At 67.2% G+C, this 56,467-nt stretch carries 53 protein-coding genes, 6 tRNA genes and 1 riboswitch (2 of these 60 only partly in view); of the genes, 36 read left to right on the top strand and 23 right to left on the bottom strand.

Going from position 1 to position 56,467, the window contains the following annotated elements; translation table 11 throughout:
* A protein-coding gene (locus tag AC6CHP_RS16635) for a potassium channel family protein (RefSeq protein WP_188730069.1) crosses the window boundary here: on the bottom strand, positions 1-287 show its 5' portion. The gene continues 454 nt to the left of window position 1, outside the view; 287 of the gene's 741 nt are visible here — the first part of the coding sequence; the start codon lies at positions 285-287; the stop codon falls past the left edge of the window.
* Entirely contained in the window at positions 284-958 is a 675-nt protein-coding gene (locus AC6CHP_RS16630) for a potassium channel family protein (RefSeq protein WP_188730067.1), read from the bottom strand. The genes AC6CHP_RS16635 and AC6CHP_RS16630 overlap by 4 nt, the downstream gene beginning before the upstream one ends.
* A gap of 120 nt (positions 959-1,078) precedes the next feature.
* Between AC6CHP_RS16630 and AC6CHP_RS16625 the strand changes: the two genes are divergently transcribed.
* The 8 genes from AC6CHP_RS16625 (at position 1,079) to AC6CHP_RS16590 (ending at position 12,746) form a co-directional block, all read left to right on the top strand.
* Positions 1,079-3,055 (top strand): APC family permease, encoded by a 1,977-nt coding sequence (locus AC6CHP_RS16625; protein ID WP_498231100.1) that lies wholly within the window; start codon positions 1,079-1,081, stop codon positions 3,053-3,055.
* On the top strand, positions 3,052-4,437 hold the full coding sequence (locus tag AC6CHP_RS16620) for a class I SAM-dependent RNA methyltransferase (protein ID WP_377195667.1): 1,386 nt from the start codon (positions 3,052-3,054) through the stop codon (positions 4,435-4,437). Before AC6CHP_RS16625 ends, AC6CHP_RS16620 begins: the two co-directional genes overlap by 4 nt.
* 179 nt (positions 4,438-4,616) lie before the next feature.
* Positions 4,617-7,442, top strand: a complete 2,826-nt coding sequence (locus AC6CHP_RS16615; protein WP_188730062.1) for an aconitate hydratase — start codon at positions 4,617-4,619, stop codon at positions 7,440-7,442.
* 141 nt (positions 7,443-7,583) lie between these two features.
* Positions 7,584-9,557 (top strand): 1-deoxy-D-xylulose-5-phosphate synthase, encoded by a 1,974-nt coding sequence (gene dxs, locus AC6CHP_RS16610; RefSeq protein WP_498231098.1) that lies wholly within the window; start codon positions 7,584-7,586, stop codon positions 9,555-9,557.
* Complete coding sequence (locus AC6CHP_RS16605) at positions 9,554-10,171, top strand: DUF402 domain-containing protein (RefSeq protein ID WP_427117316.1); 618 nt, start codon at positions 9,554-9,556, stop codon at positions 10,169-10,171. The genes dxs and AC6CHP_RS16605 overlap by 4 nt, the downstream gene beginning before the upstream one ends.
* The gene (locus tag AC6CHP_RS16600) at positions 10,168-10,728 is read left to right on the top strand and encodes a hypothetical protein (RefSeq protein WP_377195666.1); all 561 of its coding nucleotides are present in this window, start codon (positions 10,168-10,170) and stop codon (positions 10,726-10,728) included. The genes AC6CHP_RS16605 and AC6CHP_RS16600 overlap by 4 nt, the downstream gene beginning before the upstream one ends.
* Positions 10,729-10,735: 7 nt before the next feature.
* Complete coding sequence (locus AC6CHP_RS16595) at positions 10,736-11,713, top strand: aldo/keto reductase (RefSeq protein ID WP_498231095.1); 978 nt, start codon at positions 10,736-10,738, stop codon at positions 11,711-11,713.
* 7 nt (positions 11,714-11,720) lie between these two features.
* Positions 11,721-12,746, top strand: coding sequence for a nucleoside hydrolase (locus AC6CHP_RS16590; RefSeq protein WP_498231093.1), 1,026 nt, complete (start codon positions 11,721-11,723; stop codon positions 12,744-12,746).
* Positions 12,747-12,767: 21 nt separating this feature from the next.
* Here the strand turns inward: AC6CHP_RS16590 and AC6CHP_RS16585 are convergent, their stop codons facing one another.
* On the bottom strand, positions 12,768-14,192 hold the full coding sequence (locus tag AC6CHP_RS16585) for a mycothione reductase (protein WP_498231091.1): 1,425 nt from the start codon (positions 14,190-14,192) through the stop codon (positions 12,768-12,770).
* 213 nt (positions 14,193-14,405) lie between these two features.
* Here AC6CHP_RS16585 and AC6CHP_RS16580 point away from each other — a divergent pair, with 213 nt between their 5' ends.
* From AC6CHP_RS16580 to AC6CHP_RS16570, 3 genes are read left to right on the top strand one after another with little or no spacing between them, the layout of a single operon-like run.
* Positions 14,406-15,221: an ECF transporter S component gene (locus tag AC6CHP_RS16580; RefSeq protein WP_498231089.1), complete on the top strand. Its 816-nt coding sequence runs from the start codon at positions 14,406-14,408 to the stop codon at positions 15,219-15,221.
* 11 nt (positions 15,222-15,232) lie between these two features.
* Positions 15,233-15,976: an energy-coupling factor transporter transmembrane component T gene (locus AC6CHP_RS16575; protein ID WP_498231087.1), complete on the top strand. Its 744-nt coding sequence runs from the start codon at positions 15,233-15,235 to the stop codon at positions 15,974-15,976.
* Between the two features lie 3 nt (positions 15,977-15,979).
* Positions 15,980-17,566, top strand: coding sequence for an ABC transporter ATP-binding protein (locus AC6CHP_RS16570; protein WP_498231085.1), 1,587 nt, complete (start codon positions 15,980-15,982; stop codon positions 17,564-17,566).
* Here the strand turns inward: AC6CHP_RS16570 and AC6CHP_RS16565 are convergent, their stop codons facing one another.
* The 9 genes from AC6CHP_RS16565 to AC6CHP_RS16525 form a co-directional block, all read right to left on the bottom strand.
* Positions 17,567-19,726, bottom strand: coding sequence for a 3-hydroxyacyl-CoA dehydrogenase NAD-binding domain-containing protein (locus AC6CHP_RS16565; protein WP_498231083.1), 2,160 nt, complete (start codon positions 19,724-19,726; stop codon positions 17,567-17,569).
* The gene (locus AC6CHP_RS16560) at positions 19,723-21,000 is read right to left on the bottom strand and encodes a thiolase family protein (protein WP_498231081.1); all 1,278 of its coding nucleotides are present in this window, start codon (positions 20,998-21,000) and stop codon (positions 19,723-19,725) included. The genes AC6CHP_RS16565 and AC6CHP_RS16560 overlap by 4 nt, the downstream gene beginning before the upstream one ends.
* Before the next feature lie 375 nt (positions 21,001-21,375).
* Positions 21,376-22,710, bottom strand: coding sequence for an HRDC domain-containing protein (locus AC6CHP_RS16555; protein ID WP_377195658.1), 1,335 nt, complete (start codon positions 22,708-22,710; stop codon positions 21,376-21,378).
* Between the two features lie 114 nt (positions 22,711-22,824).
* The gene (locus AC6CHP_RS16550; protein WP_188730037.1) at positions 22,825-23,475 is read right to left on the bottom strand and encodes a DUF3000 domain-containing protein; all 651 of its coding nucleotides are present in this window, start codon (positions 23,473-23,475) and stop codon (positions 22,825-22,827) included.
* A gap of 76 nt (positions 23,476-23,551) precedes the next feature.
* Positions 23,552-24,637, bottom strand: a complete 1,086-nt coding sequence (locus AC6CHP_RS16545; RefSeq protein ID WP_188730162.1) for a threonine aldolase family protein — start codon at positions 24,635-24,637, stop codon at positions 23,552-23,554.
* A 30-nt stretch (positions 24,638-24,667) separates the two neighbouring features.
* Complete coding sequence (locus tag AC6CHP_RS16540) at positions 24,668-25,387, bottom strand: SDR family oxidoreductase (protein ID WP_498231078.1); 720 nt, start codon at positions 25,385-25,387, stop codon at positions 24,668-24,670.
* Positions 25,384-26,751 carry a DUF6421 family protein gene (locus tag AC6CHP_RS16535; protein ID WP_498231076.1) on the bottom strand — a complete coding sequence of 456 codons (1,368 nt, stop codon included), beginning with the start codon at positions 26,749-26,751 and terminating at the stop codon, positions 25,384-25,386. Before AC6CHP_RS16535 ends, AC6CHP_RS16540 begins: the two co-directional genes overlap by 4 nt.
* 144 nt (positions 26,752-26,895) lie before the next feature.
* The gene (msrB, locus tag AC6CHP_RS16530) at positions 26,896-27,405 is read right to left on the bottom strand and encodes a peptide-methionine (R)-S-oxide reductase MsrB (protein WP_377191481.1); all 510 of its coding nucleotides are present in this window, start codon (positions 27,403-27,405) and stop codon (positions 26,896-26,898) included.
* Positions 27,406-27,419: 14 nt separating this feature from the next.
* Positions 27,420-27,911, bottom strand: coding sequence for a hypothetical protein (locus tag AC6CHP_RS16525; RefSeq protein ID WP_104187670.1), 492 nt, complete (start codon positions 27,909-27,911; stop codon positions 27,420-27,422).
* Between the two features lie 125 nt (positions 27,912-28,036).
* Between AC6CHP_RS16525 and AC6CHP_RS16520 the strand changes: the two genes are divergently transcribed.
* Positions 28,037-29,311: an alpha/beta hydrolase family protein gene (locus AC6CHP_RS16520; RefSeq protein WP_498231073.1), complete on the top strand. Its 1,275-nt coding sequence runs from the start codon at positions 28,037-28,039 to the stop codon at positions 29,309-29,311.
* Positions 29,312-29,317: 6 nt separating this feature from the next.
* Here AC6CHP_RS16520 and ybaK read toward each other — a convergent pair whose 3' ends face one another.
* Genes ybaK through AC6CHP_RS16505 form a run of 3 tightly spaced genes read right to left on the bottom strand, consistent with a single transcriptional unit; the run spans position 29,318 to position 31,256 of the window.
* On the bottom strand, positions 29,318-29,815 hold the full coding sequence (ybaK, locus tag AC6CHP_RS16515) for a Cys-tRNA(Pro) deacylase (protein WP_498231071.1): 498 nt from the start codon (positions 29,813-29,815) through the stop codon (positions 29,318-29,320).
* A gap of 20 nt (positions 29,816-29,835) precedes the next feature.
* Entirely contained in the window at positions 29,836-30,294 is a 459-nt protein-coding gene (locus AC6CHP_RS16510) for a SufE family protein (RefSeq protein WP_188812762.1), read from the bottom strand.
* Positions 30,295-30,332: 38 nt separating this feature from the next.
* A complete protein-coding gene (locus AC6CHP_RS16505) occupies positions 30,333-31,256 on the bottom strand; it encodes a sulfurtransferase (protein ID WP_174179279.1) in 924 nt (307 codons plus the stop codon).
* A gap of 261 nt (positions 31,257-31,517) precedes the next feature.
* Between AC6CHP_RS16505 and zapE the strand changes: the two genes are divergently transcribed.
* Complete coding sequence (gene zapE, locus AC6CHP_RS16500) at positions 31,518-32,555, top strand: cell division protein ZapE (protein WP_188730021.1); 1,038 nt, start codon at positions 31,518-31,520, stop codon at positions 32,553-32,555.
* A gap of 16 nt (positions 32,556-32,571) precedes the next feature.
* Here the strand turns inward: zapE and AC6CHP_RS16495 are convergent, their stop codons facing one another.
* The 7 genes from AC6CHP_RS16495 to AC6CHP_RS16465 all read right to left on the bottom strand — a co-directional run bounded on the left by AC6CHP_RS16495 (position 32,572) and on the right by AC6CHP_RS16465 (position 34,986).
* Positions 32,572-33,795, bottom strand: a complete 1,224-nt coding sequence (locus AC6CHP_RS16495; RefSeq protein WP_498231068.1) for a benzoate/H(+) symporter BenE family transporter — start codon at positions 33,793-33,795, stop codon at positions 32,572-32,574.
* Positions 33,796-33,946: 151 nt separating this feature from the next.
* A complete protein-coding gene (locus AC6CHP_RS16490; protein WP_174179273.1) occupies positions 33,947-34,210 on the bottom strand; it encodes an antitoxin in 264 nt (87 codons plus the stop codon).
* A gap of 224 nt (positions 34,211-34,434) precedes the next feature.
* Positions 34,435-34,506 (bottom strand) — tRNA-Val (locus AC6CHP_RS16485).
* Between the two features lie 41 nt (positions 34,507-34,547).
* Positions 34,548-34,620, bottom strand: a tRNA-Gly gene (locus AC6CHP_RS16480).
* A gap of 59 nt (positions 34,621-34,679) precedes the next feature.
* Positions 34,680-34,754, bottom strand: a tRNA-Val gene (locus tag AC6CHP_RS16475).
* Between the two features lie 41 nt (positions 34,755-34,795).
* Positions 34,796-34,866: transfer RNA gene (locus tag AC6CHP_RS16470), tRNA-Cys, on the bottom strand.
* A gap of 47 nt (positions 34,867-34,913) precedes the next feature.
* A tRNA-Gly gene (locus AC6CHP_RS16465) sits at positions 34,914-34,986 on the bottom strand.
* 307 nt (positions 34,987-35,293) lie between these two features.
* On the opposite strand from AC6CHP_RS16465, the gene AC6CHP_RS16460 reads away from it, so the two are divergent.
* The 14 genes from AC6CHP_RS16460 to hisF all read left to right on the top strand — a co-directional run bounded on the left by AC6CHP_RS16460 (position 35,294) and on the right by hisF (position 46,652).
* Positions 35,294-35,365: transfer RNA gene (locus tag AC6CHP_RS16460), tRNA-Val, on the top strand.
* A gap of 100 nt (positions 35,366-35,465) precedes the next feature.
* Positions 35,466-36,326 (top strand): cytochrome, encoded by an 861-nt coding sequence (locus AC6CHP_RS16455; protein WP_427117295.1) that lies wholly within the window; start codon positions 35,466-35,468, stop codon positions 36,324-36,326.
* A gap of 93 nt (positions 36,327-36,419) precedes the next feature.
* On the top strand, positions 36,420-37,019 hold the full coding sequence (gene def, locus AC6CHP_RS16450) for a peptide deformylase (RefSeq protein ID WP_498231066.1): 600 nt from the start codon (positions 36,420-36,422) through the stop codon (positions 37,017-37,019).
* Positions 37,016-37,936, top strand: coding sequence for a methionyl-tRNA formyltransferase (fmt, locus tag AC6CHP_RS16445; RefSeq protein ID WP_498231064.1), 921 nt, complete (start codon positions 37,016-37,018; stop codon positions 37,934-37,936). Before def ends, fmt begins: the two co-directional genes overlap by 4 nt.
* Positions 37,933-39,504 carry an RsmB/NOP family class I SAM-dependent RNA methyltransferase gene (locus AC6CHP_RS16440; protein ID WP_498231062.1) on the top strand — a complete coding sequence of 524 codons (1,572 nt, stop codon included), beginning with the start codon at positions 37,933-37,935 and terminating at the stop codon, positions 39,502-39,504. Before fmt ends, AC6CHP_RS16440 begins: the two co-directional genes overlap by 4 nt.
* A 37-nt stretch (positions 39,505-39,541) precedes the next feature.
* The gene (gene rpe, locus AC6CHP_RS16435; protein ID WP_188730161.1) at positions 39,542-40,222 is read left to right on the top strand and encodes a ribulose-phosphate 3-epimerase; all 681 of its coding nucleotides are present in this window, start codon (positions 39,542-39,544) and stop codon (positions 40,220-40,222) included.
* Positions 40,223-40,261: 39 nt separating this feature from the next.
* A riboswitch (FMN riboswitch) is annotated at positions 40,262-40,411 on the top strand.
* Between the two features lie 173 nt (positions 40,412-40,584).
* A complete protein-coding gene (gene ribD / locus AC6CHP_RS16430; protein ID WP_498231060.1) occupies positions 40,585-41,757 on the top strand; it encodes a bifunctional diaminohydroxyphosphoribosylaminopyrimidine deaminase/5-amino-6-(5-phosphoribosylamino)uracil reductase RibD in 1,173 nt (390 codons plus the stop codon).
* An 11-nt stretch (positions 41,758-41,768) separates the two neighbouring features.
* Complete coding sequence (locus AC6CHP_RS16425) at positions 41,769-42,413, top strand: riboflavin synthase (RefSeq protein WP_498231058.1); 645 nt, start codon at positions 41,769-41,771, stop codon at positions 42,411-42,413.
* Positions 42,410-43,141, top strand: coding sequence for a 3,4-dihydroxy-2-butanone-4-phosphate synthase (ribB, locus tag AC6CHP_RS16420; RefSeq protein WP_498231056.1), 732 nt, complete (start codon positions 42,410-42,412; stop codon positions 43,139-43,141). Before AC6CHP_RS16425 ends, ribB begins: the two co-directional genes overlap by 4 nt.
* Positions 43,138-43,926, top strand: a complete 789-nt coding sequence (gene ribA, locus AC6CHP_RS16415; protein WP_498231054.1) for a GTP cyclohydrolase II — start codon at positions 43,138-43,140, stop codon at positions 43,924-43,926. The genes ribB and ribA overlap by 4 nt, the downstream gene beginning before the upstream one ends.
* Before the next feature lie 70 nt (positions 43,927-43,996).
* Complete coding sequence (gene ribH / locus AC6CHP_RS16410) at positions 43,997-44,485, top strand: 6,7-dimethyl-8-ribityllumazine synthase (RefSeq protein WP_104187712.1); 489 nt, start codon at positions 43,997-43,999, stop codon at positions 44,483-44,485.
* Positions 44,486-44,588: 103 nt separating this feature from the next.
* Positions 44,589-44,852, top strand: a complete 264-nt coding sequence (locus AC6CHP_RS16405; protein ID WP_015936881.1) for a phosphoribosyl-ATP diphosphatase — start codon at positions 44,589-44,591, stop codon at positions 44,850-44,852.
* A 90-nt stretch (positions 44,853-44,942) separates the two neighbouring features.
* Entirely contained in the window at positions 44,943-45,803 is an 861-nt protein-coding gene (gene hisG / locus AC6CHP_RS16400) for an ATP phosphoribosyltransferase (RefSeq protein WP_188730002.1), read from the top strand.
* A 72-nt stretch (positions 45,804-45,875) separates the two neighbouring features.
* Positions 45,876-46,652 (top strand): imidazole glycerol phosphate synthase subunit HisF, encoded by a 777-nt coding sequence (gene hisF, locus AC6CHP_RS16395; RefSeq protein WP_498231051.1) that lies wholly within the window; start codon positions 45,876-45,878, stop codon positions 46,650-46,652.
* A gap of 79 nt (positions 46,653-46,731) precedes the next feature.
* Here the strand turns inward: hisF and AC6CHP_RS16390 are convergent, their stop codons facing one another.
* Positions 46,732-47,376 carry a TIGR03085 family metal-binding protein gene (locus AC6CHP_RS16390; protein WP_498231110.1) on the bottom strand — a complete coding sequence of 215 codons (645 nt, stop codon included), beginning with the start codon at positions 47,374-47,376 and terminating at the stop codon, positions 46,732-46,734.
* A 112-nt stretch (positions 47,377-47,488) separates the two neighbouring features.
* Between AC6CHP_RS16390 and hisI the strand changes: the two genes are divergently transcribed.
* The 9 genes from hisI to gltB all read left to right on the top strand — a co-directional run.
* A complete protein-coding gene (gene hisI, locus AC6CHP_RS16385; protein ID WP_188729999.1) occupies positions 47,489-47,932 on the top strand; it encodes a phosphoribosyl-AMP cyclohydrolase in 444 nt (147 codons plus the stop codon).
* 118 nt (positions 47,933-48,050) lie between these two features.
* Positions 48,051-49,613, top strand: a complete 1,563-nt coding sequence (locus AC6CHP_RS16380; RefSeq protein ID WP_188729997.1) for an anthranilate synthase component I — start codon at positions 48,051-48,053, stop codon at positions 49,611-49,613.
* Positions 49,613-50,299: a Trp biosynthesis-associated membrane protein gene (locus AC6CHP_RS16375; RefSeq protein ID WP_498231048.1), complete on the top strand. Its 687-nt coding sequence runs from the start codon at positions 49,613-49,615 to the stop codon at positions 50,297-50,299. Before AC6CHP_RS16380 ends, AC6CHP_RS16375 begins: the two co-directional genes overlap by 1 nt.
* 104 nt (positions 50,300-50,403) lie before the next feature.
* On the top strand, positions 50,404-50,691 hold the full coding sequence (locus AC6CHP_RS16370; RefSeq protein WP_188729993.1) for an HGxxPAAW family protein: 288 nt from the start codon (positions 50,404-50,406) through the stop codon (positions 50,689-50,691).
* Positions 50,691-51,512, top strand: coding sequence for an indole-3-glycerol phosphate synthase TrpC (gene trpC / locus AC6CHP_RS16365; protein ID WP_174179244.1), 822 nt, complete (start codon positions 50,691-50,693; stop codon positions 51,510-51,512). Before AC6CHP_RS16370 ends, trpC begins: the two co-directional genes overlap by 1 nt.
* A gap of 113 nt (positions 51,513-51,625) precedes the next feature.
* Positions 51,626-52,966 (top strand): tryptophan synthase subunit beta, encoded by a 1,341-nt coding sequence (trpB, locus tag AC6CHP_RS16360; protein WP_188729991.1) that lies wholly within the window; start codon positions 51,626-51,628, stop codon positions 52,964-52,966.
* Positions 52,963-53,787 (top strand): tryptophan synthase subunit alpha, encoded by an 825-nt coding sequence (gene trpA / locus AC6CHP_RS16355; protein WP_174179232.1) that lies wholly within the window; start codon positions 52,963-52,965, stop codon positions 53,785-53,787. Before trpB ends, trpA begins: the two co-directional genes overlap by 4 nt.
* A gap of 4 nt (positions 53,788-53,791) precedes the next feature.
* Positions 53,792-54,946: a prolipoprotein diacylglyceryl transferase gene (gene lgt / locus AC6CHP_RS16350; protein ID WP_498231045.1), complete on the top strand. Its 1,155-nt coding sequence runs from the start codon at positions 53,792-53,794 to the stop codon at positions 54,944-54,946.
* Between the two features lie 263 nt (positions 54,947-55,209).
* Positions 55,210-56,467, top strand: partial view of a glutamate synthase large subunit gene (gltB, locus tag AC6CHP_RS16345; RefSeq protein WP_188729985.1) — the 5' end (the start) only. 3,356 nt of this gene lie beyond the right edge of the window; the window shows 1,258 of its 4,614 coding nt (coding positions 1-1,258); it begins with the start codon at positions 55,210-55,212; the stop codon falls past the right edge of the window.

The following is a 56,467-nucleotide window of genomic DNA, read 5'->3' as shown; positions in this document are numbered from 1 at the left end:
CCTACAGTGCGGCCCACCCCGAACTCCGTCTTGGCCAGCAGCGAGACCACCAGGTTGACCTTGTCGTCACCGGTGGCAGACACCACCACGTCCGCGTCCTCAACCTTGGCTCCCTGGAGCGTGCTCAACTCGCAGGCGTCGCCCACCAGCCAGTGCGCCCCCCGCAGGCCGCTCCGTCCGATCACTTCCGGCTTGAGGTCGATCAGGAGGATCTCATGCTTGTGCGCCAGCAATTCCCTGGCAATGGACGATCCGACGCTTCCCGCGCCAACGATCACGACTTTCACTGGGACTCCTTGGCAGGGGCTTTGGCCAGGATCTGGGCGACCTGTGAGCTGCGGTCCACCGGGAGCATGGCGTGCACGGTGTCGCCGTCCTGGTACGCGGTACCCGCAGCCGGCAGGATCCCCTCACCGAAGCGGGTGAGGTACGCCACCCGGATATCGGCGGCTTTTTCGATGCTGCTGACCGAGTGTCCGATCCACCCGGCGTCGAGGTCCAGTTCGGCCAGCACCAGGCGGCCGGAGGGCTCCCGGAAATCACCGGCGAGATGCTGTTCGGGCAGGATGCGGCGGAGCACCTGGTCGGCGCTCCAGCGGACCGCCGCCACAGTGGGAATGCCCAGGCGCTGGTAGATCTCGGCACGGCCGGGATCGTAGATCCGGGCGACGACGTGGGGGACGTGGAACGTTTCCCGCGCCACGCGGGTGGCGAGGATATTGGAGTTGTCGCCGCTGGACACCGCCGCGAAGGCGTACGCTTCAGCGACCCCCGCCTGCTTCATGGTGTCCCGGTCGAAGCCCACACCGGTGACCTTGCGGCCTGTGAACCCCTGCCGGAGCCGGCGGAAGGCGCGGTCGTCCTGATCGATGATGGCCACAGAATGCCCGGCGTCCTCCAGCGTGTGAGCAAGCGTCGCCCCCACCCGGCCACATCCCATGATCACGAAATGCGCCACGGTGTTTCTCCTCTGTAATCCTGTCAAGGTCCTGCTGCTAGAACTCTACCGCCAGCGTCAGGGCTGCAGCCGCCCACCGCCCGTCATGACATAGTCCGGGAATCAGACTAGCTTTGTGGGGTGCTGACAATATTGAACGCCGCCAAGCGTGTGCTGGTGGGCCGGCCATTCCGAAATGACCGGCTGGCCCATACGCTGCTTCCCAAGCGGATTGCACTTCCCGTCTTCGCATCCGACGCCCTCTCATCCGTGGCGTACGCACCCGATGAGATCCTGCTCACCCTGGCGCTGGCGGGCGTCAGCGCCGTTGCGTTCTCACCCTGGGTGGGCCTGGCCGTCATGGTGGTCCTGCTCACCGTTGTGGCGTCCTACCGGCAAAACGTCCACGCGTACCCATCGGGCGGCGGCGACTACGAAATCGCCGGCGAAAACCTCGGCAAGTACGCCGGACTCACCGTAGCCTCGGCGCTGCTGGTGGACTACGTCCTGACCGTCGCGGTGTCCATCTCCTCGGCCGCCACGTACCTCACCACCGCCGTCCCGTCGCTGCACGGCAACCAGGCGGCCATTGCCGCCGTCGGCGTTGCGATCCTCGCCCTGGTGAACCTGCGCGGCGTGAAAGAGGCAGGCACCATGTTTGCCATTCCCACCTACCTCTTCATGGCAGCCATCCTGGGCATGACTGCTGTTGGCATATTCCAGGCCGCCACCGGACAGCTGGGGGAGGCGCCCTCCGCCGCGTTCACGATCGTCCCGGCCCCCGGGTTCGACGAAGGGCTGGTAGGGCTTGCCGGCGCCTTCCTGCTGCTGCGCGCCTTTTCGTCAGGAGCTGCGGCGCTGACCGGCGTCGAAGCCATCAGCAACGGCGTGCCCAACTTCCGTCCGCCGAAAAGCAAGAACGCGGCCACCACGCTGCTGCTGCTGGGCGTCATCGGCGCCACCATGCTGGCGGGCATCATGTACCTGGCCAACGCCACCAAGGTACACATCGTCCTCGACCCCGCAACGGAGTTCCTCCTCAACGGCAACCCGCTGCCCGAGGGGTACATCCAGACGCCGGCCATCAGCCAGATCGCCCACACCATCTTCGGGCCGGGATCCATACCGTTCTATATCGTGGTGGCCGCAACCGGCGTCATCCTGGTCTTCGCGGCCAACACGGCCTTCAACGGCTTCCCCGTGCTTGGTTCCATCCTCGCCCAGGACGGATACCTTCCCCGGCAGCTGCGGACCAGGGGCGACAGGCTGGCCTTCAGCAACGGCGTCCTTGCCCTCGCCGCCGGTGCACTGGTGCTGATCCTGGCGTTCAACGCGGACGTCACCAAACTCATCCATCTCTACATCGTGGGGGTCTTCATCTCCTTCACAGCCAGCCAGCTGGGAATGATCCGGCACTGGGGCAGGAAGCTCAAACTGGCCAGGGACAAAGCCGCCCGGCGCCGCATGGCCAAGTCACGCGTCATCAACAGCATCGGCTTCGGCATGACCGCCACGGTCCTCGTCATCGTGCTGGTCACCAAATTCGAGCAGGGCGCCTGGATTGCCCTGCTGGCCATGTTCATCCTGTTCCTGATCATGTGGAGCATCAAAGCCCACTACGACAACGTGGCCAGGGAACTGGCAGTGGACGAGGACGCCTCGCCGCGTGCCCTCCCCACCCGGGTGCACGCCGTGCTGCTGGTGTCCCACGTCCGCAAGCCCGTGCTGCGGGCCCTTGCCTATGCCAGGGCTTCCCGGCCCTCCCGGCTTGACGCCGTCACCGTGGACATCGATCCGGAGGAAACCGCGCAGACCGTGGCCGACTGGGACAAGCTGGAGATCCCCGTGCCGCTGACGGTACTGGCAAGCCCCTACCGCGAGACGGTTACGCCCATCATGGACTACGTCAAGCAGATGCGGCTTGACTCGCCCCGGGACCTGATCGTTGTGTACATCCCCGAATACGTGGTGGGCAAATGGTGGGAGCAGCTGGTCCACAACCAGACAGCCCTCCGCATCAAGACCCGGCTGCACTTTGAACCAGGCGTCATGGTGGCGAGCGTCCCCTGGCAGCTGAAATCATCCGAAGAAGCCAAGAACCTGCAGGACGTCCAATGATTGCGAAGGCCCCGTTGCACACGATTCACCAGCCACCCGCCGGAGCAGCCGGCACAGAAGTAGTGCTCGATGTCGGCCCGGTGGCCCATGGCGGCCACTGCGTCGCAAGGCACGAGGGGCGGGTAATTTTCGTCCGCCACGGCATTCCCGGCGAGAAGGTGCGGGTACGGCTGACGGACGCCGAAGAGAAGGCCAAATTCTGGCGGGCGGACGTCGTGGAGGTTCTTGACGCCTCCCCGGACCGCGTGGACCACTTCTGGCATGCTGCCGATTCTCTGCGGGCGTGGGGCCACGGGCATCCCCCGGTGGGGGGAGCGGAGTTTGGCCACATGACGCTGGCCCGGCAGCGCAGCCTCAAGGCAGAAGTCCTGGCTGAACAGCTCACGCGCCTTGCCGGCGTCGAAGAGTTGCCGGACGGAGCCGTTCACAGCGTCGAAGCAGTGGGCGGACAGGCCGACGGCGGTGACGGCCTCGGGTGGCGGACGCGCGCCAGCTTCTCGGTGACCCCCGGCGGGAAGCTCGGCATGCACGCGCACCGCTCCACGCACATCGTTCCCGTCCGGGAGATGCCCCTCGCCGTCGATGCCATCAACGCCCTGCGCCTCTGGGACCTCGACCTGCAGGGCATCGACCGGGTGGAAGTGGCGGCCCCGGCCAACGGCTCACGTCCGCTGGTGCTGCTGGCACCAAGCTCGGGAACCAAGCCCAAGCGGCTTAACGCCGTCGCAGCCCAACTGCCCGGCGAAGTGTCCGTAGCCACGTTCGACCCCGCTACCGACGCGGTGCACCAGTTGCGGGGCCGCACCTGGGTGCAGGAAACAGCGGCCGGCCATGACTACCGGGTGACCGGCGCCGGGTTCTGGCAGATCCACCGCGACGCGCCCGGGGCGCTTGTGGGGGGCGTCACAAAATTCCTCCAGGACGGCGGCTTCCTGCACCCCGGCGCGGTGGTGGCCGACCTCTATGCGGGCGCCGGACTGTTTACTGCCGTCCTGGCCGACGCCGTGGGGGAGACGGGGTCTGTCCTGTCCGTGGAGGGGGCCCCCGGAACCAGCCGGGACGCCCGCAAGAACCTGCACGCAGCGCCGCAGGTGGAGATCGTCCAGGGCCGGGTGGAGCGGGTCCTCCGCCAGAAACCGCGGAACTTTGACGCCCTGGTCCTTGATCCGCCGCGGGCAGGCGCGGGAAAGGCCGTGGTGGAGCAGCTGCTTGAGGCGCAGCCCCGCGCCATTGCCTACGTATCCTGCGATCCGGCGTCGTTCGCCCGGGACGTAGGGTACTTCCGCCAGGCCGGGTGGGACCTGTCAGGCCTCCGGGCCTTCGACCTGTACCCGCATACCCACCACCTGGAGACAGTGGCCCTCTTGACGCCGCGCGCCTGAGGAACGGTCCATGATGCCACCGCTGTTTTCGACTACGATGGCCGTAGTAGTCCCACGTCGCGCTCCGTAATCACGGCCGGCCGTGTGCAATTTTCGGGCCCGGATCTAATTAGGGCTTCCTAACTAGCAGGCGGTCAACCGCGCGACAAAGATGAAACTGTTGCGAGAGGAGTCCTGCGATGAGCACTGTGGACAGCTTCGGTTCAAAAGGCAAACTTAATGTAGCCGGAACCGAATACGAAATTTTCCGGTTGAACTCCGTTGAAGGTGCAGAAAACCTTCCGTTCAGCCTCAAGGTATTGCTTGAAAACCTGTTGAGGACCGAGGACGGCGCGAACATCACTGCCGATCACGTCCGCGCCCTGGCAGGCTGGGATCCCAATGCCCAGCCCGATACAGAAATCCAGTTCACGCCTGCACGCGTGATCATGCAGGACTTCACCGGCGTGCCCTGCGTGGTTGACCTGGCGACGATGCGTGAAGCGGTCAAGGAACTGGGCGGCGACCCCAAGCGGGTCAACCCGCTGGCGCCTGCCGAGATGGTCATTGACCACTCGGTCCAGATCGACGCCTTCGGTAACTCCGGCGCACTGGAGCGCAACATGGAGATCGAATACCAGCGCAATGGGGAGCGTTACCAGTTCCTGCGCTGGGGCCAGACCGCGTTCGACGACTTCAAGGTTGTCCCGCCGGGAACCGGCATCGTGCACCAGGTCAACATTGAATACCTGGCCCGCACGGTCATGACCCGCGAAGTTGACGGCGCGCTCCGTGCGTACCCGGACACCTGCGTCGGTACTGACTCCCACACCACCATGGTTAACGGCATGGGTGTCCTCGGATGGGGCGTCGGCGGCATCGAAGCCGAGGCTGCCATGCTGGGCCAGCCCGTTTCCATGCTGATCCCGCGTGTTGTGGGCTTCAAGCTGACCGGCTCCATCCCGGCCGGCGCCACCGCCACCGACGTGGTGCTCACCATCACCGAGCAGCTCCGCAAGCACGGCGTTGTGGGCAAGTTCGTGGAGTTCTACGGCGAAGGCGTTGCCGCTGTGCCGCTGGCCAACCGCGCCACCATCGGCAACATGAGCCCGGAATTCGGTTCCACGGCTGCCATGTTCCCCATCGACGACGTCACCCTGGACTACCTGCGCCTCACCGGCCGTTCAGACCAGAACGTGGCACTCGTGGAGGCTTACGCCAAGGAACAGGGCCTCTGGCACGATCCTTCCCGCGAGATCAAGTTCTCCGAGTACCTGGAACTGGACCTGTCCACGGTTGTTCCGTCCATCGCTGGCCCCAAGCGCCCGCAGGACCGCATTGAACTGACCGAGGCCAAGGACGAATTCCGCCACGACCTGAAGAACTACGTCGCCCACGATGCCGACGCCGGCACCCTGGACGAGTCGCTCGAGGAGTCCTTCCCGGCCTCCGACGCGCCTTCCTTCACGGCGGGATCGACCCACATCTCCGACACCGACCGCGAACCACCGAAGTACTCGGCAGGCCACGGCGGAGCGGGACGCATCTCCCAGCCGGTTCCGGTCAAGATGGCCGATGGTCGCGAGTTCGAGCTGGACCACGGTGCGGTCACCATCGCCTCCATCACCTCCTGCACCAACACGTCCAACCCCTCGGTCATGCTGGCCGCGGCGGTCCTGGCACGCAACGCCGTGGACAAGGGCCTGACGTCCAAGCCGTGGGTCAAGACCTCTGTTGCACCCGGCTCGAAGGTTGTCACCGACTACTACGAGAAGTCCGGCCTGACCCCCTACCTGGAGAAGCTGGGCTTCTACATCGTGGGCTATGGCTGCGCCACCTGCATCGGCAACTCCGGCCCCCTGGAAGCCGAAGTTTCCGAAGCTATCCAGGCCAACGACCTCGCCGTTGCGGCAGTCCTCTCGGGCAACCGCAACTTCGAAGGCCGCATCAACCCGGACGTCAAGATGAACTACCTGGCTTCCCCGCCGCTGGTCATCGCCTACGCCCTGGCCGGTTCCATGGACTTCGACTTCGAAACCGACGCCCTCGGCCAGGACAAGGACGGTAACGACGTCTTCCTGAAGGACATCTGGCCCAACCCGGTTGAGGTCCAGCAGGTCATCGATTCCTCGATCGACAAGGAAATGTTCGCCAAGGGCTACGAAGGCGTCTTCGAGGGTGACGACCGCTGGAAGGCGCTCGACACTCCTGCCGGCGACACCTTCGCCTGGGATCCGAACTCCACCTACGTCCGTAAGCCCCCGTACTTCGAGGGCATGCAGGCCAAGCCGGAGCCGGTCAAGGACATCACGGGCGCCCGCGTGCTCCTGAAGCTGGGCGATTCGGTTACCACCGACCACATCTCCCCGGCCGGTTCGTTCAAGTCCGACACCCCTGCCGGCCAGTACCTCCTGGCCAACGGCGTGGAGCGCAAGGACTTCAACTCCTACGGATCCCGCCGCGGCAACCACGAGGTGATGATCCGCGGAACGTTCGCGAACATCCGCATCAAGAACCAGATTCTGGACGGCGTCGAGGGTGGCTTCACCCGCGACTTCACCCAGGACGGTGGCCCGCAGGCCTACGTTTACGACGCGGCGCAGAACTACCAGGCAGCCGGCACCCCGCTGGTGGTCCTGGCCGGCAAGGAGTACGGTTCCGGTTCCTCCCGTGACTGGGCTGCCAAGGGTACCGCCCTGCTGGGCGTCAAGGCCGTTATCGCCGAGAGCTACGAGCGCATCCACCGCTCCAACCTCATCGGCATGGGCGTCCTGCCGCTGCAGTACCCGGCCGGAGAGTCCGCAGCCACCCTGGGCCTGTCCGGCACGGAGACGTTCTCGGTGGAGGGCGTCACCGCCCTGAACGAGGGCACCACGCCCAAGACCCTCAAGGTCACCGCTACTGCCGAGGACGGCAGCTCGACGACGTTCGACGCCGTCCTGCGCATCGACACCCCCGGTGAAGCGGATTACTACCGCAACGGCGGAATCCTGCAGTACGTCCTGCGCCAGATCTCCGCTAACTAGCGGTTCCTGGCAGCAGGCACCACCTCCCGAAGCCCCGGCCGGTCACCGACCAGCCGGGGCTTCGGCTGTGCAGGTGAGCCTTGTCCCGCGGGCCAAGGCGTTAGAGTTAAACGGCACGTCTACCACCTGAAGGAGGGGTCAGTGGGAATCTTGGAGACCATCCGGAATCCGCAGGACCTGAACGAGTTGTCCGAAGACCAGCTGAAGCAGCTGGCTTCGGAGGTCAGGGACTTCCTGATCACGAACGTCTCCCAGACGGGCGGGCACCTCGGACCAAACCTTGGCGTGGTGGAACTGACCCTTGCCGTGCACCGCATCTTCGACTCGCCCCGTGACAGCATCGTCTTCGACACCGGGCACCAGTCCTACGTCCACAAGCTGCTGACCGGGCGCCAGGACTTCAGCACGCTGCGCCAGGAGGGCGGAATCTCCGGATACCCTTCCCGGGCCGAATCCGAGCACGACATCGTCGAGAGCTCGCACGCTTCGTCCTCCCTGTCGTGGGCGGACGGCATCTCCCGCGCCCGCCAGCTCACCGGTGAAGGCGACCGGTACGTCGTGGCCGTGGTGGGGGACGGTGCGTTGACCGGAGGCATGGCCTGGGAAGCCATCAACAACATCGCCGCGGACAAGAAACGCCGCGTGGTGATAGTGGTCAATGACAACGGCAGGTCCTACGCCCCCACCGTCGGCGGCTTCGCGGCCTACCTCGCGTCCCTGCGCCCCACGATTGACTCTTTCCGGACGGCACCGGCCTACGAGGTGGCGCTGGAGTGGTGGAAGAAGAAACTCCAAAACGGGGGACCGGCGGGCCAGTTCACCTACAAGAGCCTGCACGCCATGAAAAAGGGCATCAAGGACTGGTGGGCCCCGCAAGGCATGTTCGAGGACCTCGGCATGAAGTACATCGGCCCCGTGGACGGCCACAACCTCCAGGCCATGGAGCATGCCCTGTCCACAGCCAGGCACTACGGCGGGCCGGTCATTGTGCATGCGATGACCGAAAAAGGCCACGGCTACGCACCCGCCCGCGCCCACGAGGCGGACCAGTTCCATGCCGTCGGCATCATCGACCCCGAAACCGGTGAGCCCACAGGCGCCGCCGGCGCCCAGTCCTGGACCTCGGTCTTCGCCGACGAAATAGCGGCCATCGCGGATGAGCGGAAGGACGTCGTCGGCATCACCGGAGCCATGCTCATTCCCGTGGGCCTGCACAAATTCGCGGCCCGGCACCCTGACCGCGTGGTCGACGTCGGAATTGCCGAACAGCATGCCCTCACCTCCGCCGCCGGCATGGCCTTCGGCGGCCTGCACCCGGTGGTTGCCGTCTACGCCACCTTCCTGAACCGGGCCTTCGACCAGCTCCTGATGGACGTGGCCCTGCACAAGGCCGGCGTCACCATCGTTCTGGACCGTGCAGGCGTCACCGGGCCGGACGGCGCCAGCCACCACGGCATGTGGGACATGTCCATGGTCCAGATCGTCCCCGGACTCCACCTGGCAGCACCCCGCGACGCCAGCAGGCTGCGCGAGGAGCTCCGCGAAGCTGTGGCAATCGGCGACGCACCCACCGTGGTCCGCTTCTCGAAGGGATCCGTCGGGGCGGAAGTGGAAGCCCTTGAACGCCTCAGCGACGGCGTGGACGTGCTGGCCCGGCGGCCCAGCGGTTCCACAGAGAACGACGTCCTGATCGTCAGCGTGGGCGCCATGTCCGAACTGGCGCTGGACGTGTCCAACCGCCTCGGCGCGCAGGGCATCAGCACCACCGTGGTGGACCCGCGCTGGGTCCTGCCCGTTCCGCGTTCCATCATCGCGCTGGCATCGCACCACCGCCTGGTGATCTGCATCGAGGACGGTGTACGTGCCGGCGGCGTCGGTTCGCGGATCCGCCAGGAAATGCGGGCGGCCGGCGTGGACACGGCCTTGAACGAGGTAGGCTTGCCGGTCGAATTCCTGGACCACGGCACCCGCGCCCAGATCCTGGACCGCGTCGGCCTGACCGCCCAGCAGATCACGCACGACGTCGTTGCGCAGGTCCTCGGCACAAAGGTCCCCTTTGCGCGTCCCCTGCCCGGCCAGCAGCACCCCACCACCGGCAGCCTTCCGATCCTGTGAGGGGAGAGGCTGAGCTGAAATACCCCGGCGTCCTGGGGGAGCCTGCAGGGGAGAGCCACCCGGGAGCAACGCGGGTACCGGAGAACCTGAAGCCCGGCCAGCTGGTGGTGGCACGGAACCGTAAATGGAACGGCAAAGCCCACTGGGTGGTACCCGGACGCTACCTCGGCGAGGACCGGCATGGCTGGTGGATCTTTCAGGGCACCAATGAATTCTGTTCCCGCCCGGGAGCGGCGTTCTACACCAAATCGGACGCCGTGCTCCTGGTGCCGCGCGAAGGCGACTGGGTGGCCACTTTCTACGACGACGCCCATCCGGGAGGGGTTCGGCTCTACATTGACCTGGCAGTAGCCCACGAGTGGAGCACCATCCGTCCCGCAGTTTCTGAATTCCACGTCATCGACATGGACCTGGACGTCGTCCATACGGCCAGCAGGGGCGTGTTCATTGACGACGAGGACGAATTCGCGGAGCACCGCGTTGCCATGGATTACCCGGCAGTCCTGGTGGAATCCCTCCAGGCATCGGCGGACCAGCTTTACCAGGCCGTGAAGGCGCAGCACGCACCGTTCGACGGCACCGACGCCGAATGGTTTACCAAGGGACGGTCATGAGCGGAATTGTCAGGGTTTACAAGCGCGACGAAGAGGGCACCCTCCATTTTCGGGAGGCCTGGTACGACGAGGACTACGGCCAGTTCGTCATGAACTACGGCGCCGTGGGGCACCAGAGCAAAACCGAGGAAACGGACGTCGCCACGCCCGAGGCGGCGGAGAGCCTCCTGGACGCCTTCGCAGCCCAGTGCGCCGAGGACGGCTACGCCGAAATTGCGGAGCAGGAACAATCCTGGGTGGTGGCCCAGTTCGCGCTGAAGACCCGGGAGGGCACCGACAGGGACCGCTACCTGGAGGAAAAGGCCACCGACGCCCTCATCAGCCACCTGGCCTGGCGCGGGCTGGGGACGGTGGAACGCTCCGAATTCACGGACTACAAGCTCAACATCTTCTGCCTCTGCCCGGACGTGAACAAGGCCGTCAACGCCGTCAAGGTCTGCATTCGCGGCGAGGACCTGGACTTCACCAAGCTGAGCATCGGTGCCGCCCCCTTCACCGAGCCCACCAACTTCAAGCTCAAGCACTCCGCCAAGCCCGCTGCCGGCTTCAGCCTCTAGGAGCACAATGCCCACGTACCGCCGCCTCGGCAAGTCAGGCCTGACCGTGTCCACGGTCGGCCTGGGCTGCAACAATCTCGGCCGCGCCAATACCGCCACCGAATCCCAGGAGGCTACGGACGGCGTGGTCCACGCAGCGATCGACGCCGGGATCACCCTGTTCGACGTCGCCGACACGTACGGGCGGGAACCCGGGCTCAGCGAGGCGATGCTCGGGAAGGCGCTCGGCACCAGGCGTGGGGACATCGTCCTGGCCACGAAGTTCGGCATGGACATGAAGGGTGCCGGCGGCCCGGACTTTGGTGCCCGCGGCTCACGCCGCTACATCATCCAGGCTGTGGAGGCCTCGTTGCGGCGGCTGGGTACCGACTGGATAGACCTCTACCAGTTCCACACGCCGGACCCCTTGACCCCTATCGACGAAACCCTGTCCGCACTGGACACCCTCGTCAGCAGCGGCAAAGTCCGCTACATCGGGCACTCCAACCGTTCCGGCTGGCAGATCGCCCAGGCGGAGTACGTTGCGCGGGAACTGGGGTGCGCCCGCTTCATCTCCACGCAAAACCACTACAACCTCCTTGACCGGCGCGCCGAACTTGAGGTGACACCGGCAGCGGAGGAGTTCGGGCTGGGTGTCCTGCCCTACTTCCCGCTCGCGAACGGACTGCTGACCGGCAAGTACTCGCCCGGCCATGCCCCGGACGGATCGCGCCTCAGCCACACCCGCCAGCATCTGGTCCACGACGCCGACTGGGACCAACTGGGCAGGTTCAGCACTTTCGCGCGGGAACGTGGCCTGACCGAAATCCAGGTTGCGTTCTCCTGGCTGGCAGCCCAGCCCTCGGTTGGCAGCGTCATCGCCGGAGCCACGGGGCCGGAACAGGTCCGCCAGAACGCTGAATCAGCCGGCTGGGCCCCCTCGGAGAAGGACCTCGCGGAGCTGGACAGCATCTTCCCTGCCGCTCCCAGGGTTGCCCTGTTCTAGGACCGGGATGACCGCCTTCCTGCTGGACGTGGACACGGGCATCGACGACGCCCTGGCCCTGGCCTACCTTTCCGCGCTGCCCGATACGGAATTCGTTTCCGTCACCGCAACCCCTGGGAACGTGGACGCGGACCAGGTGGCGCTCAACACCCTGGCACTGCTCGAACTGTGCGGCAGGCCGGGAGTGGAAGTGGCCATCGGCGCACTCGAACCCCTGGCCATACCGCTGCTCACCACTCCCGAGACCCACGGACCCCAGGGAATTGGCTACGCGGTCCTGCCCCAGCCGGCAGGGGCAGTGTCGGAGCGGAACGCCGTCGACCTCTGGGTTGAACACGCCCGCAACCGGCCCGGGGAGCTTACCGCCCTCATCACTGCGCCGCTGACCAACTTTGCGTTGGCCCTGCGTCAGGAACCGGAACTTCCCGAACTGCTCGCCAAGGTGGTGATCATGGGCGGCAGCTTCTACCACCAGGGCAACACCACGCCCACTGCGGAGTGGAACACGCACGTGGACCCGCACGCCGCCAAGGAAGTGTACGCGGCGTTCCGGGGCCGGGCACCGGAAAAACTTCCCATTATCTGCTCCCTGGACACCACGGAGCGGATGGAAATGCACCCCCACCACGTGCGCCGGCTGGCAGAAGCGGCCGGTGCCCGCATCCCGGAACTGGTGCTGCCCGGACAACCGGAGGGACTGCGCAGCACCTCGGACAACACCCTCATCCGGCACCTGTCCGACGCCCTGAGGTTCTACTTCGAGTTCCACCGGCACTACGACCAGGGATACCTGGCCCACGTCCACGACTTCTTCGCCGCCGGCGTGGCAGCGGGCACCCTGGAGTTTGAGGCCCGTCCAGCCACAGTGGACGTCGAGACCGGGTCGCCGCTCCTGGCGGGCACCACGGTGGCAGACTTCCGCGGACTCTGGGGCGCACCGCCGAACGCCCGCGTGGTCTCCGCCAACTATCCCGCAGCGGCCTTCACCGAGCTGGTCTCAGCGGTCGGCGGCCTCGCCGCCCGGCTCGCCTAGCGGCCGCTTTCGACGGCGGAACTACAGCGGGGCGTCCTCCGGCAGGTCGACGTCCAGTGCCAGCAGGGCATTTTCCACCACCTCGGTCAGCGCCGGATGGATCCAGTACGGGCCACGGGCCAGCTCATGGACGGGCACCGACCCGGCCATGGCCTGTACCAGGGGCTGGAGGAGGATGGATGCTTCATGGCCCAGGATGTGGGCACCCAGCAGCCTGCCTGAGGACTTTTCGGCCACAAGTTTGACGATTCCTTCCCCGTCCTCCATGGCCCAGCCGTAGGCGGTGGTGCCGTAGTCCTGGACGGCCGTCACGATGTCGGTTCCCGCGGCTGCCCGTGACCGGGCTTCTTCTTCGGTGAGGCCGACCGATGCCACCTGCGGGTTGGAGAAGACTGCGGCGGGCACTGCGGTGTAGTCGATGCGGCGCAGCCGGTCCGGGTGCTCCAGGTTGTGCGCCACCACGCGGGCTTCCCGGTTGGCCACGTGCTTGAGCTGGTACCGGTTGGCTACGTCGCCCAGGGCGTAGACGCCGTCCAGGGGCGTGCCGCCGGAGAGGATCCGCAGGTTGGCATCGTGGGCGAGGGTGCCGTCGTCGTCAACGTCGAACCCGGCGGCCTCCACGCCCAGCCGGTCCGTGTTGGGAACCCGGCCGGTGGCCAGGAGCACAACATCCGCAGGGATGCGCAGGGGCCGGCCGTCGGCATCGGCGAAGTTCACCATAACGGTGCCGTTGCCATTGTCCTGGATGGACTGGAGCGAGAAGCCCAGTTCCAGCCCCCAGCGGCTTGCTGCCGCCTCGGCGAACCGCCCGGAGATGTCGGCGTCGTGCCCGCGCAAGAGGCGGCTCGTCCTGTTGACCTGGGTCACGCGTGAACCGAAGCCGTGGAAGATCCCCGCGAACTCAGCCGCGATGTATCCGCCGCCAACCACCACCACCCTTTCCGGCAGCCCGTCGATCCGCATCACGGTGTCCGAGGTGTGCACCTGCGGCAGCTCGATTCCCGGCACGTCGGGCAGGACCGCCCTGGACCCCGCAGCCACCACAACCTGGTTGGCCGTGATATCCACACCGGATTCGGTCCGCAGCGCCCGCGGGCCGGTGAAGTGCACATGGTCCTGATAGAGGTCAACGTGGTCCAGCTCCGTTGCCCGGTAGTCCCGCCCGGCCGAGGAGATGGAATCGATCCGGCCAAAAATCCGGTCCCGGATGCCGTTCCAGTGCACTTTGTCCAGGCTGAGGTCCACCCCGAGCCGGGCTGCCTCATGGTGCGCCGCAGCCAGGCCGGCCGGATACACAAACATCTTGGTGGGAATGCACCCCACGTTAAGGCAGGTGCCGCCGAACACGCCGCCGTCGATGAGAGCCACCCGCTTGTTGTCCCAGTACGGCGTGATCAGCGAATTGCCGGAGCCGGATCCGATGATGGCAAGGTCATAGTGGGGCATGGCAGGTCTTTCCACGGGCAACGGCAGGCGGATTTTGCCTGTCCGGGCAGTCTAGGGCAGTCCGGGACCGGATGCCCCGGCAGCAGTGCGCCGCCAGTAGAATAATCGCGGACGGAACAGGCGCAGCAGCCTGCCGCCAGCTGCCGAGGTGACATACGCAGCGTTCCACCGGCCCGGACTCCCGGGCCTCCACGCGCACCCTGAAGGAATTCCATGTCGCCCTCCCTGACGCTGCCCGCCCCGGCACCGGCCGCCGCCCGAAAACGCCGCCTGCTGGAAATCCTCGGCGCAGCAGCCATCGCCGCCACCTACATCTACCTTGTGCTCAACCAGCCGGCCGATATCACCGGCGGGCCCGGCAGCGCATCCGCCCTCATTGCCCTTTCCGGCTTCCTGGTGGGCGCCATCCTACTGGTCGTGGCCGTCCTCCCGGCATTGCCGGCCTCCACCGTGGTGCTGATCCCCGTGGCACTGGTGCTGAACATCATCCTCGGTCAGTTCGTGGGCAGCACCCTGGTCCCGTTCTACCTCGACGCGATCGGCACGGTCCTCATCGCCGTGCTGGCAGGACCGGCCGCAGGTGCCGCAACCGGAGCGCTCAGCAGCATTGTCTGGTCCTTCTTCAACCCCACGGTGCTGCCCTTCGCAGCCGGGGCCGCACTGATCGGCTGCCTGGCGGGACTCGCCGCGCGCCACGGCATGTTCCGCCGCTTCTACCTCGCCCCCGTTGCCGGTTTCGCCACCGGGATCATTGGCGGCGTGGTGTCCGCGCCGGTGGCGGCCTTCGTCTTCGGCGGCACGTCCGGCGTTGCCACCGGGGCCATCGTCAGCGCCTTCCGGTCCATGGGGGACACCCTGCTGGCCGCCATCACCAAGCAGGCGCTCATCTCCGATCCCATGGACAAGGCGATCGTCTTCACCGTGGTGGCCGTCCTGGCCTACGCCCTTCCCCGCCGCGCCCGCCTGCAGTTCCCGTTTGTCCGCCGGCACCGCGTGCTGGCCGGCACGACACCCGCACAGGGCTCCTGACCACCCTGCCCATGCGCCTCCACCCGCTGACCTCCCTGGCCGCCGCCTGCAGCACGGCAGTGATCACGACGGCGGCAGCCAGCCTGCCGCTGTCCCTCGCCGTCATGGGCGCGGCCGTGGTCCTCTCGGCCCGGAGCGGTACGGCTCGGGGGCTGCTGCCCGCGGCAGCGGCAGTGCTGCTCCCGCTGGGCTTGTCGCTCCTGGTCATGCACGGGCTCTTCTTCCCCGAGGGGCGGACAGTCCTGGCCGAGTGGGGAGTGGCCCGCGTTACCGCGGAGGGGCTTGCCTTCGCCCTGGAGCGGGCAGCGCAGCTGGGGGCGGTGGTCCTTGCGCTCCTGGTGTTCTCCTTCAGCGTCAGCGTGCCGGACCTGGTGGCGGTGCTGTCCTCCCGCGGTGTCCACGGACGGTTCGCGTTCGTACTGGCCTCCACCCTGACCCTGCTGCCGGCCATCATTTCCCGCGTGGAACAGATCCGGCAGGCGCAGGAATCCCGTGGACTGGTGGTCCGCCGCGGACCGCTGCACCGCGCGGCCGCGTTCCGGCTCCAGGCGGTGCCGCTGGTCCTGTCGCTGATCGAGGACGCCGGCACCCGGACGGCGGCCCTCGAAGCGCGGGGCTTCAGCAATCCCGGGCCCCGGACCAGCTACCGGGACGTTCCGGATCCGCGGGGCCAGCGCGTTCTCCGGGCCGCCCTGCTGGCGGCCGCCGCGGCCGCTGTCGCGGCGCGGCTGTTGCTGACACAGGCAGGAAGCTGAGCCATGTCCGCCGCCCACCACTCAACAGAAACCAAGCCGATACTCTCAGCCGGCATCCGGAGCTTCACGTACCACGGGGATGGGGTTCCCGTCCTGGAAGGAATTGATCTCGATCTCGCTCTGGGAACATTGACTGCCGTCCTCGGAGCCTCAGGAAGCGGCAAGTCCACCCTGGGCCGGCTGCTGTCCGGATGGCTTCCGCCCGGAACCGGAGGCACCCTCCGCGGCTTCCTCGAACTCGCGGGCACGCGCCTGGACTTCGGCGCTGGCTGCGACCCGCGGATCAACCCCGCGGAATGGGGCCGCCACGTGGGCTTCGTTCCCCAGGACCCCGCCGCCGCCCTGTCCACGGTGCGGGCAACGGTGGCGGAAGAACTCGCGTTCGGGCTGGAAAACGCGGCAGTGGAGCGGCAGGCCATGAAAGCCGCGGTGGAGCACACTGCAGCCCTCCTCGGGCTCACGGAGTTCCTGGAACGGGATCCGGGCTCGCTTTCCGGCGGGCAAATGCGCCGCCTCGCCATCGGCTGCGCCATTATCGCCGGGCCGCGGGTGCTGATCATGGATGAGCCCTTTGCGTCGCTGGACACTGCGGGAACTGCCGGGCTGGCACGCCTGCTGCAGGACCTCGTGAGGCTCGGAACCGCCGTCGTGGTTCTCAGCCAGGTGGTCGACGCGCCGCTCCTGGCCGCCGGAACCTGGGTTGTCCTGGAAAACGGCAGCGTCACTGGAAGCGGCACCCCGGCCGGGCTGCAGGCCGGCTCCGGGCTGCTGCCGCCCGGAATTCGGGCCTCCGGCGGCGCGCCTGCACCGGCCGTGGACCATGACGGGGCGGCACACGCGGACCGTCTGCTGCCACGCGGCGGCGCCGGTGTCCCTGCGCTGGAACTCCGCGGGGTCTGCTTCGGCTACGGCACCAGGGGCAACGCAGCAAACGGCAGGACAACCTGGCGTCGGATCCGGGGCGGAAGCACTGCAGCCCATGCCTCCGCTCAGGTGCTTCAAGGCATCAGCCTGCGCGTCCGGCGCGGCGAGATCGTGGCGGTGACCGGCCCCAACGGAGCAGGAAAATCAACGCTGCTGCGCCATGTCAACGGTCTCCTGCGGCCCACCGCCGGCCGCGTGCTGGTCAACGGCAGGGACATTGCAGGGGAGTCGGCCGGCGAGGCGGCACGTTCCGTGGGACTGCTGTTCCAGCAGCCCCGGGACCAGCTGTTCGAGCGGACCGCCCTCCGCGAAGTGCGTTTCGGCCTGGACCGCCTGTTCCACCCCGACGAGGCCGCCGGCCGTGCCCTGGAGGCGCTGTCCGCCGTCGGCCTTGCGGGGGCGTCCGACGCGCACCCCGCCGAACTTCCCGCATCAGGCCAGCGCCTCCTCGCCCTGGCGACTGTCCTTGCCCGCAAACCTTCAGTCCTGGCCCTGGACGAACCCACCGTGGCGCTGGACGGCGGCGGCCTCGCCCTGCTGGACGCTGCGGTTCGTTCCGCGGCAGGGGAGGGCGCCGCCGTCGTGCTGGTCACGCATGACCTTGACTACGCCAGGACAGCGGCGCACCGCGTGGTGATGCTCGACGGCGGCCGGCTGGACGGCTGATCAGGCCGGGCGCGATGCCACTCCCGGCGGAAGGAAACGCTGTCCGTTGACGCGCTCGGAAGCACCCACCCTGTCGAGGTAGGGCGTGATGCCGCCCAGGAACATGGGCCAGCCCGCGCCCAGGATCATGCAAAGATCGATGTCCTCAGGGGCGGCAACCACGCCCTCAGCGAGCATGAGGCCGATTTCCTCCGCCAGGGCATCCTGCGTGCGCCGCAGCACCTGTTCCGACGTTGAAGGGGAGGTGCCGAAGGACATCAGTGCCAGCGTGGACTCCGGAATTTCCTGCGAACCGTCCGGTCCTGTTGCCCACAGGCTCTTCACACCGTTGTCGATGAGCTTCTGCAGGTTGGCAGACACGGCAAAGCGTTCGCCGAAGGCCGCGTGCAGCGACTCCTGGACGTGCTGGGCCACGGGGAGCCCCACCATGGCGCCGAGGGTGAAGGGCGTCATGGGCAGGCCCATGGGCCGCAGGGCGTTGTCCGCCACCTCAGCGGGGGTGCCCTCGTCAAAGGCTGCCGTCACCTCTCCCATCAGCCGGAGCAGGATGCGGTTGACCACGAACGCGGCGGCGTCCTTGACCAGCACAGCCGTCTTTTTCAGTCCCTTGGCCAGCTCGAAGGCGGTTGCGAGCACGGCGTCGTCGGTCTTTGGGGCCCGGACGATTTCCAGCAGCGGCATCACGGCCACCGGGTTGAAGAAGTGGAAGCCCACAACGCGGCCGGGGTGCTGCAGGTCCTCCGCCATGGCAGTGACGGACAGTGATGAGGTGTTCGTGGCAAGGATGCAGTCCGGTGTGACGATTGCCTCGAGTTCCGCAAAGACCTGCTTCTTGACGTTCAGTTCTTCGAAGACGGCTTCGATCACAAAGTCGGCGTCGGCGAAAACGTCCTTGGACACAGACCCGGTCACCAGGGCCTTGGTCCGGTTGGCGGCGTCCTGGCTGATGCGCTTCTTGCCCAGCAGCTTGTCCACCTCGGCGTGGACATAGCCCACGCCCTTGTCCACCCGGGCCTGGTCGATGTCCGTCATCACTACGGGGACCTTGAGCTGGCGGGCAAAGAGGAGTGCCAGCTGGCTGGCCATCAGCCCTGCGCCAACAACGCCCACCTTCGTGACAGGACGGGCGAGCTTGCGGTCCGGGGCGCCGGCGGGGCGCTTGGAGCGCTTCTGGACGAGGTCCAGGAACGCGTAGACGGTGGCACGGAACTCGTCGGTCTGCATGAGGTCGGCGAGGGTTTCGCACTCCAGGGCAGCGGAGTCCGCCTGCGTCATGGTGCGATTTGCCTCGAGGATGTCCAGGACCTTTCCCGGCGCCGGTGCCGCATTGGACGTCTTCGCGTCCACGAAGGCCCGCCCGGCCTTGACGGCGGCATCCCACCGTGCAGCGGTTGCGGCGTCGGCGGGATCGACGGCGTTGGCCCGTTCCGGAACTACGGCGCCGGAGATGACGCCGGCCGCCCACGCAAGGGACTGCTCCAGGAAATCCGCAGGCTCGAACAGGGCGTCCGCGATGCCGAGGCCGAACGCCTGGGCCCCCGTCAGAGTCCGGTTGTTGCTGAGCGGGTTTTCAATCATCACCTTCACGGCGTTTTCCGGGCCGATGAGGCGGGGCAGGATATAGACGCCGCCCCAGCCCGGGACCAGGCCCAGGACGGCCTCAGGCAGCGCAAGTGCGCCCGCGCCGCTGGAGACCGTGCGGTAGGTGGACTGGAGGGCAATCTCCAGCCCTCCGCCCAGTGCCGCGCCGTTGATGAAGGCGAAGCTGGGGACGCCCAGGCCGGCCAGCGTGCTGTACACGTCGTGGCCCAGCTGCGCCATCCACAGCCCGTGCTCGCGCCGGTCCAGGTTCTTGACGGCGGACAGGTCGGCGCCCGCCACCAGGTAGTAAGGCTTGCCGGTTACTCCGACGCCGACGATCTCACCCCGGTCAGCGCGTTCCCGCAGGCCCTCCAGGACCCTGCCGAGCTCCACCAGCGTGTTGGGCCCCAGTGTTGTGGGCTTGGAGTGGTCCAGGCCGTTGTCGAGGGTGATCAGGGCGAACGTGCCCGGGCTTGGCTTCCCGGCCGGTGCGGGCAGTTCGATGTCCTGGACGTAGGAATGCGTCACTGTTTCGTTGGGGAACAGGTCGGCAAGTCGGGTGAAATCTTCGGCGCTCATGCGGCTCCTTCGGAAACGGTGTGGGTGGCGGAGTTTGCCGTCCGGGCTCCGCTGTAGTCGGCGTGGTGGGGGTTTTCCCAGACCACCGTGGCGCCCATGCCAAGGCCAACACACATGGTGGTGATGCCGTACCGGACGGAAGGGTCCTCCTCGAACTGCCGGGCCAGCTGGGTCATCAGCCGCACGCCGGAGGAGGCCAGCGGGTGGCCCACGGCGATGGCACCACCGTAGCGGTTGACCCGGGGGTCGTCGTCGGCAATGCCAAAGTGATCCAGGAAGCTCAGTACCTGGACGGCGAAGGCTTCGTTGATCTCGAAGAGGCCGATGTCCCCGATAGCCAGCCCCGCGTTCTTCAGGGCCTTCTCGGTGGCGGGCACCGGGCCGATGCCCATGACTTCCGGTTCAACACCCGCGTAGGCGTAGCTGACCAGGCGCATCCTGACTGGCAGTCCAAGCTCCGCTGCGGCGTCGGAGGATGCCAGGACGGCGGCGGTTGCGCCGTCGTTCAGGCCTGCGGCGTTACCCGCGGTGACCCGCCCGTGTGCCCGGAACGGAGTGCGGAGGCCGTCGAGGTCGGCCAGGGTGGTCCCGGGCCGCGGTGGCTCGTCCACGGTGTGCAGCGTCCAGCCCTGGCCAGGCTTCATGGCTGCCACCGGAACCAGGTCCGGCTGGATGCGGCCGCTGCGGCGGGCCGCCTCATATTTGTCCTGGGAGGCAACGGCATACGTGTCCGTGCGGTCCTTGGTGATGGACGGGAAGCGGTCGTGCAGGTTCTCTGCGGTGTTTCCCATGTTGAGGGCGGCGGGGTCCACCAGCCGCTCAGACATGAAACGCGGATTCGGATCAGCGCCTGAACCCATGGGGTGGTTGCCCATATGCTCCACGCCCCCTGCCACCGCCACGTCATAGGCTCCGAAACTGATTCCGCCGGCCACAGCCGTCACCGCAGTCATGGCCCCTGCGCACATCCGGTCGATGGCGAAGCCGGGGACCGTCCTGGGCAGGCCGGCCAGCAGCGCGGCGGTCCGGCCCAGGGTGAGGCCCTGGTCTCCGGTCTGGGTGGTGGCAGCGATCGCCACCTCATCAATCCGTTCCGGCGGCAACGAGGGGTTGCGGCGCAGCAGCTCACGGATGCATTTCACCATCAGGTCATCAGCCCGGGTGCCCGCGTAGATGCCCTTTTCCCCGGCCCTGCCGAACGGTGTGCGGAGGCCGTCCACAAAGACGACGTCCCGGACAGTGCGCATGGATGCGCCGCTTTCCTGGTGGCTCACGTATAACTCCTCATCGAGACGTAGGCGCCGGTTGCGTGCCGGGATGCGGCAGCCAGCCTGGCGGCAATACCTTCGATGTTACTCGCGAGTAACTTAGCCCGCAAGGCCCCCCGAATTGATGGGACGCTCTCTCACTTAATGAGCACTATTGACAAACGCTCTCTCACTTTGAACGTCAACTAAAGCGAGAGAGCGCCGCCAAAAGTCGCATGGAGTGAGAGAGCGTTGGGGTTGGACCGACATCGAGTGAGAGAGCGTTGGGGTTGGACCGACATCGAGTGAGAGAGCGTTGGGGTTGGACCGACATGGAGTGAGAGAGCGTTGGGGTTGGGCCGGCATCGAGTGAGAGAGCGATTGGGGAGTTGTTGGCTGCGGCTACTGGCCGGCCGGAGCTGCGTCCGCTTTGGGTTCCTTGGCGGGCAGCGGCTGGGGATGCAGGAACGCGTCGGAGATAAGGGGGGCCGCCAGTTCCACCTGCCAGTCCCGTGCCCCCAGCGAGCGCAGTTCCGCGGCAATCGCGTCCTCGCTGACATCCGCCGGTGGCCGCCAGGCCACCCGCCGCAGGTAGTCGGGGGTCAGCAGGTTCTCCAGTGGCAGGTTCAACTCCTCGGCCCGTGCCTGCAGCAGCGGCCGGGCGGTGGACAGCCGGGCAGCTGCAGCCGGATCGCGGTCGGCCCACACGCGCGGCGGGGGTGGCGCATTGGTGGGCAGGTGCAGCGGCGGGAGCTCATTCAGGTCCCGGGCTGCCGCGATGCACCGCAGCCAGCGGGGAGCCTCCCGCTGGGCAGCCCGGCCGTGGAAGCCCTTGGTCCCCAGCAGCTGGGGCACCGTGGACGGCATCGCCTTGGCCGCTGCCACCAGGGCAGAGTCCGGGATCAGCCTGCCGGGCGCAACGTCCCGCTTTTGCGCCAGTGAGTCCCGTTCCAGCCACAGCTCCCGCACGGCAGCAAGCTGGCGGCGGTCCCGGATCTGGTGGAGCCCTGAGGTCTTCCGCCAGGGATCGACGCGGGCCGGCGGCAGTCCTGCGGCCAGGATCGCCGCGAACTCCTGCTCGGCGTACTCCAGCTTGCCGTCGGCCTCCAGGAGTTCGATCAGCTCCTCCCGCAGTTCCGTCAGGACCTCAACGTCCAGTGCGGCGTACCGCAGCCAGGGTTCGGGCAGGGGACGGGTGGACCAGTCGGCGGCGGAATGCTCCTTGGCGAGCCCGAAGCCCAGAAGTTGTTCGATGACGGCGGCGAGTCCCACGCGGGGGAGCCCGGCGAGTCGTGCCGCGAGTTCGGTGTCAAAGAGCTTGTCCGGCCACATGCCCAGTTCGGAGAGGCAGGGCAGGTCCTGGCTGGCGGCGTGCAGGATCCACTCGACGCCGCGCAGGGCGTCATTGATGATGTCCAGGTTCCCGAAGGGTTCGGGGTCGATCAGCCAGGTCCCGGCGCCTTCACGCCGGATCTGGACAAGGAAAGCCCGCTGCCCGTACCGGAAGCCGGAAGCCCGCTCAGCGTCAACCCCCGCGGGCCCCGTTCCTGCCGCTATGGCCGCAGCGCAGCGCTCCAGGCCGGACTGCGTTTCGATCACCAGGGGAACGCCGTCCCGGGGTGCTGCAAGTTCGACGATTTCGGGGACGGGGCTGTCAAAGCCTTCCACCGTGATGTGGGGTGCGGTATCAGCAGCCGGGACGCCGGCCGTGGTGTTATCCGGAATGTTTGGGGTCATGATGCCTTCAGTTTACCGGCCGGCCGGTCCGCGCCTGCGTGCGGGCCATCGTGCGGGCCTGCAAAGTGCTGCCTTCCGTCCCGGGCGCCATCTGTGCGCCACCGGCAAGGGACCTCAGTTCCGCCGCCGGTGCGTCAGCGGCGTGACGCCGTCGGGCAGGGGCGGGAGGCCGGCGAACGTGCAGACCATGTCCGACCACGCCTCGAGGTGGGCCCTGACATCGGATGTGGCAGGGGTCCAGGAGGCACGGAGTTCAATATCAATGGAGCCAGGACGCTCCGAGAGGGTGCCGAAGCTTTCGGAGAGGACGCGCGTGGCGGTACCGCCCGCTGCCCGGTACGGTGCCTTGTGGTTCTCCAGTGCCTCCACGAGCCAGGTCCAGGCGACTGTTCCGAGCATCTCATCGTTGCCCATCTCGGGCTCCAGTTCCGCGCGGATATAGGTGACGATGCGGAACTCCCCGCCCCAGACCTCCGACCCGTCCGGGTCATGCAGGAGGATGAAGCGGCCCGTTGCCAGTTCCGTGCCGCCGTCGTCTTCCGTTCCCGACGCGGCGGCCAGTGCCATGGCAGCCGGGCCGTGGAGCGGCGTTCCGGCCGTGCTGGCGCCGGGAGCGTAAACCTCGGCACCGAGGGCCACGGCAAATGGCGCCAGGCGGGCAGGCGCCGGAATCTCCGCCAGGCGGAGCTCCCGGCGGCACTGGGCTTTCCTGAGGGTTCCCAAGGCGTGGAGAAACTCCGGGGGAACCTGGTCAAGTGCGTTCACCTTCGCAGGTTACGCAACGGGGCGGGGCAGGGCGGGTAGGCTCGCCGCCCGCCCCCTGCCCTGGCTGCGGGAAGCGTCAGCCCTTACGCTGCTGGAGTTCCCGGCGGATGGCGGCGGCAAAGGTATCGACGTCCTCCTCGGTGGTGTCAAAGGAACACATCCAGCGGACCTCCCTGGCGGCCTCATTCCAGTCGTAGAAGCGGAAGGACGTGCGCAGCCTGTCAGCCACGCCTTCGGGGAGGATGGCGAACACACCGTTGGACTCGGTCTTCTGGGTGGGCTGGACGCCGTCGATGGTGTCGACGGCGGCGCGGAGCCGGGCGGCCATGGCGTTGGCGTGGGAGGCGGAGCGCAGCCACAGGTCGCCCTCCAGAAGTGCGATGAACTGCGCGGACATGAAGCGCATCTTGGACGCCAGCTGCATGTTCATCTTCCGCAGGTACACGAGCCCGTGCGCGGCTTCCGGGTTCAGCGCCACCACCACTTCGCCGAAGAGCAGGCCGTTCTTGGTTCCGCCGAAGGACAGGATGTCCACGCCGGCGTCGCGGGTGAAGGCACGCAATGGAACCTGGAGGTGGGCTGCGGCGTTGGCCAGCCTGGCACCGTCCATGTGGAGCTTCATGCCCCTGGCGTGGACGTGGTCGGCGATGGCGCGGACTTCCTCCGGCGTGTAGCAGGTGCCAAGTTCGGTTGTCTGGGTGATGGAGACGGCGAGCGGCTGGGCACGGTGTTCGTCGCCCCAGCCCCAGGCCTCCCGGTCAATGAGTTCGGGCGTGAGCTTGCCGTCGGGCGTCGGAACGTGCAGCAGCTTGATGCCGCCGACGCGCTCGGGGGCGCCGTTTTCGTCCATGTTGATGTGGGCCGTGGAGGCACAGACCACCGCCCCCCAGCGGGGGAGCAGCGACTGCAGCGAGAGGACGTTCGCGCCGGTGCCGTTGAAGACCGGAAAGCACTCAATCCCGGGCCCGAAGTGTTCCTCCATCAGTTCCTGCAGCCTGGCTGTGTAGTCGTCCTCGCCGTAGGAGACCTGGTGGCCGTCGTTCGCGGCAGCCAGCGCTGCGAGGACTTCCGGGTGGACCCCGGAATAGTTGTCCGAGGCGAAGCCCCGCACGTTCGGATCGTGGAGGCGGATCCCGGCGGCGGTTTCAGCAGTTGTTGTCATGGGTTTGCTCACGCTTTCAGTCTAGGTAGGTCAGGGCGCCAGCAGCATCCGGCTGCCGTTCAGTTCGGCGGCGGGGGCGTGGAAGAGGCCGACGACGGCGCGCGCCAGGTCCCCGACGTCCGTCGCCCCCGGGAATGAACGCTCCGGGTGGCTGCGGCGCAGCCCCTCATCCACCAGGGCCTTGACCACCAGGACGACGGCGGCTGCCGCGGCGCCGTCGACCTTGCCGGCGTCCCGGCGGAAACCGTCCGCCACGGCCATGGTCCAGGCCTCCGCGGCTGCCTTCGCTGCGGCATAGCTGGCCGCCGCCGCCGAGGGCTTGGCGACGGCGGTGGAGGACACCATGGCGAAGCGGCCGTCGGGGGAGGCGGCGACGTCGTCGTAAAAAACCCGCGAGACGTTGCGGAGCGTCGTGATGGCTCCCCGCTCCAGGAAGTCCCAGTCCTCGTCCGTCTGGTCCGTGATGCCGCGCGCGCCCCGCCAGCCGCCCACCAGGTGGATCACCGCATCCATCGGCCCGGCAGCAGCGGAGACCTCGGCCCGCAGCTGGCGCACCTCCTCCATCCGTGCGAGGTCGCACACGAAGGGGGCAACGCCGTCGCCCGCCTGTTCGGCCGCGGCACTGATCCTGGCCTGGTCCGACCCCACGGTGAAGACGCGGTGGCCCGCTTCCCGGAGGGCGCGGGCCACCGCAATGCCGGACGCTCCGCTGCCGCCGGTGACCAGTACGTTCAGCCGCCGTTGTGTCACAGGGCAGAGGCTCCGGTGATGCCGGCCGTGGACTCGATGACGGGGCGCATCTTCTTCTCCAGCGCTTCGTAGAACATGGACAGTGGGAATTCGTCGTCCAGCACCTGGTCGGTGAGGCCGCGGGGCGGGCCGGCCAGCGGCAGGGCCTCCGGGCCCTTCGCCCAGACGGACGCCGGGTGGGGCGTGACGGTCGCGGAAATCAGCTGGTACGCGGCCAGCCAGTGGGCAGTCTTGGGCCGGTCGATGGAGCGCCAGTACAGCTCGTCGATGCTCGCGCCGAGGGCGATGACGGCGTTGGCCACTTCGTCCCAGTCGATGGTGAGCCGGGTGTCCGTCCAGTGCAGGACCCGCTGCTGGTGCAGCCAGGCGAACAGGAGCTGGCCGCCCAGGCCGTCGTAGTTCCGGATCCGGCTGCCGGTGATCGCGAACCGGAAGATGCGGTCAAAGAGGATGGCGTACTGCACCAGTTTGGCGTGGCGCCGGGCTTCGGGATCGGCGTCTTCGTCTTTTTCTATCCGTACGGATTCGCGGAACGCCGTCAGGTCGCAGCGCAGTTCTTCGAGTGAGTACAGGAAGAAGGGCATCCGCTGCTTGATCATGAACGGATCGAATGGCAGGTCCCCACGCATGTGCGTCCGGTCGTGGATCAGGTCCCACATGACAAACGTGGCCTCGGTCAGGTCCTGGTCGGCGAGCATCTCCGCTGCGCCTTCGGGCAGTTCCAGGCAGGTGGTCTCGGCTGCAGCTTTGAGCACGCGGCGGAACCTGGCCGCTTCCCGGTCCGCGAAGATGGCCCCCCAGGTGAAGGTGGGGGTCTTGCTGACCGCAACGGTCTCCGGGAACAGCACGGCGGAATTGGTGTCATAGCCGGCGGTGAAGTCCACGAAGCGGATGGGAACGAACAGCTTGTTCGAGTAATCGCCCGCCTCGAGGCCGGCAATGAACTCCGGCCAGATCACCTCGACCAGAACTGCCTCCACCAGGCGGCTGCTGCTGCCGTTCTGCGTGTACATGGGGAAGACGACCAGGTGCTGGAGGCCGTTCCGGCGCTGCTCCTGCGGCTGGAAGGCAAGGAGGGAGGACAGGAAGTCCGGAGTGGCAAACCCGGTGCCGGCCCAGCTGGAAAAATCCGCGCACACAGCGTCCAGGTAGGCGGCGTCGTGCGGGAAGGCGGGAGCCAGGGCGCGGACGGCGCTGACGATGTCCTCCACCCGGGAGGCGGCGTCGGAGTGGTGCGCGGCGTCCGGGATGGAACCGTCCTGGACCTGGAGGGCCTGCAGGGCAGTGGCGGCGGCCTTGAGCCGCTTCCAGTCCTGGTTCTCTGCGGAAATCCCGGTGACGGCGGTGGTCAGGGTTTCGGTCATCGTCGGCTGCCTTTCTGGTTGCTTGCTACCTGATGCCGAGCGTAGCAAGCAACCAGCAGGGCTAATGCCGAATGGGCTTGAGCCTAAGAAAGCGTTGGGCTCAGGTGCCCAATCTGCCACGGGAGGAGGCCCGCAGCTGGGGGATCAGTTCTCCGGCTCCGTTCCGCTGACCTGCGCATCTTCCTGCGGGACCAGCCGGATGGAGATGGAGTTGATGCAGTAGCGCTGGTCCGTAGGGGTTCCGAAACCCTCGCCTTCGAACACATGGCCCAAATGGGAATCACACGATGCGCAGCGGACCTCCACCCGCTCCATCCCCAGGGTGCGGTCGTGGATGTAGCGGACGTTCCCCTCAGCAAGCGGGGCCCAGAAGGACGGCCAGCCGCAGTGGGAATCGAACTTTTCCTTGCTGGTGAAAAGCTCTGTTCCGCACGCGCGGCACTGGTAGACGCCGGCTGTGTGGGTGTCCCAGTATTCACCGGTGTACGGACGCTCGGTCCCCGCCTGGCGGAGCACATGGTATTCCTCCGGCGTGAGTTCCTCACGCCATTGGGCATCGGTCTTTTCAACGCCCTTGCCGCCCACGGCGGATGCCGCTCCCGGAGCTGTGTCTGGGGCTTTGTGTCCGAAGATGCTGTTTCCGAAGATGCTCATAGCCTTGTCAACGCTCACGAGTCGCCAATAAATCCCGAGCCCGCGTACAGATGGAGCACGGGAAGCCCCAGCTGGTCCTGTGCCTTATTGGCCCAGTCCGTGTGGAACGTGTCCGCCACGGCATGCGGCCGCGTAATCACCACTGCCTGCGCAGCGCCGGTCTCCCGTACCTTGGTGACCAGTCCACTGACGGCCCCGCCGTCCACGACTTCCCCCGTGACGCCTGAGCCCAGTCCTTCCAGGGCAGCCAGGGACACGGACAGGGTCTCCGCCGCCTGGGCTCGTTCCTGGGAGGGATCCGGCGCGTGGGAGGTCAGCTCCCGGAAGGCCTTGGCGATGTCCAGCAGCGAAAGGTTTTCGAGGAAGTCCACCAGCAGGTGCCGCTCGGTGTTTGCCGGCACCAGGACAACCAGGCGGGTATCCGCGCCGGCCACGAGGCGTTCGATGTTCAGGCGGTCGTCCGCCCCCAGGGGTTCTTCGGTCAGGATGACGATGGGTTCACTCATGGCCCTAGCCTAGTCCTGCAGCGCTGCCCTGCGCAGGGGCAGCCGCGCCGTCTGTTGGTGCCGGAAGGCGATGACCGCACGCGGCGGAATGCGGGCTTCGGTCCCGGGCCGGTAAGAATAGTTTCATGGCATCTTTCCAGCGAACCCGCCCCGCCCCCGTCCAGAGCAGCCCCGATTCCGGGGGGATGTCGCTGCGGGCCAAATGGGCAATCGGCGGAGCGATCGGCGGAGGCGGCCTGGCAGGACTCCTGGCCACAGGGTCATCGGCCCTCGCCGTGTACTTCGCGCGGCGGGTCATCACACCGGCACGGCAGCGCGCAGCAGACCAGGAAATGCTCGCGCTCATCAGGGACGGCCAGCGGCAGCAGGCGATCTTCGCCGCCACGGACGACACCACGGTGGACGGTGTCTACGGATTCTTCTTCGACGGCGGCAAAGGGCACGCGCGGATCGGCCGCATCGTCTCCTATTCGCCCGCCGAGCGGACCGTCCTGCGGGACGTTGAAGCGGTGTACGCCGGGGACCTCTCCACGGCCCGCCGCGGCTGGTGGAGCGGGGCTGTCCATCCGGACCCCGCCGCCGTCGGACTTCCGTATGAGGAGGTCATGATCGACGTCGACCGGGGGCAGGCCCCGGCGTGGCTTGTCCGCGCCGGCGGTACGGCCCGGACCTGGGCGGTCATGGTGCACGGACGCGGAGCCACACGCCAGGAGGCGCTGCGCGCCGTAGGCCCCGCTTTGGAGCTGGGGCTGACCAGCCTCCTGGTGTCCTACCGCAACGACGGCCTTGCCCCCTCCGCGGACGACGGCCGGTACGGCCTGGGTTCCACGGAATGGCGCGACGTCGAGGCGGCGATCGAGTACGCGCTGGCCAACGGTGCAGAAGAAATAGTGCTGTTCGGGTGGTCGATGGGCGGCGCCATCTGCCTGCAGGCGGCCGACCTGTCCCGCTGCCGGCACCTGATCCGGGCGATGGTGCTTGATGCGCCCGTCACTGACTGGGTGAACGTCCTGGCCCACCATGCGCAGCTGAACAGGATTCCCTCCCTGGTGGGCCGGTATGGCCAGCTCATGCTGGGCCATCCCCTGGGGAGGCGACTCACGGGATTGTCCGCCCCGGTTGACCTGAAGGCGATGGACTGGGTGTCGCGTGCAGTGGAACTCCGCACGCCCACGCTGGTGCTGCACAGTGTCGACGACGAATACGTGCCGTACGGGCCCTCGGCCCTGCTGGCCGAGCGAAACCCGGAGATGGTGACCTTCGAGCCCTTCCACCAGGCACGGCACACCAAGGAATGGAACGTCGATCCGGAGCGGTGGGAAAGCCTGGTCAAGGCGTGGCTGCGGCAGCAGCTGGCGCCCAGGCTGAATCCGGGCGCGCTGGCCCCGACCAGTTCCTGAGCCGGGTCAGGCGGCCGGCGTACCGATCGGTGCCGTGACTGCCTGGGTGAGGTGGACCAGGTCAGCCGGTGCCAGTTCGATGTCCAGGCCGCGCTTTCCGCCGGAGACCAGCAGGGTCTCCAGGGCCAGGGCACTTGAGTCCAGGACGGTGGGGGAGGGCTGCCGCTGGCCGAGCGGGGAGATGCCTCCCAGTACGTAGCCCGTGCGACGCTGGGCTGCCGCCGGATCTGCCATCGCCGCTTTCTTGGCCCCGAGCGCGGTGGCCAGCGCCTTGAGGTCCAGGGTTCCGCTGACGGGGACGATGCCCACCGCCAGCCGGCCCTCCACCTCAACCATCAGTGTCTTGAAAACCCGTGAGGGATCAATGCCGAGGGCCTCGGCAGCCTCCGCCCCATAGCTGGCGGCTGAGGGATCATGCGTGTAGGGGTGCAGGACGAAGGGAACCCCGGCCGCGGTCAGTGCCGCTGTTGCCGGGGTCCCCTGTGATGCGTTCCTGCGGGCCATGATGCTGGTCCGGGCTGCGGCTAGGAGCGCACGCCGGACGCGGCAGCGACCTTGCGCTTGATCCTTCCCAGCATGGCGGTCATGCCGCGCATGCGGAGCGGCGTGATGGCACGGGTGAGTCCGAGAAGTTCCGGCATGTCGTCCGGGACGGAGAGGATCTCTTCCGCGGACAACCCGTCCAGGCCCTCGTGCAGCACGCCGGCAAACCCCCGGGTTGTGGGGGCCTCTGCCGGAGCCTTGAAGAACAACCGCACGGTACCGGCCGGGCCGCCGTCCTTTTCCGTCTCAATGGTGAGGAAGAGCGGCGACTGGCACTCCACCACCTGCTCCAGCAGCTCGGGGTGGTCCTTGAGCCGGTCCGGAAGTTCCGGCAGGCCCTCCGAGAATTCCAGCAGCAGCTGCAGCCGCTCGGGTTCGGACATGGCCTGGAAATCGTCCACGATGGCCGCGAGGGCGGAAGGCAGGGCTTGAGTAGTCATCGGTTCAAGTCTACGCAATTGCTGCGGCACAGGCTGCGTCAGGATCCTACTGCAACAGGAACAGAACCGCGTTCTGCACCCTTGGCGATCGGCACCCGCACGGCGTTGCCCCATTCGGTCCATGAACCGTCGTAGTTGCGGACGGAATCGAAGCCCAGGAGGTACTTGAGGGCGAACCAGGTGTGGCTGGAACGCTCGCCGATGCGGCAATAGGCCACAACGTCGTCGCCTTCGGCCAGCCCGGCTTCGCCGAGGTAGAGAGCCTCAAGTTCCGCGCGGCTGCGGTAGGTGCCGTCCTCTGCGGCGGCGCGGGCCCAGGGGATGGAGGCAGCCGTGGGAATGTGGCCGCCGCGGAGGGCGCCCTCCTCCGGGTACGCCGGCATGTGCGTGCGCTGGCCCGTGTATTCCTCGGGGGAGCGGACGTCGATGAGCGGCTTGCCCAGGTGGGCAAGGACGTCTTCCTTGAAGGCGCGGATGGGGGCGTCGTTGCGCTCGACGACGGGGTAGTCACCCCTGGCCGGGGCCGGCTTCTCCCTGGTGAGTTCGCGACCTTCGGCAATCCACTTGTCCCGGCCGCCGTCCAGCAGGCGCACGTCCTGGTGGCCAAAAAGCGTGAAGACCCAGAGGGCGTAGGCGGCCCACCAGTTGGATTTGTCCCCGTAGATGACCACGGTGCTGTCACGGGAGATGCCTTTCGACGCCGCCAGCTCGGCGAACGCGGCTCCGTCCACATAGTCGCGGGTGACGTCGTCGTTCAGGTCGGTGTGCCAGTCGATCTTCACGGCGCCGGGGATGTGCCCGGTTTCGTAGAGCAGCACGTCCTCATCAGATTCGACCACCACCAGCTCACCGTTGGCGACGGCGCCGCTTTCGATGGCGGCAGCGAGCCACCCTGTGGAGACCAGCCGCTCCGGGTGGGCGTAGGCTGCGAACTTCTCGTTCTGTTCAACGGGGTAGGGCATGATCTTGGCCTTTCATTGAGGACACGGGGAGCCTGCTGGACCTGGCGGCGCCGGCATTGGGACCTGCTTCCACACTAGCCAGCACCCCGGCCGGTGTCCGTATTCCGTTAACAGGACGACATGTTGCCTTCATCACGCTACGCGGGCGGGAACCTGTGACGCAGTGTGTGGGCACACTGTGTGACGCATCATGGGACGGAAACGCGGTGCCGCATTGCCGGTATTCTTTCTGGGGACCAACCACCAGCAGAACGGACCCCCTTGGTACAGATCGAACAGCTTGCCGCCCGCACTCCGGCAGTTTCGGTGGATGAGCTCCTCAAAGGTTTCTATCCATCGCCGCGGTTCGGCCAGGTTTCCTTTTCCAGCTACCGCCCCGACCCCAAGCAGCCCAGCCAGTCTGCGGCCGTCAGGGCACTGGAGGGCTTTGCCGACGGCGTGGGCTCCGCGGGCGGGGGAGGACTGTTCAAAAAGTTCTTCGCCAAGAAGGACGAAACCCGCGCCGGCATCTACCTCGACGGCGGGTTCGGCGTCGGCAAGACCCACCTGCTCGCCTCGCTGTGGCACGCCTCGCCCGGCCCCAAAGCCTTCGGGACCTTCGTGGAGTACACCAACCTGGTGGGTGCGCTGTCCTTCCGCAAGACGGTGGACGCGCTCAGCAGCTACAAGCTTGTGTGCATCGATGAGTTCGAGCTCGACGATCCGGGCGACACCGTCCTCATGTCCCGCCTCATGCGTGAACTCGCCGACGCAGGAGTGAAACTCGCAGCCACCTCCAACACCCTGCCCGGATCGTTGGGCGACGGCAGGTTCGCAGCCGTCGACTTCCAGCGTGAAATCCAGGTCCTCGCGGACCAGTTCGACGTCCTCCGGATCGACGGCGAAGACTTCCGGCACCGCGGACTGCCCGCAGCGCCGGCGCCCCTGAAGAACAGCGAACTGTCCTCGCACATGAAGGCGGAGTTCGACGGGAAGACGGTGGCCCAGGACGAGTTCAGCACGCTGATCCACCACCTGGCAGGCGTGCACCCCAGCCGCTACCGCCAGCTGATTGACGGCATTGACGGCGTGGTGTGGCGCAACGTCCACACCATCACCGAACAGGCCGTGGCGCTGAGGTTCGTGGTGCTTGCTGACCGGCTTTATGACAAGGATGTCCCCATCCTCGCCAGCGGTGTTCCGTTCGACCAGCTGTTCACGGAGGAAATGATGACGGGCGGCTACATGAAGAAGTACTTCCGCGCCGTTTCCAGGCTTACCGCACTGGCCCGCGAAGGCCAGAACCACGAGCCGTCCTAGCGGCGGTCCGGCCCGGTCAGCCTGCTGCTCCGGGACTGCGCGGCCTTAGCACCAGGCGGACCGCCAGCCCGGCAGCGAGTGCCCAAAACGCCGAGCCGATACCGGCGAAGGCAAGGCCCGAGGCCGCCATGAGGAAGGTCACGGCGGGGGCTATCCTGTCCTCCGCATCGGCCAGCGCGGCTGACACGGCACCGGCCAGGGTCCCCAGGAGTGCGAGGCCGGCCACTGCTTCCAGCATGCCGGCCGGCGCGGCCGTCACCAGGGTCACCAGCGCAGCGGAGAACGCAGCCAGCACAAGGTAGGCAAGCCCGGACGTGAAGCCGGCCACCCACCGGCGGTGCCGGTCCGGCCCTGCCTCCTCACCGGCTGCCAGGGCGGCGCTGAGCGCGGCGAGATTAACGGCGTGGGCGCCGAACGGCGCTGCTGCCGCGGTGCCCGCACCGGTCACCAGCATGGCGGGACGCCACGGGGTGTCATAGCCGAAAGACCGGAGCACTGCCACGCCGGGGACGTTCTGCGATGCCATCGTCACCACAAACAGCGGAAGCGCAATACCCGCCATGGCCTGCAGGCTGAAGGCCGGCGTGGTCCAGGCAAGGGCTGGAAGGATTTCGCCCTCCCCCAGGGAGGTGCCCCCTGAGGCCAGGGAAATCCCGATCACGGCCAGGGCCGCCAGCAGGGCTGCCGGGACGGACCAGCGGGGCGCCAGCTTCATCATCAGCAGCCAGCACAGGATGACCGGCGCAATGAACAGCGGGACTGTCCCCAGTGCCTTGAACGGTGCCAGGCAGAGCTGCAGCAGGACGCCGGCGAGCATGGCCTGCGCAAGGGTCGCCGGGATCCTTGCCATCAGCCGCCCCAGGGCCGGGACCAGGCCGGTCATGGCGATCAGCACCCCGGTGGCAAGGAAGGCCCCGACGGCGGCCGGCCACCCGCCGTCGACCGTTCCGGACGTTGCCAGCAGGGCAGCGCCGGGCGTGGACCACGCGAGCGTCACCGGCACTTTGGAACGCCAGGAGAGCCAGAGCACCCCAAGGCCCACGGCCACGGTCAGTGCCAGCAGTCCGGACGTCGCCTGCGCGGGGCTGGCGCCAACCGCCCTGAGCCCGGCCAGGACCACTGCGAAGGAGGACGTAAATCCCACCAGCGCGGTGACGATACCTGCCACAACGGGCCGGGAATCGAGCTTGTGCCGCCCGGGTGACTGCTGTGCCGTGGGATATGCGGGGGACTTCGCCATAGGGGCAGGTTACCGGCCCTGTTTCACTAAGCCTCAATCGGCCTGGGCACCGGTTGGACGTGCCGCTTAAACGCCAAAGGTGCAGGTGCCGCCTCCCGGCGGGACCTGCACCCCCTTGACGTGCTAGGGCAAGACCCTGGCTAAATCCTGTTTACGGAGTCCTGTCAGCCGGCGGAACCGGGTTGACAGGAGTGACCGGCGGAACCTGCTCGGCGGCAGGTGCCTGTCCCGGGGTGCCGTTCTTGTCAATGAGCTTGGAAGCGCCATCCTGGACCTTGTTGACGTGGCCCGAGTACTTGCCTCCGGTCTTGGTGTCCACAAAATCACCGGCCTTGTTGATGCCGTTCTTGATGGCCTGCTCGTTGCCGCGGATGAGACCCTGAGCCTTGCCCTTTAGATCGTCAATCAGTCCCACGAGCACCTCCCTTCAATCGCGGAGCCAGGTCGCTCCTCCGCGTTCGATCCTAGCGCCGCCGGGAAGGCCTGCCAAGGAAATCAGGGGTTCCGGGCGTTCGCCCGCAGCGGATGCGCAATTGCCTGCAGCGGGTGCGGTTCTGATGTAAACCGCGTGGGAACCGCAGGCGAGAGCGCGCACGGTGGCCGGGCAAGAAAAAAGCAGCTCCGGAGAGCTGCTGCCTGTGGGCGATACTGGGATCGAACCAGTGACCTCTTCCGTGTCAGGGAAGCGCGCTACCGCTGCGCCAATCGCCCGGAACCGGAAGACCGGCTGATGGGATCCTAAGAAACAAGAGAGCGGACGACGAGATTCGAACTCGCGACATCCACCTTGGCAAGGTGGTGCTCTACCAGCTGAGCTACGTCCGCAGATATGGAGTGCGTTCCGGCCGGGGCCGGTCGAACTGCATGAAGCAAGTTTCCTTGCTTGGTGGGCGATACTGGGATCGAACCAGTGACCTCTTCCGTGTCAGGGAAGCGCGCTACCGCTGCGCCAATCGCCCATGTCCATCCGGAGGTGATCCGGAAACCATGGTTTTCACCGAGGTGGGTACGGGATTCGAACCCGTGTATACGGCTTTGCAGGCCGCTGCCTCGCCTCTCGGCCAACCCACCGTGTAAGCGTTAGTTCCGAAGAACCTTTGCCGTGACAGTGTCCTGCGAGCGGACGACGAGATTCGAACTCGCGACATCCACCTTGGCAAGGTGGTGCTCTACCAGCTGAGCTACGTCCGCATTTTGGAGGCTGATTCCCTGCCGTTCCCGGCATTTCCTCGCGTTCCAACGAGTAAAAACAATATAGGAGGTTCAAGGATTCTCCAAATCGCCGGCGCCCCGATTGCCCTTTGTGTCCGTTCTTCCCAGCAATGGCGCGGTTTTGGCCTACTTACAACTGTGTAATTTACGACGACGGGTGCGTGCCTTGGGTGCCCCCTCCGGCAGGGTGCCGGGCCGGCCGGCCCCCTGCAGGCTGCCTGGGGATGGGGCCGAACGTGCCGATTTTTGAATTGGGTGCGGCGTCGGCTAGCATTCAAGTGCATCAGGGCGATTGGCGCAGTGGTAGCGCGCTTCGTTCACACCGAAGAGGTCACTGGTTCGAACCCAGTATCGCCCACCGCACAAAGGTCCGTTTCCGCTCGCAGCGGAAGCGGACCTTTTTTGTATGCGGATTCGTGCCCGCAGATTTTGTCGGCCCCCTGTGAAAGAGTTTTTCCATGACAGCTCCACTTCTCGCCCACGCCACCGAATACGGCCGGATGTACGCCCGCTCAACGTCGGAGCAGTTTTCGGTTCCGTCCATCACCACCGTCATCAGCCAGCAGCCGCACGGACTGGATGGCTGGTTCGGCTTCATGGGCGCGAGCAGCCTGGCAAACGATCCCCTGCTGGCGGACTGCCTGGGCAGCCCTGCCAAGATCAAACAGGCTGTAAGCCGGGCAGCCAAGGCGGCTGAGACGTACCGGGATGAAGCGGCCAAGCGCGGGGACCGGGTGCACAACTACTGCGAACAGGTGGCGCTCCGCGCCCTGGGCCGCCCGCACGCCATGAAGGAAACCCGTGAGGCCCTGGCAGCCAACGGAGAAGAAGCCTTCGCGGTGCGTTTTGACGAGTGGTGGGAGCTGTTCCGGGTGGAGCCCATTGCCCCGGAAATCACGGTCTGGAACAACGCAGTGGGATATGCGGGAACCTTGGACCTGGTGGCCCGCATCAACGGCCGCGTTTGCCTCATCGACTACAAGACCAAAGGCACCACCCGGGACGGCCTGGTCAAACCGCTCGATGACAAGGTGGTGATGCAGCTTGTCGCCGGGATGAAGGCGGAAGAGAGCCTTGTTGATCCCGAGGCCGGGACCTGGGAGCCATGGAAGTACGGGGAGAACCCCGTCCTCCTGGCGGTGGCCATCGGTGAAACCGAAGTGCGTCCGGTGCGGGCCAATCCCGAGGTCCTCAAGCACCACTGGTGGAAGTTTTGTGCCCTGAGACGGGTGTGGGAGCTCAACGCGGATACCATCAGCGCCGGTTCCGCGCTGCTTCCCGTCGCCCCGCCGCCGCTGGCGCAGGTGCGCACTGCCTAGCGCTTTGTCTGCATCTGGTATGTCTGCGGACCAGATGACTGCGCCTAAACTGGACAGGTTCCCTTTTCCGCCAACTGTAAGGAATTACTGCGCATGGCTATCCTGAATATCCGCATCATCGGCGATCCTGTGCTGCGCACAGTGGCCGATCCCGTGACGGATTTCGGGCCGGAGCTGGCCAAGCTGGTCGCGGACATGACCGACACCATGGAGGACGTGGACGGCGCAGGCCTGGCCGCGCCCCAGGTGGGCATCAGCCAGCGGGTTTTCACTTACCGGATTGACGGCGTGGAAGGGCACATCATCAACCCCGTCCTGGAAAACAGCGCGGATTACCAGGACGACCAGGTGGAGGGCTGCCTGTCCATCCCCGGCCTCGGCTTTCCCGTCCGGCGCTTCCGCTCCACCCGTGTGACCGGTGTGGACATGCACGGCAACCCCGTCACGGTGGAAGGGGAAGGGATGCTGGCGCGGTGCTTCCAACACGAGAACGACCACCTGGACGGCATCCTCTACACCGACCGCCTGGAGGGGGAGGACCGCAAGGCCGCCCTGCGGTCCATCCGTAACGCCAACTACGGCTCGGTCACCGAGCGGACAGCCGCCAAGCGCGCCAAGACGGTCGGATCCAGCTTCGGCGGCTCCTTGCCCGGCTCCAGTTTTGGTCCCGGAGCGGCCGGTAACGCCGGGTGAGGGTCCTGTTCGCGGGAACCCCCGCCGTCGCCGTCCCGTCCTTGGATGCGCTGGTGGAGGCAGGCTTCGACGTCGCTGCCGTGCTGACCCGTCCCGATGCCCCTGTGGGCCGCAAGCGCGTCCTCACGCCGTCGCCCGTGGCTGCGCGCGCCGCCGAACTCGGAATCGAGGTCATCCGCGCCGCCCGCGTTGACGCTGAGGCAACCGCCAGGATCGCTGACGTAAACCCGGATGTGGCCGCCATCGTAGCCTACGGCGGGCTGGTTCCGCCTGCCGCCCTGGCCGTTCCCCGGCATGGCTGGATCAACCTGCACTTTTCCCTGCTGCCTGCGTGGCGCGGCGCCGCGCCCGTGCAGCGCGCCGTCATGGCCGGGGACGACGTCACCGGAGCTGTGACCTTCCTGCTGGAAGAGGGGCTGGACACCGGCCCCGTGTTCGGCACCCTGACCGAATCCGTCGGTCCGGAGGACACCGCGGGTGAACTCCTGGAAAGACTGTCCCGCAGCGGCGCGGTCCTCCTGGCCCAGACGCTGTCCGCCATGGGGGCAGGCAAAGCCTCGGCGCAGCCGCAGGCCGGCGAGGTGTCACTGGCACCCAAGCTGACCCTTGAGGATGGCCACCTGAAGTGGAGCCATCCCGCCCTTGCCATCAGCCGGCAGGCCCGCGGCGTCACTCCCGAACCGGGTGCGTGGACCGTGCTTGACGAGCAGCGGGTGAAGCTGGAACCGGTCCGGCTGCGTCCGGATGTCACGACGCTTGCTCCGGGAGCCTTGGCGCTGCACGGCAAGAGCGTGCTGGTGGGCACGGGTTCCCACGCGGTGGAACTGACCCGGATCCAGCCGGCGGGCAAAAAGATGATGGCCGCGGCTGATTGGGCACGCGGCATGGCTTCCCTTGAAAGCGTGGTGTTCGAATGAGCGGGTCCGGCGGCAATCCAGGCGGGCGTGGCAGCGGGCAGGGCAACTCCGGGCAGGGCCGCGGCAAAGGCGGACCCCGGGACAACAGCCGCCGTAACGCCCAGGGCCGTGAACGCAACCGCGGTCCGCAGCGGAGCTTCACGGACAGCGCCCCGTCCCAGCGCACCCGCCGGGCGGATCCCGCCCGTCTTGTCGCCTTCGAAGTCCTGCGCGCCGTGGCGGCGGAGGACGCCTACGCCAACCTTGTCCTGCCGGCACGGATCCGCCACCACGGGCTGGACAAGCGCGACGCCGGATTCGCCACCGAACTGACGTACGGCGCCCTGCGCGGCCAGGGCACCTACGACGCCATCCTGGCCCGCTGCGTGGACCGCCCCCTGGACCAGCTGGATCCCGCCATCCTGGATGCCCTGCGCATCGGGGCGCACCAGCTGCTGGCCATGCGCGTTCCGGCGCACGCCGCCCTGGACCAGACCGTCGGGCTGGCGCGCGCCGTGATCGGAGCAGGCCCGTCTGCGCTCATCAATGCCGTGCTGCGCAAAGTTGCCGCGCATACCCTGGAGGAGTGGCTGGACGAGCTCGTGGCCGGGGAGACCGACGCAACGAAGATCGCTGCGCTCCGCTACGCCCACCCCGAATGGATCGTCCGCGCAATGCGCCAGTCACTGGTTGCACACGGGCGATCCGCCGATGAAATCAACAACCTGCTGGAAGCGGACAACGCTGCCCCCGTGGTTAACCTGGTAGCCCTCCCGGGGCTCGGCAACCTGGACGAGGCCCTGGAACACGGCGCTACTCCGGGTGGGCTCGTCGAGGGTTCGGCTCTTTCCAGTGGTGGTGACCTTGGACGCTTCTCCTCAGTCCGGGAAGGAACCACCCGCGTCCAGGACGTTGGCTCGCAGCTGGTGGCCCGGGCCATGGCGGCCGTCGATCTTGGCGGGCCTGAGGGCGGGACAGGCGCCGGACACGCCGAGGCGTGGCTGGACCTCTGTGCCGGCCCCGGTGGAAAGGCAGCCCTGCTCGGCGCACTGGCAAAACAGCAGGGCGCCACGCTGCTGGCCAATGAGCCCGCTCCGCACCGGGCCAAGCTGGTGAGCCAGGCCCTCTCGGCCGTGCCGGCCGAAACGTGGCAGGTCCGCACCGGTGACGGCCGCGACCTCGGCTCCGAAAAGCCCGGCTCCTTTGACCGCGTCCTGGTGGACGTGCCCTGCAGCGGGCTGGGAGCCTTGCGGCGCAGGCCCGAGTCGCGCTGGCGCCGGTCGCCCAAGGACCTGGCGGACCTCGGCCCGTTGCAGCGCGAGCTCCTCGCCTCGGCGCTGGCAGCCGTGCGGCCCGGGGGAGTGGTGGCCTACGTGACGTGTTCCCCGCACCCGGCGGAGACCACCGCCGTGGTTGCCGATGCCCTCCGCAAGCGTGACGACCTGGAGCTCCTGGACGCCGGGGCAGCACTGGACGCCGTCAGCCTTCCGGGGAAGCTGGACGCGGGCCACGAGTCCACGGCCCAGCTCTGGCCGCACATCCATGGGACGGATGCTATGTTCCTGGCACTCATCCATAAAAAGTCCTAGGCGAAAGCGAACAACAGACCCAGTGAAAGGCAACCCCGTGACGCAATGCTGCATCAACCCGAGCATCCTCTCCGCCGACTTCGTCAACCTGGAGGCCGAACTGCAGCGCATCAGCACCGCTGACGCCGTGCACGTGGATGTCATGGACAACCACTTCGTTCCCAACCTGACCATCGGACTGCCAGTGGTGCAGCGCATCCAGGCGGTCAGCCCCATTCCCCTCGACGCGCACCTCATGATCGCCGACGCCGACCGGTGGGCGCCGGGATTTGCCGACGCCGGCCTGGCTTCGGTCACCTTCCACGCCGAGGCCTCCCTCGCCCCGGTGAAGCTGGCACGCGAACTCCGCAGCAGGGGGTCGAAGGCGGGGATGGCGCTTCGTCCCGCCACCCCCGTGGAACCGTACCTGGACATGCTCACCGAGCTGGACATGCTGCTCATCATGACCGTTGAACCCGGGTTTGGGGGACAGGCCTTCCTGGACCTCACCCTGCCAAAAATCCGGCGGGCAAGGGCAGCCATTGACGGCTCCGGAGCGGACGTGGCCATCCAGGTGGACGGCGGCATCACGGAGGAAACGATCGTCAGGGCAGCCGAAGCCGGCGCCACCGTTTTTGTTGCCGGCTCCGCTGTCTATGGCGCTGACGATCCCGCCGCTGCCATCGAACGGCTCCGCGAGCAGGGCAGCGGTTCGTTACGTGCGGCTTCTGCGGAATAGGCGGGAGCCCGTGCCGGTTATGGCACAATAGCAACACACATACGTGCTCCGGGGTCGGTGTAAGTCCGAACCGGCGGTGACAGTCCGCGACCCGCGAGCCGGTGCCTTCCGCAAGGAAAGCCCGGCAGACGGTTGAACCGGTGAAATTCCGGTACCGACAGTTAAAGTCTGGATGAGAGAAGCACGTACAGCTGTACCTGTGGGGCCGTCCCGGTCCCGCAGCCTTCTGCTGTCGTATACCCCCGGAGCCATCGCGGTTCGAGAGGGAAGGAACGACACGGAATGAACCCCAAGCGATGGCTCTTAGATGCCGGACGTCCCGCCGCTTCAGCGGAGGACGCAGCCGTGGCGATGGTCGCGGCATGACGGCGGCCACACAATCTCTTGGTGCCGGAGCCGGCACCGCCCTGCATCCGGGCCACCCGCTCCAGCCCGCCGACGGCGTCGTTACCGCCTTCAGCGCAGGCGAGACCAGGGCCATGGAGGCTGCGCTGCAAGCAGCCCTGCGGGGCCCGCGCGGGGCGAACCCCCTGGTGGGCGCCGTCGTCGTCGATCCTGAGGGCAACCACCTGATCACCGGGTTCCACCGCGGCGCCGGCACCGCGCATGCGGAGGCCGATGCCATCGCCCAGGCGGCAGCAGCGGGCGTGGATCTCTCAGGCTGCACCATGGTGGTGACGCTGGAGCCTTGCAACCACCTTGGGCGCACCGGCCCGTGCGCGCAGGCCATCATTGCCGCCGGAATAACGGACGTGGTGTACGCCGTGGACGATCCGCACGACCCTGCGGCGGGTGGAGCAGCAACGCTGCGGGCCGCCGGCGTCCGCGTCCGCAGCGGCCTGGGAGCCGCTGAATCCCTGGACCTGAACCGGCAGTGGTTCGAGGCGGTGACCGCAAAGCGCCCCTTCGTCACCCTCCACATCGCCCAGACGCTGGACAGCCGCATCGCTGCCCAGGACGGCACCAGCCAGTGGATATCCAGCCCGGAATCCCTCGCGGACAACCACGCCATCCGCGGGCGGATCGATGCCATCCTGGTGGGCACCCAGACCGTCCTGGTGGACAACCCCCGGCTCACCGCCCGCGACCCGCAGGGAACACCGGCGCCGAACCAGCCGGTCCGGGCTGTCATGGGCTTGCGGGACGTCCCCGGCGGGGCCGCCGTACGCGGAGCTGACGGGCGGGTCACGCACCTGCGCACCCGCGACCCGCACGAGGCGTTGTCCCTGCTCTACGCGTCCGGGACCCGCCACCTCATGGTGGAGGGAGGCTCGCGCATCCTGAGCGCGTTCCTTGCCGCCGGACTCGTGGATGAGCTCATCGTGTACCTGGCGCCCACCCTGCTCGGCTCCGGCACACCGGCCCTGGACGGCCTCGGGATCAGCACCCTCGCCGACGCCCAGCAGTGGGAATGGGATGAGTCCGACGGCGGTGCCGTGCGCAGGCTGGGCCGCGACCTGAGACTCCACCTGAGACCGCAACGAACCGTTGCCCTAGACCCCCAACCATCCCGCGCAACCGCGGAGCAAGCCTAGGAAGGCCACTGATGTTTACCGGAATTATTGCCGAACAAGGGCACGTTCTGTCCGTCGAGCGGGACGGGGACGCCAGCGCCACCCTCCGGCTGCATGCGCCTGGCAGCACTGAAGGGCTCGCCGTGGGCGGCTCCGTGGCCGTGAACGGGGTCTGCCTGACGGCCACCGGGATCAACGGCGCGGACTTCAGCGTCGACGTGATGGGGGAGACCCTAGTCCGCAGCACCATCGGCGAACTGGCGCCGGGCGACTCCGTCAACCTTGAGCGCTGCGTTCCCGCGGGCGGCCGGCTGGACGGGCATGTGGTGCAGGGGCATGTTGACGGCGTCGGCGCGCTGCTGGAACGGGAAGCACTGGGCAACTGGGAGCGGCTCCGGTTCGGCGTGCCCGCCAACCTGGCCCGCTACATCGCGGAAAAGGGCTCGATCGCCATCGACGGCGTCTCCCTCACCGTCACCGCCGTGAGCGAGGCCGCCGAGCCCGAGCCCTGGTTCGAAGTGGGCCTGATCCCCACCACCCTGGCCGAAACCGGGCTGGGTTCCAAGACCACGGGCAGCCGGGTCAACCTCGAGGTGGACGTCCTGGCCAAGTACACGGAACGCCTCCTTGCGTTCAGGACTTCGGCGCCGGCAGCTGCAGACGGAGGTGCACTGTGAACGCCGTGCTCCGGCTCGAACCAGAGGCAGCGCCGGCAGGCGTCGTTCCTGCCCCCGATACGCGCGGGCTCGACTCGATTGAAGTGGCAGTGCAGGCCATGGCCGCCGGCAGGCCGGTCCTTGTGGTGGACAATGAGGACCGCGAAAACGAGGGTGACATTATCTTCGCGGCACAGCATGCCACCCCCGCGCTGATGGGATGGACCATCCGCTACAGCTCGGGCGTCATCTGCGTTCCGCTGTCCGGCGACCGGGCGGATGCCCTTGCGCTGCCTCCCATGGTGGCGGTCAACGAGGACGCCAAGGGAACCGCCTACACCGTTTCCTGCGACGCCGCGCTGGGTGTCAGCACAGGAATCTCCGCCACGGACCGGGCCCTTACCGCCAGGGTCCTGGCCGACCCCCACGCCGTGCCGGCGTCCCTGACCAGGCCCGGGCATATATTTCCACTCCGTGCAGTTGACGGTGGTGTGCGGGAACGCCCCGGCCACACCGAGGCTGCGGTGGACCTGTGCCGCCTGGCCGGCCTTGAACCGGTGGGCGTGATAGCAGAAGTTGTGTACGACGACGGCGAGATGATGCGCCTGGACGGGCTCCGGACCTTCGCGGCAGAGCATGGCTGCCCCCTGATCTCCATTGAGGATCTGGCAGCCTACCTCGCAGCGGGGGAAGGGCAGCCCATGGAGGCCGCCCGCGAGGTTGCGGGCGGCAAGAAGGAGACACGATGACCTCTTCGACAGCCCGCGACAGCGGTTCGCCGAACGGCCACGGAAATTCCCGGGACGGTTTGGGGACTTCCCCGAAAAGCCACGGATCCTCCGCCAACGGTCAGGAGCGCAGCGGCAGCGGCGTTGCCCCGCACCCCGTGAGCGGCGGCCCGATAGTGCAGCTGCCCACCGCCTTCGGTGATTTCGTGGCGCAGGCCTGGACCGACCTGGTCACCGGCGTGGAGCACCTGGCCGTCAGTTCCCCCAACCCGCCCAGGGACGGCAAGGCCCCCCTCGTCCGGCTGCACTCGGAATGCCTCACCGGCGACATTTTTGGGTCCTACCGCTGCGATTGCGGGGAGCAGCTTGCCTTCGCCCTGGAAATGATCCAGCAAAACGGCGGCACGCTGCTTTACCTGCGGGGGCAGGAAGGCCGGGGCATCGGCCTGGCCAACAAGATCAAGGCTTACGCGCTGCAGGAGGCGGGTTTTGACACGGTGGAGGCCAACGAGCAGCTGGGACTCCCTGTGGACGCCCGCTCCTACAACGCCGCGGCGCAGGTCCTTGCGGAAATGGGCCTCCATGAGGTGCGGCTCCTGAGCAACAACCCGGACAAGCAGAACAGGCTGGCACGGGCGGGCGTGAAGGTTGTGGAGATGGTTCCCACAGAGGTGCCGTCCCGCGATGAGAATATCCGCTACCTGCGGACCAAGAAGGACCGCATGGAGCACCGGCTGCTGCTGGACACCCATGTGGTGGCGGTTCCCGTCACCACCCCGGAAACCTTCGACCACGAACAAGACTGACCGGCCGCGGCCTGCCCACCGGCCGCGGCACTGACAACACACACCACCACTGAACGGAACAGACTGACCCATGAGCGGACACGGCGCCCCCGATATCGACCTCAGCACCCTCAACCCCGCAGAAACATCCCAGCTGCGGCTGGCGATTGTGGCGGCCAGCTGGCACACCCAGATCATGGACGGGCTCCTGGACGGAGCGCTCCGGGCAGCGAAGGACGCCGGCATCGCCGAGCCCACCGTCCTGCGCGTACCAGGCAGCTTTGAGCTGCCGGTCGCTGCCGCCCGGCTCGCACCGCACTTCGACGCCGTTGTTGCCCTCGGCGTCGTGATCCGCGGCGGAACCCCGCACTTTGACTACGTGTGCCAGGCAGCGACGTCGGGACTCACCGACGTCAGCGTGCGCACCGGCGTCCCGGTGGGCTTCGGCGTCCTGACCTGCGACACCGAACAGCAGGGCCTGGACCGTGCCGGCCTTCCCGGCTCCAAGGAAGACAAGGGCCACGAGGCCGTCACCGCGGCGCTGGCCACCGCCGTCGTGCTCAAGCAGTACGGCAAGTAACGGAGCCCGCAGGACGGGCGCGCTTGTGTATTCGCTCACATCGCGCCCGTCATGCAACGGCCCGGGAAGCGCCCTGCGGGCTGCAGCAAGTAGGCTGGAGGGCGTGAAGAATTTCGAGACGCTGTTCGCTGAGCTCAGCGAGAAGGCAGCCACCCGCCCGGAAGGCTCCCGCACCGTCGCTGAATTGGACTCCGGTGTCCACGGCATCGGCAAGAAAGTCGTTGAGGAAGCAGCCGAAGTATGGATGGCTGCCGAATATGAATCCGATGAAGCCGCGGCAGAGGAAATCTCCCAGCTGCTGTACCACCTGCAGGTTCTGATGCTCGCCAAAGGCCTGACCCTGGAAGACGTCTACAAGCATCTGTAGCCACCGGTCCGGCGCGCTCCACGCCGCCGGTGCCCGCCGTGGCCTGCATTGCCTGAACACCTAGACCTCCCCACACCAGAAAGACCTCCCATGCTGCGAGTAGCCGTCCCCAACAAGGGCTCCCTGTCCGAAGCCGCCTCTGCCATGCTCTCCGAAGCGGGCTACCGCCAACGGCGGGATACCCGTGAACTCGTCATGGTGGACCCGGACAACGACATCGAGTTCTTCTTCCTCCGCCCGCGGGACATTGCGGTGTACGTTGGCCAGGGAACGCTCGACGTCGGCATCACCGGACGCGACCTTCTCCTGGATGCCGAGGTGGAGGCGGAAGAACTCCTTCCGCTGGGCTTCGCGGCGTCCACGTTCCGTTTTGCAGGTCCCGTTGGGGACTTCGCCAAGGTGGAGGAGCTTGAGGGTAAGCGGCTGGCCACCAGCTACGACGGCCTGCTCCGAGGCTACCTCGCCGGGAAGGGCATCAACGCCAAGGTGGTCCGCCTTGACGGCGCCGTTGAATCATCGGTCAGGCTGGGCGTGGCAGACGCCATCGCCGACGTCGTGGAAACCGGCAACACCCTCAAGGCCGCCGGAATGGAAATCTTCGGCGATCCCATCCTGAAGTCCGAGGCCGTGCTGATCCGCCGCACCGGCAAAGGCGGCGCTGCGAACGGCACCGCCAAGGAGATCGAGGTCCTGATCCGCCGCCTCCAGGGCGTGCTGGTGGCCCGCCAGTATGTGCTGATGGACTACGACATCCGCAAGGAACTGGTGGAAAGTGCCGCCGCCCTGACGCCCGGCCTGGAATCGCCCACCGTCTCCCCGCTGCGGGATTCCGACTGGGTGGCCGTCCGCTCCATGGTCCCGAAGAAGGAAACCAACCGGATCATGGACGAGCTGTACGACCTCGGTGCACGCGCCATCCTGGTCAGCAGCATCCACGCCTGCCGCATCTGAGCCGGCCCCCGCAGTACCAACCCGCGCTCTAACAACCCAGCGCAGCACAAGACAGAATTTCCAGGAGCTCCCATGGCAGTAGCAGTACGCGTCATTCCCTGCCTCGACGTGGACGCCGGGCGCGTCGTCAAAGGCGTTAACTTCGAGGGCCTGCGGGATGCCGGCGATCCCGTGGAGCTGGCGCACCGCTACGACAACGCCGGCGCGGACGAGCTGACCTTCCTGGACGTCACGGCGTCCTCGGGGAACCGCGAAACCACCTTCGACGTGGTCCGCCGCACTGCGGAGGAAGTCTTCATTCCGCTCACGGTTGGCGGCGGCGTCCGCGGTGTTGCCGAGGTAGACAAGCTGCTGAGGTACGGCGCGGACAAGGCGTCCATCAACACCGCAGCCGTCGCCCGGCCCGACGTCATCGATGAAATCACCCGGCACTTCGGTTCCCAGGTGCTCGTCCTGTCCCTCGATGCCCGCCGCACCCGCCCCGGTTCCCAGCCCACGCCGTCGGGATTTGAAGTGACCACCCACGGCGGACGGACCGGTACCGGGATCGACGCGATTGCCTGGGCCAGGGAAGCCGCGGACCGCGGCGTGGGCGAGATCCTGCTCAACTCCATTGACGCCGACGGCACCAAAGACGGCTTCGACCTGGAGCTCATCAGGGTGGTCCGGGCTGCGGTTAAGGTGCCGATCATTGCCTCCGGCGGAGCAGGGGAGCCTGCCCACTTCCCCCCGGCCGTCGCCGCGGGTGCAGACGCCGTGCTGGCAGCATCGATCTTCCACTGGGGACCGGACAACATGATGTCCCAGGTCAAGGACGCTATCCGGAACGCAGGCTTCGAAGTCCGCTAAAGCGTGTCCCAACCCAACTAAGTAGCGCTAAGTGTCGTTTTGAGGGCTCATAACGACACTTAGCGCTACTTAGTTGGGGTTACAGGCCTACTTCGGCTGACTGGAGGAGGGCGACGGCGTCGGGCTGGCCTTCGAAGGTCACCAGGGCGTGGCGGGTGCGGCCGTGGGCGTGCATCAGCAGCTCGCCCGGCTCACCCACGATGGCCACCGAAACAGGTGCGCGCTTGGCGACGTGGCGGGGCCCGGACGGGCGAACCAGGACGATTCCCAGGTCAACGCCGCGGTAAAGGATCGCGGCGCGCTTGACCAGTTCGTCCCAGAGAGCCTCCGAGTACGCCTCGTCCAGTGCCCGCGGCGCCCACCGGTCAACGGCGCGGCGGATATCCTCCGTGTGCACGAAGTATTCGATGAGGTTGGAGCTCTCGTCGAGGGCCTTGATGTTCATCGGGGACAGCGCAGGCGGTCCTGCCCGGAACGTGTTGACCAGCCTTGCGTACGCTTCGGCGGTGGTCAGTTTCGCGGCGAGCCTGGCAGTGGCCTGGTCCGAGGCTTTGGCCAGCCGTTTGATAATCAGGCCCAGCCCTACGGCTGCTTTGCGTTCGCGCAGGTACAGGTGCGCGGCAAGGTCCCTGGTGCGCCAGCCCTTGCACAGCGTGGGCGCATCAGGACCGGCCGCAAGCAGGGTCTCGGCCAGGACTTCTCGGGACGGTTCGACGAAATGCATCACTTGTGAAACTAGCATGACCGGCTCGGAGTTGGGCAGCGCCGCCGCCCCTGCTGGCGTGCCGTTGTTCACACAGGTTAGGGGCCGCGGTGCAGGCACTAGACTTGACCTGATGTCTGAGTACCCCGCCCCTGTCCCGAACCCCGGCTCCGCCGTGCCTGTGGCTGCCACGCCCGGCCCGGCCGCCGCATCATCCCCAAGCCCGCTCCCGGGGGAACTGGCCGCCGCGCTCAAGCGTGACAGTGCCGGCCTGGTGGCCGCGGTGGTGCAGCAATACGACACCAACGAGGTCCTGATGCTGGGCTGGATGGACGACGAAGCCCTGCACCGCACCATGACTACCGGGCGGGTCACCTTCTACTCGCGTTCCCGCCAGGAGTACTGGCGCAAGGGGGACACCTCCGGGCACGTGCAGTGGGTCAAGTCCGTGGCGATGGACTGCGACGGCGACGCGCTGCTGGTGCGGGTGGACCAGGTGGGCGCAGCGTGCCACACCGGCACCCGCACCTGCTTCGACGGCCGGGACCTGGCTGTCACCACCGGCCAGGCGGGCTGAACATCTTCAGGAACCGCAGCTAGTTGCGGTCACGCGGGGGAGGGCCGGCCACCTCCGCAAGCACACCCACAGGCGCCGGCGCAGACGGCCCAACGAGAACAGGCGGAACAGCATAGCCATGCAGGACCTTGGAATCATCAGCCCGGGCCTCGAGGAATTCCGGGAGCTGGCCGGGCACAGCCGCGTCATCCCCGTCCGGCTTAAGGTGCTCGCGGACGCCGAGACCCCCATCGGCCTGTACCGGAAGCTCGCCAACGGCCAGCCCGGCACCTTCCTGATGGAATCCGCGGCAGTAGGCGGGGCGTGGTCCCGCTACTCGTTCATCGGCGCGAGGTCCAGGGCCACCCTGACCACCAAGGACGGGAACGCACACTGGCTGGGACAGCCTCCCGCCGGCGTCCCCGTGGACGGCAGCCCGGTGGACGCCATCCGCGACACCATTGAAGCCCTCCGCACCGACAGGTTCGACGGATTGCCGCCTTTTACCTCCGGACTGGTGGGATTCCTGGGCTGGGAAACGGTCCGGCACTGGGAACGCCTGGTCAGCCCGCCCGAGGACGACCTGCAGCTTCCGGAAATGGCGCTGAACCTGGTTACGGACATGGCGGTCCACGACAATGTGGACGGCACGGTGCTGCTCATCGCCAACGCCATCAATTTCGATGACAGCTCCGAGCGCGTGGATGAGGCCTGGCACGACGCCGTGGCCCGGGTCAAGGCGCTGCTTGCCAAGGTCAGCACTCCCGTGGCGCAGCCCGTCTCAGTCCTGGCTCCCGCGGCACTGGACTTTGCCTCCAGCGTCCAGGAACGCTGGGACGAGGCCGAGTACCTGGCTGCCCTGGACCGCGGCAAGGAGGCCATCGTGGACGGCGAGGTGTTCCAGGTGGTCATCTCCCGCCGCTTCGAAATGGAGTGCCAGGCATCGGCCCTGGACGTCTACCGGGTCCTGCGGAACACCAACCCCAGCCCCTACATGTACATCTTCAGCCTCGAGGACGCTGAGGGCCGGGAGTACTCCATTGTTGGCTCCTCGCCCGAGGCGCTGGTGACGGTGACCGGTGAGGAAGTCATCACCCACCCCATTGCCGGATCCCGGCCGCGGGGCCGGACGGTGGAGGCGGACAAGGCACTCGCCGAGGAACTCCTGGCGGACCAGAAGGAACGTGCCGAACACCTGATGCTGGTGGACCTCTCACGGAACGATCTGTCCAAGGTCTGCGTGGCGGGGACGGTGGACGTCACCCAGTTCATGGAGGTGGAGCGCTTCAGCCACATCATGCACCTGGTGTCCACCGTGGTGGGACAGCTTTCGCCGCAGGCCAAGGCCTATGACGTGCTGAAGGCAACCTTCCCGGCCGGCACGCTGTCCGGCGCCCCCAAACCCCGTGCGCTGCGCCTCCTGGATGAACTTGAACCGCACCGCCGGGGCATCTACGGCGGAGTGGTGGGCTACCTCGATTTCGCGGGCGACATGGACATGGCCATCGCCATCCGCTCCGCGCTGATCCGGGACGGGCGCGCCTACGTCCAGGCCGGCGGCGGCATCGTGGCTGATTCGGTCAACGACACCGAGGCCCTGGAAACCGTCAACAAGGCCGCAGCGCCCCTCCGCGCGGTCCACACCGCGGGCACCTTGCAGAACATCTCCGCGGACTCGCTTCCCGGCGGGTCGGACTCCTGATGCCCCGTCCGGAAGCCTCACAGGAACCCGCAGCAGCACGGGAACCCGTATCAGGACAGGCAGGCGCAGGGCAGGCGGCAGCTGCGGCCAAGGGTCCTGCGGCGCCGGCGTGGGCCCGCCGGTCCACGCTGGTGCTGCTCATTGCCGTGCTGGCGCTGGCGGTCTTCGGCACCACCACCCAGACCTGGATCAGTGTCACCCTCGATCCCAACCAGCTTGGCCAGGGCGGAGCCGCCCAGGAACCGCTCCCGGTGCAGGGCAGCAAGGCGGCCACCGCCGTCACGGCCCTGGCGCTGGTGGCCCTCGCCGGGGGCCTTGCAGCCGCCATTGCCGGCCGGATTGCCCGGTTGATCATCACCGCCATCATCGTCCTGGCCGCCGCCGGAATTGTCGCTGCGGCCGCAACGGTCCTCACCAGCCCGCTGGCGGCCGCCCAGGGATCCATCGCGGAAGCGACCGGTGTCACCGGATCCCAGGCCCAGGTGGCTGTCTCAGCATTCCCGGTCCTCGCCGTCGTGGCCGGATGCCTGCTGGCGCTGGCTGCCCTGGTGATCGTCCCTGCCGGACGGCACTGGAAAGCCCGGACGAAATATGACGCGCCGGCGGCGGGCAGCCCCGCGGCCGCGGGTCCCGTCGACGAGATCGACAGCTGGGACCGGCTCTCCCGCGGCGACGATCCCACCTGACCCGCCCCGCGCGGACACCGGGCACCGGCAGCGCGCCGCCCGATAAACGGTTGCGGGCCAAAAAATGGCAGAATGTAAGCAGTATTCACCCTGAGGAGATTTCCATGAGCAAAGCACCTGCGTCCGTTTCCAAGTCCGGCACCCGCACTGTAGCCCCGGGCGTCATCGACCACAGCCAGGAACTTGGCCACGGCAACAGCCCCGCAGCCTGGACCTGCGTCATCGTGATGCTGGTCGGCGCCCTGATCATGTCAATCGCGTTCGTCATTGCCAACACCCCCATCTTCATTGCCGGCGGCTGCGTCATGGTGCTCGGCCTGATCCTGGGCTACATCATGCGCAAGGCAGGCTACGGCGTTGAAGGCAGCAAGCTGAAGAACTCCGGCCACTGATGTCCACTGTTCTCGATGACATCAACGCCGGTGTCAGGGAGGATATGGAGGCCCGGAAACAGCTTGTTTCGCTGGCTGAACTGAAGGACCTGGCGCAGGCCGCGGCACCTGCCCGCGACGCCTGGGCAGCGCTCGGCGGCCCTTCGCCCTCCCGGGCTGAGCTCAAAGTCATCGCGGAAATCAAACGCCGCAGCCCCTCCAAGGGAGACCTTGCCGCTATCGGCGATCCCGCGTCCCTCGCCAGGCAGTATGCCGACGGCGGTGCCTCCGTCATCAGTGTCCTCACCGAGCAGCGCCGCTTCAGCGGGTCCCTCGCGGACCTCGACGCCGTGCGGGCCGCCGTCGACGTTCCGCTCCTGCGGAAGGACTTCACGCTTGACGAGTACCAGATCTGGGAAGCCCGCGCCCACGGCGCGGACCTGATCCTCCTCATCGTTGCCGCGCTCTCCGACGCCCAGCTCGCCGAGTTCAGCGCCCTCAGCCGCGAACTTGGCATGAACGTGCTGGTGGAAACGCACACCGAAGAGGAAATCGAGCGGGCCGTTGCCGCGCAGGCGCGCATCATCGGCGTCAACGTACGGAACCTGAAGACGCTCGACGTCGACCGTTCCGTTTTCGCCTCGCTGGCCGGACAGATCCCGGCCGGGGCAGTGGTGGTTGCCGAGTCCGGCGTGCGGGACGCCGACGACGTCACGCACTACGCCGCCAGCGGCGCCAACGCCGTCCTCGTCGGCGAGGCCCTGGTGAGCCACTCGACACCGCAGGAGCGGATCGCCGAGTTCAAGGCGGCAGGCGCCGCCGCCATTGCCGCCCGCGGCTGACGCACGCACGGTGCAGGACCAGAAGGCGGGGCTGGGCCCCGCCGGCTGGTCCTGCCCGGCCGGCCGCGGGGACCACACTTTGAGAAACATCCAACTGGAACAGGACGGGACCGATGGCTGAAGCACCCTCCGGCAACGCCGACAACGATACTGACAACACTGCCGCCGAAGCATTCCTGCAGGGCGGCTCCCTCAAGCACGCCCCGGGACCCTACTTCGGAAGCTACGGCGGACGCTGGATGCCGGAATCCCTGATCGCCGCGCTGGACGAACTCGAGGAAACCTTCAACAAGGCCAAGGAAGATCCTGAATTCCGGGCCCAGATCGCCGACCTGAACAAGAACTACTCCGGCCGGCCGTCACTCCTGACCGAAGCCAAGCGCTTCTCCCAGCACGCCGGGGGAGTGCGCATCTTCCTCAAGCGCGAGGACCTCAACCACACCGGATCGCACAAGATCAACAACGTCCTCGGCCAGGCGCTGCTGGCCAAGCGGATGGGCAAGACGCGCGTCATCGCCGAGACCGGCGCAGGCCAGCACGGCGTCGCCAGTGCCACCGCCGCTGCCCTCATGGGGCTCGAATGCGTCGTCTACATGGGTGCCGAGGACTGCCGCCGCCAGGCGCTGAACGTTGCCCGCATGGAACTCCTTGGCGCTACCGTCATCCCCGTAACCAGCGGATCGCAGACCCTCAAGGACGCGATCAACGACGCCCTGCGCGACTGGGTGGCCAACGTGGACAACACCCACTACCTCCTGGGCACCGCGGCAGGGGCCCACCCCTTCCCGGCCATGGTCCGGTACTTCCACGAAGTCATCGGCGAGGAAGCCCGCGCCCAGATCCTGGAGCAGGAAGGCCGGCTCCCGGACGCCGTCTGCGCGTGCATCGGCGGCGGCTCCAACGCCATCGGCATCTTCCACGGCTTCCTTGACGATCCGTCCGTGAAGATCTACGGCTTCGAAGCCGGCGGCGACGGCGTGGACACCGGACGCCACGCGGCCACCATCACGCTGGGCAAGCCCGGCGTGCTGCACGGCGCCCGTTCCTACCTCATGCAGGACGACGACGGCCAGACCATCGAGTCGCACTCGATTTCCGCAGGCCTCGACTACCCCGGTGTGGGCCCCGAGCACTCCTACCTGGCGGACATCGGACGGGTGAGCTATGAGCCCATCACGGACAGCGAGGCCATGGAATCCTTCCGGCTGCTGTGCCGCACGGAAGGTATCATTCCGGCCATCGAGTCCTCCCATGCGCTGGCCGGGGCCATCAAGGTGGGCCAGCGCCTCGCCGCCGAAGCCGCGGCCAGCGGCGGGACGGCGCAGGACAAGATCGTCATTGTGAACCTTTCAGGCCGCGGGGACAAGGATGTGGCCACCGCAGCCGAATGGTTCAACCTGTTGGACAAGGATTCCGCCGAGTCGGAAATCGGCAAAGAGGGGGAACAGCTGTGACCACTGCACAGACCACCAGCAAATCAGCGGCCGCCATCGACAAGGCCCGTGCCGAGGGCCGGGCAGCCCTCATCGGCTACCTTCCCGCCGGCTACCCCAGCGTCGAGGAGACCATCGCCGCCGGCATCGCCCTGGCTGAGAACGGTGCCGACCTCATCGAGATCGGCATTCCCTACTCCGACCCCGTGATGGACGGCCAGGTCATCCAGGCCGCCACCACCGAGGCGCTGGCCAAGGGTTTCTCCGTCAGCCAGGTGTTCGACGTCGTGCAGGGCATCACCAGCAGGACCGATGCCGCTGTCCTGGTCATGACCTACTGGAACCCTGTGGTCCGGATGGGCGTGGACGAGTTTTCCCGCCGCCTGGCCGAGGCCGGGGGAGCAGGGCTCATCACCCCTGACCTCATTCCGGATGAGGCTGCCGAATGGATGGAAGCCTCCGACAAGTACGGCCTGGACCGCGTGTTCCTGGTTGCGCCGTCCTCCACCACCGAGCGCATGCAGCGGACGGTGGACGCCAGCCGGGGCTTCGTCTACGCCGTGTCCATCATGGGTGTCACCGGCGCCCGGACCTCCGTCAGCACCGCGGCCAAGGACGTGGTGGCAGCGGCACACGCCGCCGGCGCCGAGCGGGTGTGCGTGGGCCTCGGCGTCTCCAACGCCGGACAGGTCCGCGAGATCGCCGCCTACGCCGAAGGGGTCATCGTGGGCACCGCCCTGGTGGCAGCAATCCGCGACGGCGGTGTGGACGCCGTCGCCGCCCTCACCAAGGACCTCAGCACCGGACTGAGCCGCACCGGACTGACAGAGGAAGAAGCCTAAACCCATGCAGACCCTCCTTCAGGCAGCCGCCATGGTGCCGGCCAGCATTCCGAGCCCGGACTGGTCCGGGTTCGATATTCCCCTTCCCTGGGGAACGCTGCGCATCCACGCCTACGCACTGTGCATCCTGGCAGGCATCGTGGCGGGCCTCTGGCTGACCTCCGTCCGCTGGGCACGCCGTGGCGCGCCTGAAGGCAGCGTCTGGGACATTGTGGTTTGGGCCATTCCCTTCGGCATCATCGGCGGACGCCTCTACCACGTGGTGTCCTCACCCGATGCCTACTTCGGCCCCGGCTTCGACGGCACCGGCGACCTGTCCCTCATTCCCCAGATCCAGCGCGGCGGACTCGGCATCTGGGGCGCCGTTGTGCTCGGTGTCGTGGGCGCCTGGATCGGCTGCCGCCGCAGCGGCGTCAAGCTCAGCGCCTTCCTGGACGCCGCCGCGCCCGGGCTGCTGCTGGCCCAGGCCATCGGCCGCTGGGGCAACTACTTCAACCAGGAACTCTTCGGCGGCCCCACCACCCTGCCGTGGGGCCTGCAGATCGATGCCGACAACCCCAACTTTCCGGCCGGAACTCCGGCGGACACGCTGTTCCACCCCACGTTCCTGTACGAATCGCTGTGGAACCTGGCCGGCGTCGTCCTCCTGCTCGCACTGGACCGGAAGTTCAACTTCCGCCGCAGCAGGCTGTTCTGGCTCTACGCCATGTACTACACGCTGGGCCGGGTCTGGATCGAGGCGATGCGGATCGATGACGCCGAGCAGATTGAATTGTTCGGCATCACCACCCGCCTGAACGTCTGGACCAGCATCTTCGTGTTCCTGGCAGCCCTGGCGGCCTTCATCCTGCTGGGACGGAAGAAGCGCACCGGGCGGGACACCGTGTATTTGGCGGGCCGTGAGCCGGAGAAGGTTGACGGTCCGAAGGCCGCAGCAGTCGCTGGCGACGAGGTCCGTGATCCGGACACTGTTGTCTCAGATAGTGAATCGCGTGATAATCTCCCTGATAACCAAAGCGGTTCCCGGCGTGCTTCCGTGCCAACGGAGGAGGCCGCGGCTGCGCCGGCGGGCACCACGCCCGGACCGGATGCAACGGCCGCCGGAAAGTCCGGCAGCACTGCCACAGGAACCGCGCCGGAGGCCGGCGCTACCAAGTAGCGCGCGGGCCAGGCAGGGCAGCAGAGCCACCGCTCGAAGCGCCCAATCACCACAGCGTCGTGGCAGCGGGGCCACCCTGGACAGCATAGAGCTGCTGTCCGGTGTTGCCCGGGGCAGGGGCCTGCGTAACTGTTAGTTCAGCAGGCCATGCTGACCTACAATTTCCAGTAAATAACACTTTGTTGTGCCCATCAGAGCGGCGCCGACGAGTGGGGCCAACGTTGTCCCTTCCATACGCACGATCAGGAGGAAGGACGTCTCCCATGACCCAAACTCTTCACACTCCCAGCTGGTCAGAACCGGACCAGCCTGAGACTGCCATGTCGCCGTTCAAGCGCTTCGCAGCCCTGCCGGAGGCGGCCGGGCTCTACAACCCGGAGCAGGAGAAGGACGCCTGCGGTCTTGCGATCATCGCCACCCTCCGCGGCGAGCCCGGCTATGACATCGTGGATGCCGCCCTCACCGCCCTGCGCAACCTTGAGCACCGCGGTGCCGTGGGCGCGGACGAGGGCACCGGTGACGGCGCAGGCCTCCTCATGCAGATCCCGGACGAGTTCTTCCGCGCGGTCACGGAGTTCGAACTTCCCGCTCCCGGCCAGTACGTGGCCGGCACCGCTTTCCTTCCCGCCGAACAGCGCGAGGCCGACGCCGCCAAGGCCGGCATCGAGGGCCTGGCGGCCGACGAGGGCCTGACGGTCCTCGGGTGGCGCGAAGTGCCCATCGTCGCGGACCTGGTTGGTGCCATGGCCCGCGCCTGCATGCCCTACTTCTCCCAGCCCTTCCTGGCATCCGCCACCGGCGAGGAACTGGACCGCAATGAACTGGATTCCCGCGCCTGGCGGATCCGCAAGCGCGCCCAGAACAAGTTCGGCGTCTACTTCCCGTCGCTGTCCTCGCGCACCATTGTCTACAAGGGCATGCTCACCACCGCCCAGCTGGAGCCGTTCTACCCGGACCTCTCGGACAAGCGCTTCAAGACCAAGCTGGCAATCGTCCACTCGCGCTTCTCCACCAATACCTTCCCGTCCTGGCCGCTGGCCCAGCCGTTCCGCACCATCGCGCACAACGGTGAAATCAACACGGTTAAGGGAAACCGGAACTGGATGCGCGCCCGCCAGTCGCAGCTGGCCAACCCGCTGCTGGGCGACACTCCGGAAGAGCTGTACCCCATCTGTACTCCGGGTGCCTCGGACTCCGCGTCCTTCGACGAGGTGGCCGAGCTGCTGTGGCTGTCCGGCCGCCCCATCACGCACTCGATCATGATGATGATCCCCGAGGCCTGGGAAAACCACGCCACCATGGATCCGGCCCGGCGCGCGTTCTACGAGTACCACTCCCTGCTGATGGAACCGTGGGACGGCCCCGCCGCCGTCTCGTTCACCGACGGCAGCCTGGTGGGCGCCACCCTGGACCGCAACGGCCTGCGTCCCGGACGCTTCTGGATCACCGAGGACGGCCTGATTGTCTTCGCCTCCGAGGTGGGCGTCATCGACGTCGAAGCCTCCAAGGTGGTCAAGAAGG

The sequence above is a fragment of the Pseudarthrobacter sp. GQ63 genome (assembly GCF_059758765.1).
This window is presented reverse-complemented; position numbering and strand designations above follow the sequence as displayed.

Bases quoted from the DNA above. Each gene is read 5' to 3' on its own strand.
- AC6CHP_RS16620 (WP_377195667.1), top strand. From the start codon at position 3,052: ATGATTGCGAAGGCCCCGTTGCACACGATTCACCAGCCACCCGCCGGA.
- AC6CHP_RS16615 (WP_188730062.1), top strand. From the start codon at position 4,617: ATGAGCACTGTGGACAGCTTCGGTTCAAAAGGCAAACTTAATGTAGCC.
- AC6CHP_RS16600 (WP_377195666.1), top strand. From the start codon at position 10,168: ATGAGCGGAATTGTCAGGGTTTACAAGCGCGACGAAGAGGGCACCCTC.
- AC6CHP_RS16595 (WP_498231095.1), top strand. From the start codon at position 10,736: ATGCCCACGTACCGCCGCCTCGGCAAGTCAGGCCTGACCGTGTCCACG.
- AC6CHP_RS16590 (WP_498231093.1), top strand. From the start codon at position 11,721: ATGACCGCCTTCCTGCTGGACGTGGACACGGGCATCGACGACGCCCTG.
- AC6CHP_RS16585 (WP_498231091.1), bottom strand. From the start codon at position 14,192: ATGCCCCACTATGACCTTGCCATCATCGGATCCGGCTCCGGCAATTCG.
- AC6CHP_RS16580 (WP_498231089.1), top strand. From the start codon at position 14,406: ATGTCGCCCTCCCTGACGCTGCCCGCCCCGGCACCGGCCGCCGCCCGA.
- AC6CHP_RS16575 (WP_498231087.1), top strand. From the start codon at position 15,233: ATGCGCCTCCACCCGCTGACCTCCCTGGCCGCCGCCTGCAGCACGGCA.
- AC6CHP_RS16570 (WP_498231085.1), top strand. From the start codon at position 15,980: ATGTCCGCCGCCCACCACTCAACAGAAACCAAGCCGATACTCTCAGCC.
- AC6CHP_RS16565 (WP_498231083.1), bottom strand. From the start codon at position 19,726: ATGAGCGCCGAAGATTTCACCCGACTTGCCGACCTGTTCCCCAACGAA.
- AC6CHP_RS16555 (WP_377195658.1), bottom strand. From the start codon at position 22,710: ATGACCCCAAACATTCCGGATAACACCACGGCCGGCGTCCCGGCTGCT.
- AC6CHP_RS16545 (WP_188730162.1), bottom strand. From the start codon at position 24,637: ATGACAACAACTGCTGAAACCGCCGCCGGGATCCGCCTCCACGATCCG.
- AC6CHP_RS16535 (WP_498231076.1), bottom strand. From the start codon at position 26,751: ATGACCGAAACCCTGACCACCGCCGTCACCGGGATTTCCGCAGAGAAC.
- msrB (WP_377191481.1), bottom strand. From the start codon at position 27,405: ATGAGCATCTTCGGAAACAGCATCTTCGGACACAAAGCCCCAGACACA.
- AC6CHP_RS16525 (WP_104187670.1), bottom strand. From the start codon at position 27,911: ATGAGTGAACCCATCGTCATCCTGACCGAAGAACCCCTGGGGGCGGAC.
- AC6CHP_RS16520 (WP_498231073.1), top strand. From the start codon at position 28,037: ATGGCATCTTTCCAGCGAACCCGCCCCGCCCCCGTCCAGAGCAGCCCC.
- ybaK (WP_498231071.1), bottom strand. From the start codon at position 29,815: ATGGCCCGCAGGAACGCATCACAGGGGACCCCGGCAACAGCGGCACTG.
- AC6CHP_RS16510 (WP_188812762.1), bottom strand. From the start codon at position 30,294: ATGACTACTCAAGCCCTGCCTTCCGCCCTCGCGGCCATCGTGGACGAT.
- AC6CHP_RS16505 (WP_174179279.1), bottom strand. From the start codon at position 31,256: ATGCCCTACCCCGTTGAACAGAACGAGAAGTTCGCAGCCTACGCCCAC.
- AC6CHP_RS16495 (WP_498231068.1), bottom strand. From the start codon at position 33,795: ATGGCGAAGTCCCCCGCATATCCCACGGCACAGCAGTCACCCGGGCGG.
- AC6CHP_RS16455 (WP_427117295.1), top strand. From the start codon at position 35,466: ATGACAGCTCCACTTCTCGCCCACGCCACCGAATACGGCCGGATGTAC.
- def (WP_498231066.1), top strand. From the start codon at position 36,420: ATGGCTATCCTGAATATCCGCATCATCGGCGATCCTGTGCTGCGCACA.
- AC6CHP_RS16440 (WP_498231062.1), top strand. From the start codon at position 37,933: ATGAGCGGGTCCGGCGGCAATCCAGGCGGGCGTGGCAGCGGGCAGGGC.
- ribD (WP_498231060.1), top strand. From the start codon at position 40,585: ATGACGGCGGCCACACAATCTCTTGGTGCCGGAGCCGGCACCGCCCTG.
- AC6CHP_RS16425 (WP_498231058.1), top strand. From the start codon at position 41,769: ATGTTTACCGGAATTATTGCCGAACAAGGGCACGTTCTGTCCGTCGAG.
- ribA (WP_498231054.1), top strand. From the start codon at position 43,138: ATGACCTCTTCGACAGCCCGCGACAGCGGTTCGCCGAACGGCCACGGA.
- ribH (WP_104187712.1), top strand. From the start codon at position 43,997: ATGAGCGGACACGGCGCCCCCGATATCGACCTCAGCACCCTCAACCCC.
- hisG (WP_188730002.1), top strand. From the start codon at position 44,943: ATGCTGCGAGTAGCCGTCCCCAACAAGGGCTCCCTGTCCGAAGCCGCC.
- hisF (WP_498231051.1), top strand. From the start codon at position 45,876: ATGGCAGTAGCAGTACGCGTCATTCCCTGCCTCGACGTGGACGCCGGG.
- AC6CHP_RS16390 (WP_498231110.1), bottom strand. From the start codon at position 47,376: ATGCATTTCGTCGAACCGTCCCGAGAAGTCCTGGCCGAGACCCTGCTT.
- hisI (WP_188729999.1), top strand. From the start codon at position 47,489: ATGTCTGAGTACCCCGCCCCTGTCCCGAACCCCGGCTCCGCCGTGCCT.
- AC6CHP_RS16380 (WP_188729997.1), top strand. From the start codon at position 48,051: ATGCAGGACCTTGGAATCATCAGCCCGGGCCTCGAGGAATTCCGGGAG.
- AC6CHP_RS16375 (WP_498231048.1), top strand. From the start codon at position 49,613: ATGCCCCGTCCGGAAGCCTCACAGGAACCCGCAGCAGCACGGGAACCC.
- AC6CHP_RS16370 (WP_188729993.1), top strand. From the start codon at position 50,404: ATGAGCAAAGCACCTGCGTCCGTTTCCAAGTCCGGCACCCGCACTGTA.
- trpC (WP_174179244.1), top strand. From the start codon at position 50,691: ATGTCCACTGTTCTCGATGACATCAACGCCGGTGTCAGGGAGGATATG.
- trpB (WP_188729991.1), top strand. From the start codon at position 51,626: ATGGCTGAAGCACCCTCCGGCAACGCCGACAACGATACTGACAACACT.
- lgt (WP_498231045.1), top strand. From the start codon at position 53,792: ATGCAGACCCTCCTTCAGGCAGCCGCCATGGTGCCGGCCAGCATTCCG.